Source organism: Xanthomonas vesicatoria ATCC 35937 (assembly GCF_001908725.1).
Classification (GTDB): domain Bacteria; phylum Pseudomonadota; class Gammaproteobacteria; order Xanthomonadales; family Xanthomonadaceae; genus Xanthomonas; species Xanthomonas vesicatoria.
In genome coordinates this window covers 4,973,961-5,031,631 of sequence record NZ_CP018725.1, presented here as the reverse complement: position 1 = coordinate 5,031,631, position 57,671 = coordinate 4,973,961, and the positions used below count along the sequence as shown (strand labels likewise).

Sequence of the window (57,671 nt, the reverse complement as noted above, 5' to 3'; positions counted from 1 at the left end):
GCCGACGCGGTCGGTCAGCAGCTTCCAGCCAGCCCAATCGTCCTCGGCCAGGCCGTCTTCGATGCTGATGATCGGATACTGCGCGACCCAGTCGGCCAGGAAGTCGACGAACTGCTCGCTGGTCAGGCGCTTGTTCTCGCCGACCAGGTTGTACTTGCCGTTGTCGTAGAACTCGCTGGAGGCCACGTCCAGGCCCAGCAGCACGTCTTCACCGGCGGTGTAGCCGGCCTTGCCGATCGCTTCGAGAATGGTGTCCAGCGCTTCGACGTTGCTGCGGAAGTCCGGCGCAAAGCCGCCTTCATCGCCCACCGCCGTGCTCAGGCCGTGGCCCTTGAGCACCGACTTGAGCGAATGGAAGATTTCGGTGCCGGCGCGCAGCGCTTCGGAGAACGAGCTGCAACCGACCGGCAGCACCATGAACTCCTGGAAGTCGACGTTGTTATCGGCATGCGCGCCACCGTTGATGATGTTCATCATTGGCACCGGCAATTGCACATCGGCTTCGGTGATGGTGGACAGGTACTGCCACAGCGGCTGCTTGCGCGAGGCGGCAACTGCATGCGCGGCGGCCAGCGAGACACCCAGCAGCGCGTTGGCACCCAGGCGGCCTTTGTTCTCGGTGCCGTCCAGGTCGATCAGGCGACGGTCCAGCCCCTGCTGGTCGGCCGCGTCGAAATCCTTGAGCGTTTCGGCGATGGTGCCATTGACGTTGTCCACCGCGTGGCGCACGCCCTTGCCCATGTAACGGGTCTTGTCGCCGTCACGCAGCTCCACCGCTTCCTTGGTGCCGGTCGAGGCGCCCGAAGGGACGGCGGCGCGGCCGAACGCGCCGTCTGCCAGCGTGACTTCGGCCTCCAGCGTGGGATTGCCGCGGGAATCGAGGATTTCGCGGGCGAGGATCTTGGCGATAGTGGTCATAGGTCGATCGGTTACCAGTAAGGGGGAAGTACACCGGAAACAAGCTGCCGGATTATCGCCGCACACCGGTCCATTGCCAAATCGCATAGGGCCGGCTGCGTGCCAGATCGGCAAGACGACGCAATTAGGCCCTCAGGCCCAACAGCGCCAAACAAAACAGCAGTAACAACAACAGCAACAGCCCCAGACCCATGGCTGCAGCGCCCGGCTGGCGACGCAGTGAGAACGCGACCGGGCTGGCAACAAGACAGCCCAGCGTCACCAACGCGCCTACCAACAGCGTGACCAACATCGGAATGCGCGTGGCCTGCATCGCATGGCTGCCGTCGCCCGGCATGCCGACGCTGGCGGCCGCCAGGAAGGCCATGACGGCCAGGCAGGCCCATGCAGCGAGCGACAACCCCAATGCTATCCAGCCCCAAGGCCAGTGACGCCAGTGTCGGCGTTGGCGATGCGCTGCTGCCAACGCCCATGGGTCAGAACTCATGCGAATCGAAACTCATGCGAAACGCGCGAACCCGTGTTTCTTGGTCACTGCATCCAATTCCATCAGCGTTTCCAGCAGTTCTTCCATGCGGTCCAGCGGCCAGGCATTAGGCCCGTCAGAGAGGGCCTTGGACGGATCCGGATGGGTTTCGGCGAACAGGCCGGAAATGCCCACGGCCACCGCAGCGCGCGCCAGCACCGGCACAAACTCGCGCTGGCCACCGGAGCTACTGCCCTGCCCGCCCGGCAACTGCACCGAGTGGGTGGCGTCGAACACCACCGGACAGCCGGTGTCGCGCATGACGCTGAGCGAGCGCATGTCGCTGACCAGATTGTTGTAGCCGAATGAGGCGCCGCGCTCGCAGACCATGATTTGCTCGTTGCCGGTCGACTTGGCTTTTTCGACCACCGGCTTCATGTCCCACGGCGCCAGGAACTGGCCTTTCTTGATGTTCACCGGCTTGCCGGCGGCGCAGACGTTCTTGATGAAGTCGGTCTGACGCACCAGAAACGCCGGGGTCTGCAACACGTCGACGACAGCGGCCACTTCGTTCATCGGGGTGTATTCGTGCACGTCAGTGAGCACCGGCACGCCAATCTGCTTTTTCACCGCGTCCAGCACCTTCAGACCTTCTTCCAGGCCCGGGCCGCGGAAGCTGGTGCCCGAGGTGCGATTGGCCTTGTCGAAGCTCGACTTGAAGATGAAGTTGACCCCGAGCTTGCCGGTGATCTCCTTCAGCTTGCCGGCGACATCGAGCTGCAACTGCATCGACTCGATCACGCACGGGCCCGCAATCAGGAACAGCGGCTGGTCGAGGCCGACTTCAAAATCACACAGTTTCATCAGGTCACCTTATTTCGATTGAAGCCCCTCTCCCGTTGGGAGAGAGGTCGGGGTGAGGGCACGGGCGCAAAGCGCTAAAGCCCGATGGTTTGCCCTGGTTGCGCGTGGCGACGCGTTCATCAGGACCGCCATCTTCCGGTGTTGCGGCGCTCCGGCGCTTGCCGCCACCTTCTCCCGACGGGAGAAGGAACCGCTTACGCACGCGCTTCCTTGAGCAGCTTGCCACCAGCCTTCTTTTCGCGCGCAGCACGCACGAAGCCGATGAACAACGGGTGCCCGTCGCGCGGGGTGGACAGAAACTCCGGGTGCGCCTGGCAGGCCAGGAACCACGGGTGCGCATCGCGCGGCAGTTCCACCACTTCCACCAGCGTGTCGTCCATCGACTTGCCAGAGATCACCAGGCCGGCATCTTCCAGCTGGGTGCGGTAGCGGTTGTTGAACTCGTAACGGTGGCGATGACGCTCGGCCACCACGTCCTTGCCGTAGACCTCGCGCGCCAGCGTGCCGGGCTTGAGCCGTTGCTCCTGCAAGCCCAGTCGCATGGTGCCGCCCAGGTCGGATTTTTCGTCGCGCTTTTCGACTTCGCCGGTGGCGGTGCGCCATTCGGTGATCAGGCCGATCACCGGATGCGGCGACTGGCGATCATTTTCGGTGCTGTTGGCCGCATCCAGATCGGCAACATGGCGTGCATAGTCCACCACTGCGGCCTGCATGCCGTAGCAGATACCGAAGTACGGCACCTTGTGCTCGCGCGCAAACTTGGAGGTTTGCACCTTGCCTTCGAAACCGCGATCGCCAAAGCCGCCCGGCACCAGGATGCCGTCGATGTCCTGCAAGGCGGCCATGTCGCTGCCTTCCAGATCCTGCGCTTCCAGCCACTTCAGGTTGACCTTGGTGCGCTGGCGCAGGCCGCCATGACGCAGCGCTTCGGCCACCGACTTATAGGCGTCCTGGTGATCGACATACTTGCCGACCACCGCAATGGTGACCTCGTCCAGCGGGTGTTTGACCGCATCCACCACTGCCGCCCATTCGGACAGGTCGGCCGCGGCGACCTTGTCGCGCAGCTTGAACTGGTCGATGACCAACTCGTCCAGACCCTGGCGTAACAATTCCAGCGGCATGCCGTAGAGCACGTCGATGTCCGGGCAGCTGATCACTGCGCGCTCGGAAACATTGGTGAACAGCGCGATCTTGCGGCGCTCCGAATCCGGCACCGCCTGTTCGGACCGGCACAGCAGCACATCCGGCTGGATACCGATCGAGCGCAGTTCCTTGACCGAGTGCTGGGTCGGCTTGGTCTTCAACTCACCGGCCGCGGCGATGTACGGCACCAGGGTGAGGTGCATGAACATGGCCTTCTCGGCGCCGCGCTCGGTGCGCACCTGGCGGATCGCTTCCAGGAACGGCAGCGATTCGATATCGCCGACGGTGCCGCCGATCTCGATCAACGCCACGTCGAAGCCGGCCGTGGCCTCGTCGATGCAGCGACGGATTTCATCGGTGATGTGTGGGATCACCTGCACGGTGGCGCCCAGGTAGTCGCCGCGGCGCTCCTTGCGGATCACGTTCTCGTAGATGCGGCCGGTGGTGACCGAGTTCTTGCGCGACAGCCGCGTGCGCACGTAGCGCTCGTAGTGGCCAAGGTCCAGGTCGGTTTCGGCACCGTCGTCGGTGACGTAGACCTCGCCATGCTGAAACGGGCTCATCGTGCCCGGGTCCACATTGATGTACGGGTCCAGCTTCATCATCGTGACCTTCAGGCCACGCGCTTCCAGAATGGAGGCAAGCGAAGCGGCGGCAATGCCCTTGCCTAGCGAGGACACTACGCCGCCGGTAACAAAAATCAGGGGGGTCATGGGGCTTGAAGCCTCCCGGAAAGCCATAGTTTAGCGGGTGACGGGCGAATGCCCAAGGGTTGTGTGACGACCAGGTGGTCTCACACGGCAAATGGGTACTGCGGCGTGTAAATGCAGACGCCCCGGCCGAAGCCGGGGCGTCTGTGGAAGAAGCCTTAGCGCTGCGCAGATGCGTCAGCGTGCGGGCTTCTCTTCTTCCTCTTCCTCACGCGGCGCGCTGTCAGCCTTGGGCTTTTGCGCGGCAGCGGCGGCGCGGCGCTCGGCCTTGCGCTCGGCGTCGGTCTTGGCCTTGGCATCGTCGGCCTTTTGCGCGCTGGCGCCTTGACCAGCCTGCTGTGGAGCGGCCTGGGCCAGGGCGGGAAGCGCTGCGACCGCAGCCGCACCGAGGGTGAGCATCAGGATGTGCTTGAACTTCATGGCGTCCTCTTTGGCATCGGTGACATCCTCAGGTGGGGACGTTTGGTTCCGAAACCAACGCCAGGGTAGCCAGGAGCACCCGGCCGGCCACTGAACGTGGGTCGCGTGCAAAAAAACGGCCCAGCCGCCACACTTGCGCGTCGTTTCACGTGCCAGCGAGATGCATGAACACCCGTTATAACGCCGCCGATATTGAAGTGCTGTCCGGCCTGGACCCGGTCAAACGCCGCCCGGGCATGTACACCGACACCGCGCGCCCGAACCATCTGGCGCAGGAAGTGATCGACAACTCCGTCGACGAGGCGCTGGCCGGCCATGCCAAGCAGGTCGAAGTCACCTTGTACAAGGACGGCAGCTGCGAGGTGTCCGACGACGGTCGCGGCATGCCGGTGGACATGCACCCGGAAGAGAAGATTCCCGGTGTCGAACTGATCCTGACCCGCCTGCATGCCGGCGGCAAGTTCAACAACCGCAACTACACCTTCTCCGGCGGTCTGCACGGTGTGGGCGTGAGCGTGGTCAACGCGCTCTCGACCAAGGTCGAGCTGTTCATCAAGCGCGAAGGCAGCGAACACCGCATGGAGTTCCGCGACGGGATCGCCGCCTCCAAGCTGGAAGTGGTCGGCACCGTCGGCAAGAAGAACACCGGCACGCGGCTGCGTTTCTGGGCCGACCCGAAGTATTTCGACACACCCAAGTTCAATGTGCGTGCGCTGCGCCATCTGTTGCGCGCCAAGGCGGTGCTGTGCCCCGGCCTGACCGTGAAGCTGCACGACGAAGCTACCGGCGAGCAGGACAGCTGGTACTTCGAAAATGGCCTGCGCGATTATCTGAAGGGCGAGATGGCCGAGCACGAGATGCTGCCGGCCGACCTGTTTGCAGGCAGCCTGAAGAAAGACACCGAGATCGTCGACTGGGCTGCGGCCTGGGTACCCGAAGGCGAGCTGGTGCAGGAAAGCTACGTCAACCTGATCCCGACCGCGCAGCACGGCACCCACGTCAACGGCCTGCGCTCGGGCCTGACCGACGCGCTGCGCGAGTTCTGCGATTTCCGCAACCTGCTGCCGCGCGGCGTCAAGCTGGCACCGGAGGACGTGTGGGACCGGGTCACCTTCGTGCTCAGCCTGAAGATGACCGACCCGCAGTTCTCCGGGCAGACCAAGGAGCGGCTGTCGTCGCGTCAGGCGGCCGGTTTCATCGAAGGCGCTGCGCACGATGCCTTCAGCCTGTACCTCAATCAGAACGTGGAGATCGGCGAGAAGATCGCGCAGATCGCCATCGACCGCGCCAGCGCGCGGTTGAAGACCGAAAAGCAGATCGTCCGCAAGAAGGTTACCCAGGGCCCGGCCCTGCCCGGCAAGCTGGCTGACTGCATCAGCCAGGACCTGTCGCGGACCGAGTTGTTCCTGGTGGAAGGCGATTCAGCCGGCGGCTCGGCCAAGCAGGCGCGCGATAAGGACTTCCAGGCGATCCTGCCGCTACGCGGCAAGATCCTCAACACCTGGGAAGTGGCATCGGGCAGCGTGCTGGCATCCGAAGAAGTCCACAATCTGGCCATTGCGATCGGTTGCGACCCGGGCAAGGACGACATCACCGGGCTGCGCTACGGCAAGGTGGTGATCCTGGCCGATGCGGACTCCGACGGCCTGCATATCGCCACGCTGTTGACGGCGCTGTTCCTGCAGCACTTCCCCGCGCTGGTGGCCGCCGGCCATGTGTTCGTGGCGATGCCGCCGCTGTTCCGCGTGGACGTGGGCAAACAGGTGTTCTACGCGCTGGACGAAGAAGAAAAAACCACGCTGCTGGACAAGATCGCGCGCGAAAAGATGAAGGGCCAGATCAGCGTCACCCGCTTCAAGGGCCTGGGCGAGATGAACCCGCAACAGCTGCGCGAATCCACCATCCACCCGGACACGCGCCGGCTGGTGCAGCTGACCATCGACGACGGCGAACAGACCCGCTCGTTGATGGACATGCTGCTGGCCAAGAAGCGCGCGGGCGACCGCAAGCAATGGCTGGAATCCAAGGGCGATCTGGCATCGCTGGAAGTCTGACGTCGTGGAAGCACGCCCTTTCAGTCTAGAGGGGGCGCAGCACCAGAGCTCACTCCTGATCGGCGTACGCGCCGCCAAGCGCCTGGCCGCATGGATCGGCTGGGTGCGCCATGCAGTTCCGGGATGACGATCTGCGGTAATGGATCATCGCCACCTGCCGTCAGCGATCCATCTACTTGAAACGCCGCGCACCGCTCTGCAAACACCAAGGCGCGACGAGACGAGCCGGTCCAGCACCACTTCAACGCACGCCAGGCAAGACCTGCGTCGCACCGGTCACCAGACCGCAGGCGTGATCCTGCACTTCTTCGCCACTGGCACGGTTACCACTGCGTGCATCCTGCCGGGTCGCCAGCACGATGAATCCCGGCCGCCCGTCCTGCAGTTGCGCGCCAGCGACCACCAGCGAGTAATCGCGCAAGCTGGCATCGGCAGGAAGCGTGCCTGCCAGCAGCCGAACCGGGTCCTGGTCCAGCGCTTCGCCCTCCAGCGTCCTGGCCAGGTATACGTGGCCCAGTAGCGGCTCGGCCAAGGCATGCCACTCCGGGCCGATCTTGGCGCGCTGACGCTGCAGCGCTGCGTACACGTCCGGACGCAGGCAATCGATGTGGATATGCAGTTGCTCCTGCGAGCGGCCGTGCGGCGAGTTCAATGCAAGGCTGACGTATTGCCTGGGCAACGGGCGTCGCAACGCCTGCGCCACGAAGCTGCGCGCGTCCCAGGCGCTGGCGAAATAATTCGGCGCATCGGCGCGTCGCAACGCGGGGTCTTCGATTCCGCTGACCCGCACACTGGGTACCAACAAATACTGGAAGCTCCCGTGGCGGTCTTTCAACACCACTGCCTGGCGCGCCGGATCCGACCACACGGCGGCGCAGTCGGGCGGCCGCGGCGCTTCTGCCAGACATCGGGTGGAGACGATGCGCCACAGCGCATCCGGGTCGCTGGCATGGCGTACTGGCGCAGGTGGCGTCGCCGCGCAGCCTGCCAACACCAGCACCACGGCACATGCATATCGAACGGCGCAAGGCCTCATCTGCAGCTCGATCACCAGGGCGCGCCATGATAGCGAGCTACCCGGCATCGGTCAGCGCGACAGGCATGCCTTTTTGCACATCCACTGCGCGATGCCGAGCCCTAGCATCGGCACTTTCCCGCTCGAATGCCGATTGCCCATGCCTTCCTTGATTCGTACCGGCCTGCTGGCCTGCCTGCTGCTCGGCGTCCCGGCATTCGCCGCCGCGCAGGACAGTAAGACCGATTCAAAGCCCGGCGCCAAGGCCGATGCCGCTACGACCAACCCCACCCCGCTGCCGGCCGATACCAGCGTGCGTCAAAGTACGCGCCTTGCCGGGCGAACGCTGAACTACACCGCCACGGTCGGCACGCTGCCGGTGCGCGACGCGCAGGGCAAAACCACCGGCGAGGTAGTGTTCACCGCCTACACCGTGGACGGCAAGGACCGCCCGGTGACCTTTGCCTTGAACGGCGGACCAGGCGCGGCGTCGGTCTATCTGAACATGGGCGCGATCGGGCCGAAGGTGGTCGGCTTCGGCGCCGAAGGCGACAGCGCGTCCGCACCGGCGACCTTGCGCGACAATCCGGGCACCTGGCTGGACTTCACCGACCTGGTGTTCATCGACCCGGTCGGCACCGGCTTCAGCCGCGCGCTAATCGGCGACGACGAGGCCAAGAAGCAGTTCTACAACCCGCAGGCCGACGTGGAATATCTCTCGCGCGTGATCTACGACTGGCTGCTGAAGAATCGCCGCCTGCAGACGCGCAAGTATCTGGTCGGCGAGAGCTATGGTGGCTTCCGCGGACCGCGCATCACCCAGTATCTGCAGACCCGCCTTGGCGTGGCGATGAACGGCGTGGTGCTGGTCTCGCCGTTCCTCAACCCGACCCTGGACGACAACAGCGACGTCTCGCCGCTGGCGTGGATGCTGACCCTGCCCTCGATCGCCGCTGCGCACCTGGAGCGCCAGGGCCAGCTCAGCGACAGCGCGATGCGTCAGGTGATCGACTACACCCGCGGCGACTATGCGGTGGCGCTGATGAAAGGCCGCACCGACCCGCAGGCCAGCGAGGCGATGCTGCAGCAGGTCACCCGCATGACCGGGCTGGATCCGGCTTATGTGCGCCGTTCCGGTGGGCGCCTGGAAACCCAGGCGTATCTGCGTGAAGTGTTTCGCGACAAGGGCGAGCTGGGCAGCCGCTACGACGCCAACGTGACCGCCTTCGACCCGTTCCCCAACGACCCTACGCAGCGCGCCAGCGACCCGCTGTTGGACAGCATCATCGCGCCGACCACCACCGCGATGGTGGACTTCGTCACCCGGATCGTCGGCTGGAAAGTCGATGCCCGCTATCAGGCGATCAATTACGAGGTCAATACGGCGTGGGAATGGGGCGATGAACTGCGCAAGGGCGCGGTGACGCAGCTGCGTCAATCGGTGGCGATCGACCCCAAGCTGCGTGTACTGATCGCACATGGCTGGAACGATCTCTCCTGCCCGTTCATGGGATCGGTGCTGACCGTGGACCAGATGCCGGCGATGGGCGACCCCACGCGCGTGCAAGTGCGCGAGTATCCCGGTGGTCACATGTTCTACAACCGCCCCGACAGCCAGGCCGCGTTCCGTCGCGACGTCGAGGCGATGTACGAAACACGCTGAGCGCGTGCAGTGCCGGGCGTGCGACTCACGTCCGGCGGCGGAACGACCGCCGTCTTGGCGCTCAGATCGCGCCGGGCTCGGTCGCCTTCACGTTCCAGCCCAGCCATTGGTAGAGCTGATAGCGCGCGATGCCCAGGTATTCGTGCAGGGCGACATCGGCCAGGGTGAAGTTGTAGCTCTGCGGCAGGATCGACCAGGAAGCGGTCAGCCAGTCGGCGCGCACCGGGATGGCATCGATCCCGAAATGGCGAAAGTACAGCTCGGCGCGGCGCAGATGCGTGGCCGAGGACACCAGCACCACGCGATCGGGCCGGTGCGCGCGCAGCAAGGGTTGACTGAATTGCGCGTTCTGCCAGGTGTTCATGCTGGACGGTTCCATGATCAGATCCGCCCGATCGATCCCCAGCCCGATCAATACGCGTTGATAGACCACCGCCTCGGACAGGCCCAGGCCGCGTGCGTCGCCGCCGCTGATCTCGATCTTGCAATCGCCACCGCTGTGCCGACATTGCCGATACAGTCGCGCCGATTCGACGATGCGGCCATAGGCGAACATGTTGGCCTCGGCCACCGCATCGCGGCCTTCCGGACGCACGGTGCCGGCGCCCAACAGCACGATGACATTGCGCGCGCCCCAGCCATTGAAATCGTTGACCCCGGTACGCTGCAGGTTCTGCAGCATCCACGATGGCAGCGGCCCGCAGCCAATCGCCAATACCAGCAGCAGGCTTGCGCCGGCCAGCACACGCGAGAACCGCCGCAAGCCGCGACGGTCGAGCAACCAGGCGAATCCGAACAACACGCATACCAGGGCAAGCATCATTGCGGAAGGTCTCACTCAGGACGCGCAGGCAGCCCAGTCACGGCAGATCCCTTGCGCAATAACCCACCAGCGTGACAGCGGTGCGTGACCGCACCGCGACATTGCCTCAGATCCAGCCAAACAGCTCGAACATTGTCAGGATCAGATACGCCACGCCGCCAGCAGCGGGGATGGTCAGAATCCAGGCCCACACAATGCGCTCGATCACGCCCAGCCGCAGCGAGCGCGGGTTCTTGGCAAACCCCACGCCCATGATCGCGGTGGAAATGCTGTGCGTGGTCGACACTGGCATCCCGAAATGCGCGGCGACGGTGAGCACGGTGGCCGAGCTGGTCTCGGCAGCAAAGCCATGGATGGGATGCAGCTTGACCATCTTGTGACCGAGCGTCTTGATGATCTTCCAGCCACCGGACGCGGTGCCGGCGGCCATCACCACCGCGCAGGTCAGCACGATCCACATCGGGATGCCGTCGCCGGCGGCCAGGCCGGTGCCCGGATGCAGGAATGCCAGCCAGCTAGGCAGACTGTCCAGTGCTCCGGCCGACTGCGCGCCGATCAGGGTCATGGCGATGATGCCCATGGTCTTCTGCGCATCGTTGTGGCCGTGCGCGTAGCCCATGTACGCGGCCGAGGCGATCTGCGCCTTGCCGAAGAACGCATTGACCCAGCGCGGCCGCGCCAGCCGCCCGATCGGGCCGCCAAGCCTGGACATGCCGGCGATGATCGCCCACAGCAGCACCATCACCACGATGCCGAGCAGGAAACCGGCGATCGGCGAGGTGATCATCGGCACGAACACCTTCCACAACAGGCCCTTGTTCTTGGCCCAGTTGCCGATGTTTTCCGACCAGATCAACGCGTCCCAGTTATTGTGCGCGGCGGCCAGGCCGGCGCCACACAGGCCACCGATCAGCGCATGCGAGGACGACGACGGCAGCCCCTTCCACCAGGTGATCAGGTTCCAGATGATGCCGCCCAGCAGCGCGCACAGGATCACCTGCGGGGTGACCTCGACCACGTTGGTGTTGAGCAGCCCAGAGGCAATGGTCAAGGCCACCGCAGTGCCGGTCAGGGCGCCGATCAGGTTCATGCCGGCGGCCAGCATCACCGCCCAGCCGGGTGACAACACCTTGGTGGCGACGACGGTGGCGATGGAATTGGCGGTGTCGTGGAAGCCGTTGATGAACTCGAATACCAACGCGGCCAGGATCACCACCAGAACAAGGGTAAGCACGCGGCGACCTCAGCTGTTCTTCAATACGATCTGGTACACCACCACCCCTGCCTCGCGGCAACGGTCGATGGCTTTTTCCAGGATCTCGAAGAACTCCTTGAGCAGGAACATCTGCAGCGTGTCCAGGCGGCCGGAATAGATGTCGCGGTACAGCTCGAGCATCAGGCGGTCGGCTTCGTTTTCCAGCGTCCGCAGCTTGTCGTTGAGCGCAGTCATGCGATCGATGTTCATCTGCGGCAGGTCGGTGACCATCTCCACCACTACCGCGGCCGCTTGCTCCAGCATCGCCGCGCGCGGGGCGAAGTCGATGTGTTCCAGGTGCTTGGTGGCCAGCGAGTAGCGGTCGGCGAATTTTTCTACCTGCTTGGGAATCTTGTACAGCGCCGAGCCCAGCGCTTCGATGTCTTCGCGCTCGATCGGGGTCATGAAGCTGTCCACCAGCGCCTGGCCGATCTTGTCGGAGGCGGCGCGTTCGCGCAGGCGGGCCAGCTTGAAGGCGTCCAGCGCGGGTTGCCGGTCGGACGTGCGCATCATGGCGTGCAACGCCTTGGTGCTGTCGTAGGCGGCCTGCGCCGCTTCGTTCAGAAGCGCGTAGAACTGCTTGCCGGAGCCGAAGATGGTCTGCAACGAGAACATGGGTGGAGAACTTCCTGCCGTCGAGGGAGAGACGGACGCCAAGGACGAATTATGACCGTTCCATGACCTGTCTGGGTATATCGACGCCGCGCGCGGCCTTCACGCCGGGTTTTCCCGGCTCGAATCACCCTGCGATTTGCTAACATGCCCCCGCGCCTTCGGGCGCACCCTATGGAAGACGACCCTATATTTCCCCGTTGCCGCCCCGCCTTCGCGCGCGCCGGCCAACCCCGTGCTTGCCCGCCCTCCCCTTCACTGACCGGGGAAGACGCCCGTGGTTGAGTTTTTGATCGTCATCGCATTGATCCTGTTGAACGGCTTCTTCGCCATGTCGGAGATGTCGCTGATGACCTCGCGCAAGAGCCGCCTCAAGCAGATGGCCGGCTCCAGCAAGCGCGCGGCGCGGGCGCTCGCATTGGCCGAGAGCCCGGAGAACTTCCTGTCCACGGTCCAGATCGGTATCACCTCGATCGGCATCCTGACCGGCCTGTTCGGCGGCGAAGCCATCGGCGAGGCGATCGGCGAGCGGCTGCAGCTGGCCTTCCCTGCGCTGTCGGCCACGTTCTCGTTGGTTGGCGACCCCAAACCGTATTCGGCGGTGATCGGCAGCACCCTGGCGGTGGCGCTGATCACCTTCCTGACGCTGATCTTCGGCGAGCTGGTGCCCAAGCGACTGGCATTGCGCAATTCCGAGGACATTGCCGGCTTTGTCGCGGTCCCCATGACCTGGCTGGCCAAGATCGCCGCGCCCGGGGTCTGGGTGCTGGCACGCTCCACCCGGCTGGTGCTGCGGATGCTGGGCATGGGCAAGGACGAATCGGCGTCGATCACCGAAGAAGAGATCCGCATGCTGGTGGCCGAAAGCCACGAGGCGGGCGTGATCGATGCGCACGAGCGCGACATGATGAACCGGGTGATGCGCCTGGGCGACCGCACCGCCGACAGCCTGATGACGCCGCGTAACCGCATCGCCTGGCTGGATGCCAATGCCGAGCCGGAACGCAACCTGCAGATGATGCGCGAGCACGAGTTTTCGCGTTACCCGGTGTATCGCGGCAGCGACCAGGACATTGCCGGCGTGCTGGAAGTCAAATCGCTGGTCACGCGCATGGGTGGGCACGGCGAGAATCTTTTCCAGGCGCTGCGCGATACCTTGTTCGTGTCCGAGTCCACGCATGCGATGAAGCTGCTGGAGATCTTTCGCGAAGAACAGCAGTCGATGGCGCTGGTGGTGGACGAATACGGTGAAATCCGCGGCTTGGTGACCATTAGCGACCTGATGGGCGCGGTGGTCGGCCGTCTGCAGGCGGTGGAAAATACCGACGAAGATGCGCTGGTGATCACCCGTGCCGACGGCTCGCTGCTGATCGACGGCTCGCTGCCGGTGGAAGAACTGCGCGAAGTGTTGGGCGCCGAACTGCCGGAAGCCGACGAAGGCGATTACCACACGCTGGCCGGGCTGTGCATCTACTACTTCGGGCGCATTCCGCAGGCTGGCGAGTTCTTCGACTGGGCCGGTTGGCGCATCGAGATCGTGGACCTGGACGGCGCGCGCGTGGACAAGCTGCTGCTGAGCCGTATCGGCGACGAGGACAGCGATGACATCGTCGGATAGCGGCGTCCCGCCATCCGATGATTCCGATGGCGAACAGATGCGCTACCGCAATGAAGGCATCCGCAGCTTGCTGGCGGCCTTCAGCGAGGGCGACCCGGAACACGTGCTACGCGTGCGCGAAATCCTGGCCGACCTGCAGCAGAGCGCGTTCGGGGTGTTTTTGTTCCTGGCGATCCTGCCGTCCTTTATTCCGATTCCAGGCGTGGCTGGCGGCATCAGTGGCCCGCTGACAGTGCTGATCGGCCTGCAGATGATGTGCTGCCTGCGCAAGCCGTGGGTACCGGCCTTTATCGGCGACCGCGGGCCACGGCGACGTACCAGTCAGCGGTTCGTGACCAAACTGGCACCGACGCTGCAGCGGCTGGATCGCCTGCTCAAGCCGCGTTTGCACGGCGTGCTCGATCGGATACCGGCGCAGGTGTTCACCGGATTGCTGCTGGTGTTGGTCGGCATCTTGCTGACGCTGCCGATCCCGTTTACCAACTACCTGTTCGGCCTGATCCTGCTGCTGTTCGCGCTGGCCTTGCTGGAACGCGATGGCGCATTGATGTTGGTGGGCTGGGCGGCGGCGCTGGTCTCGATCGCGGTGTTCGGCATCACCTCGGACCACTTGGTGGATCTGATTCGTGGCTGGTGGCCGGTGGCTTGGCGTTGAGTTTCAACCTTGCGTGCGCGCCGGATTGTGCTTGGCGCTGACCGATCACGCCTGACGCTGGAATGCGTGAGCCCTCGTCTTCCCTGGCGATCGCTGATTGGCATCTCCGTCAAACGTCGAGGATGGCGACGGACGTACCTTCACCCCAACCCCTCTCCCACTGGAGAGAGGCCAAGGCACTGGCGTGCGGTTGAGCGATCTTGGGTCGAGGCTGCGTCGCGAAACACCCGTGCGAATGACGCGCGTTATTGGCGGCATGTTGCGCTAGAGGCCAATCAAGCGGCTCGGGTCGCGATGCGCTTCCGCTGCCTCTAAAACAGCCCGATCGTCGCGCCAACACCACGTCTTGGCGCTTGGATCGGGTCTTGTCGCTTAAGTCGGGTCTTGGACCTCGCAGCAGCGCTGATTGCTGACGTGAGCTCTCGCTTACTTCAGATCGACCACGCGGTTGTCCGAGAGGCTGGCGGTATCGTCGGTAACAGCCGTCATGACGAAGTAAAGCGCCTTGCCGAGCAGGCCACTGGGGCCGTCCCAATACTCTGCCGACTCGGCGCGCACGTGGATCAGGCGCAGGTTGGGATCGTCCTTGCCGCCGGGGAAGAATACTTTCATTGCCGGCGACCACAACTCATCGATTTTGGCGCGGTCGTGCACCACGCGGGCAGTGCCTGCGACCGACACATAGGTGTTCTTGGACGCCGAGGCGTAGGCCACATTGACGCGCGGATCGGCAGCGATCTCCGCTACCTTCGGGCTGTCGGCAGCGGTGGCGAACCACAGGTCGCCATCGAATTCGACTTCCTGCGTGCCCAGCGGGCGGCTCACCAACTTGCCGTCTGCCGAGACGGTCGTGAACATTGCAATGTCCACGCCGCGAATCAATTCCGCCAACTGCTTGATGCTCTCGCTACGTTCCTGGAGTTGCATGCGTGTGTTCCCAATGGAGATGCACGCATCTGAGCGGATTGCCGCGCAAAGCGACGTGAATCACGCAGTGGTCACGTCCAGTTCCCGCACCGCTTCTGCCGCGATTTCAAACGAGCGCAGACGCGCGGCGTGGTCGTAGATGTTGGCGGTGAACAACAGCTCGTCCGGCGCGTGCCGCTCGATGAAAGCGGCTACGCCCTGCGCAATCTGGTCGGCATTACCGAGCACGGTGCATGCCAGAGCGCGCTCCACGCCGACGCGCTCATGCGGCTGCCAGAAGCTGTCGATGTCGTCGATGGGCGGCGGGATCTTGCCGGGCTTGCCGCGACGCAAATTGACGAAACTCTGCTGTTGGGTGGTGAATAAACGACGCGCCTGCGCTTGCGTTTCGGCCGCCACCACGTTGAGGGCGAGCATGACGTGCGGCTTGGCCAGTTGCGCAGACGGGCGGAATTCGCGGCGGTAGATCGACACCGCCTCGTCCATCGCATCGGGCGCGAAATGCGAAGCGAATGCGAACGGCAAGCCCATTGCGGCGGCCAGGCGCGCACTGAACAGACTGGACCCCAACAGCCAGACCGGCACGTCCAGCCCGGCGCCAGGCACTGCCTGCACCAACTGCCCCGGCACCGCGGGGGCGAAGTAACGCAACAGCTCGGCAACGTCCTGCGGGAATTGGTCGGCGCTGTCGAAGTAGCGGCGCAAGGCGCGCGCGGTCGGTTGATCAGTGCCGGGCGCGCGGCCCAGGCCCAGATCGATGCGCTGCGGATACAAGGAGGCCAGTGTGCCGAACTGCTCGGCCACCTGCAGCGGTGCGTGATTGGGCAGCATGATGCCGCCGGAACCGACGCGGATGGACTTGGTGCCGCCGGCGACGTGGCCGATCAACACCGCCGTGGCGGCGCTGGCGATGCCTGGCATATTGTGGTGCTCGGCCAGCCAATACCGGTGATAGCCCCAGCGCTCGGCATGTTGTGCCAGATCGAGCATGTTGGCGAAGGCGTGAGTGGTGTCGCTGCCTTCGCAGACGGGCGCCAGGTCGAGCACGGAAATGGGCGTCATCGGACGGCTCCGGAACTAAGTGATGGTCAAGAGATGGGGCTGCCGGGACCGCATTGCCAGCCGCTTGCCCGGCGCTGAGAGGATTACAGCATTCCAGCAGCCGAACACCGGATGCGGGCGTGCCTAGGTCTTCGCGTGCGGCTGACCAGCCACTACTAGGCAGTTGCCAGCTCGGTTGAGATGCACGCAACAATCGGATTGCACGAGCGTCCCTGCTGCTGCCGGCACCAGACACCAGCCGTGCCCGCCTTGCGGCTGTACAGTCGTTCTGTTGACTGCCTTTGGGTACCGCGGCCCACGCCCTCGCAGCGGATGCGCCGACCAAGGCGCGAACACGTCGCCGGTGCCACGAAGGGCCAGCGCTACCCGGACCAGGCCGCTCGCTATGATGCGGGCTGACCTGGCAATGCGACACGACGATGGCGATGAATGCCCCGCCCGCCCCTGACTCCAGTGCCGCACAGATCGCCGCGCGCATCGATCGACTGCCAGCCAGCGCCACGCTATGGCGGTTGGTCGGGTTGCTGGCACTGGGCGGGTTCTTCGAGCTGTACGACCTGTTCCAGACCGCCTACATCAGCCCCGGGCTGATCGCCGACGGCATTTTTACCAAGGGTGGCGATGGCGCATTTGGCATGTCGGACCAGGCTGCATTCGCCGCGGCCACGTTTCTTGGCCTGTTTGTCGGAGCCGCGTTGTTGAGTCCGTTCGCCGATCGCTTCGGCCGCCGCCTGGTGTTTACCTTCGCGCTGGTCTGGTACACCGCGGCAACCGTGGCGATGGGCCTCCAAAGCACGGCCACCGCAGTCATCGTGCTGCGCTTTGTGGTGGGCATCGGGTTGGGCATCGAGCTGGTGACCATCGACACCTACCTGTCCGAACTGGTGCCGCGGCACATGCGTAGCGCAGCGTTCGCGTTCGCCTTCTTCGTGCAGTTTCTGGCGGTGCCCACGGTGGCCCTGACCGCCTGGCTGCTGGTTCCACATGCGCCGCTGGGCATGAGCGGCTGGCGCTGGGTGGTGTTGCTGAGCGGCGTGTTCGCATTGGCGATCTGGTGGTTGCGCAGCCGCTTGCCCGAATCGGCGCGCTGGCTTGCAACGCAGGGCCGCAATGACGAAGCGGATGCGGTGTTGGTGCAACTGGAAGCGCGCTGCGTGCGCGACATCGGCGCGCCTTTGCCCGAACCGCAGCTGGCTACCGTAGCGCCTGCCGCGCAGATGAGGGCGTCGGCCTTGTGGCAGGCGCCGTATCGCGGGCGTATCGGCATGTTGGTGGTGTTCCATGTGTTTCAGGCCATCGGTTTCTTCGGCTTCGGTAACTGGTTGCCGGCACTGATTGCGGCGCAGGGCACCGGGGTGACCAAGAGCCTGGGCTATTCGTTTGCGATCTCGCTGGCCTACCCGCTTGCGCCGCTGCTGTTGCTGCGCTTTGCGCAACGTTGGGAAAACAAGTCGCAGATCACTGCGTCGGCACTGGGCGCGGTGCTGTTTGGGGTACTGTTTTCTCTACAGCATGACGCCATCGGCATGGTGTTGTGCGGGGCGATGATCGCGTTCTGCAACGCCTGGATGAGCTTTGCCTACCACGGCTACCAAGCTGAGTTGTTCCCCACCGGATTGCGTGCGCGGGCGGTTGGGTTCTGCTACTCGTTCAGCCGTCTGTCGACGGCGGTCAGCAGCGTGTTGATCGGTTGGCTGCTTGCGCAGGTCGGCAGCCATGGCGTGCTGGCGTTCATCGTGATCAGCATGTCGATCGTGGCGAGCGTAATCGCTGTATTCGGGCCGCGCACGCGTAATCGTGCGTTGGAGGAAATCGCCGGTTAGCGCCTGCGCGTTGCGGTGACGGACCGGCGCTGCACGCGGCTTACGCGCCCTGGCGTGTCGCCAGCGCCGCGCGCTTGCCGTGTGGCTGCAACACCGGTGTCTGTCCAAGGGTGATAGTGCGATCGGCCACCGCCGCCAGGCTGGTGCGATGCGAGACCACCACCAGCACGGTCTGCGACAGCCGCTGCCGCAAGGTGCATAGCAGTTGATGTTCGGCCGGGGCGTCGAGTGCGCTGGTCGCCTCGTCCAGGAGCGCCAGGGTCGGCGCGCGCAGCAATACCTGCGCCAACAGCAGGCGCTGCAACTCGCCACCGGACAGGCGGCTGTCCGGGCCGTTGATGGCCGTCAGCAGGCCATGGCCGTCGCGCTGCAGACGCGCGTGCAACCCCACATCGGCCAGCGCCTGCCACATGCGGAGCTCGGTGGCACCCGGCAACGCCCACTCCAGGCAGTCGCGCACCGTGCGCTGCCAGGGCCGCACGCCCTGGCCGATGTAGGCGCTATGCCGGATCAGTTGCCGGTACGCGGCAAAGTCCAGCCGACGCCCACCGGTATGCGCATCGAACGCGGCGGGCGGCGTCTGCCCGGAGAGCACATCCATCAAGCTGCTCTTGCCGACGCCGGAAGGGCCGACGATCAAGGCCATCTGGCCGGGCACCAGCAGCAGCGGGCCGATATCCAGCGCGGGCAGCGGCGCCGCCAGCTCGATGCGCTCCACATGCAGCGCCGCCGGCAGCGGCTGTGCCGCGTCGGCCGATGCCTGCATGCGCGTTGCACCCAGATCCACATGGCGCCGCCAAAGCTGCAGCGCCGGCCAGGCGGAACGCAACTGCTGCACGCTCTGCCGCGTGGTGACCAGATACGGCAGCAGGCGGCCCAGCAACAGGCTGACGGTGATCAGCGCGGCGCGGTCGGCACCCTGCCACAGATTAGCCAGCACCAGAATGCCGGCGATTGCGGCCACGGCGGTGAGTTCCAGCACCAACCGGCTGCTGGCCACCAGCTCCTGCTGTTGCGCGTAGCCCTGCCCCAAGCGCGTCGAAATACGCTCGTAATGCTGCAGTTCGACTGCTTCGCGCTGAAACGAGCGCACATGGCGCAGACGACGTGGAAAGTCTTCGCTCAACCAGAACAGCTGCGTCATGTCGGCCACGTAGTCGCGGCTGATGCGCGCCTGTGCATCGCTGCTGGACAGGCGCACGCCCAACCAGGCCAGCAGCAACAGCAGCGGCGTCGCAAACAACAGCGCAGGTGCGATCAGCACGGCGATGCACACGCTGACCAGCGCGGTGATGCCTGCCACCAGCAACTGCAGCACGGCGCTGAAGCCTTGCGTGGCGATCTCGATGTTGTAGGTGAGCACGTTGGCAATTTCGGCCGAACTGGCGCCCGCCAGTGCCGGCAACGGCGCATCGAGCAACGCGGCGTGCACGCGCCGGCGCAGACCCACTGCATAGCGGCTGGTCAGGCGTGCGGCCAGGCGTGCGCCGTACCAGCGCAGCGCAGCGAATAACAGGCTCACCCCCACGAACAGGCTCATCTGGGTTGGCAGGCCACCCGGCAATGCGAGTTGGTAGCCGGCCAACTGCACGCTGTGCCCGGGTTGCACCAGCGGCACCAGGCACACGGCGACGATGCTGCCGACGCATGCGGCGGCCAGCGACAGGGCAACGTACAGCGCGACAGCCGGTAGGTCTGCGGGCACCAGCGTGTCGGTAAAGCTGCGCAGCGTCGCTTGCCTCCGGCCGCCATGTGGGGGCTTACGCATCGGCTGCGCCACGGGCCTGATGCCGCGTTCGATCCGCGACACACGTCGCGTTGCGTGCGTGCAGGCCAGAGAAGCCTGTCATCGCAGCACCTGCAGCACAGCCTCCAACGAGGCGTGCGGGTGAGCGCCGCGGCCCAGGGTAAACATGCCCACGCGCTGCACCTGCGCAACAAAACGCTGCCAACCAGGCTGACCGGCGGCGTATGGCTGGTCGCGCGCCAGGTACTCGGCAATCTGCGCGCCCGGCACAGGCACCAGGCTCGGTGCGGAGGCATCGGCAGGCTGGCTGGACAGCATCAAGACCGCGCTCAACTGCAACGGCGTGGGCGCAAGCGTCGCATGGCCGTGGCGAAGATCGACCTCGTACTTTTCCACGCCGCTGCGGCGGTAAATGGTGGGCGATGCACTGATCCATGCGCGCGTCTGCGCATCGAGCAGGCCGAGCGATTCCGGCCGCAGATGCAGGAAATTGGCCACACCGGTGGTGAGCAGGCTATCCGGCGCCACGAATACACCATCTTCGGCAATGAACTCCAGGCCGTGCAGCAGGCTGTGCAACGCCAGCGTGGATTTGCCCGCTCCGCTGGCACCAAGCAACAGCACGCAGCGACCCTGCCGACCCACGCAGGCGCCATGCAGGGGCACCAGCCCAATGCCGCGCGCGGCAAGCAGGAACACTGCGAATTCGATGAGCTCGTAACGCACGTGATACGCGTGCGCCAGCATGTCCTCGGAGACCACCAGCATCGCGCGGCGCTCATGCACAGAGAGCATCAAGTGATTGCAGGCATCCATGACGCCGCAGACCAGCCCGCCAACCGCATGCGTGCGGACAGGCGGCGGTACATCAATGACGGCACCAGGCGCGCGCGGCACCAGATCCAGCGTGAGATGGAAGTGCGGTGCCACTGGCAGGCAGTGCGCCGGCAGGCCGGCATAGGCGGCATCGACCAGCGCCAGCAACGCCTCGCTGTCGCTATGAAAGTGGAAGAGCGCACCGAGGATCTGCCGTCGCACGCTGAAGCGCCGCGCACGCTGCTCACCGAACGGGTCTGCTGCAACCGTGTCCGGTGTGAGCGTACTCGGCGGAACCACGCATACGCGTTCGCTTACCGGCATGTGTTGCGCCAACGCAGCCGACTGCGGCATGCCTGTCATCCATTGCATCGATCAGCCCGTGTGTGCGCGTTGCGTCGCGAAAGGTTGCATCACCGCGTGCGCTGAACTGCCGCCTCACATCGCCGCGGCAACGCAGCGCGATGGCGCAACCAAAGGCACCTGCGTGCGCACCTACTGCCGAGCCGAATGCCGGTGTCTGCGCACGCGACCGCTGCGCGTCATCTGGCAACAGAACGAGAGCCTTGCGCAGATGCTAAAGATCCAGGTCAGTCATTCGTATTTCCTGCGTTACGACCCAAAGCAATGGGAGCGCGGCAAGCCGTACCCCCCGTTGGCCACCCTGCAGATTGCCGCATTGCTGCGCGAGCGTGGGCATGCGCTGAGCCTGTTCGACGCCATGCTGGCCGACGACGTAGCCGACTATGCAGGCGCGCTGCAGGAGGCGCAGCCGGATCTGGTGGTGTTCTACGAAGACAACTTCAACTTCCTGACCAAGATGTGCCTGAGCCGGATGCGTGAGGCGGCCTGCCGCATGATCGGGCAGGCGCGCGCCGCCGGGTGCCGGGTGCTGGTGGCGGGCTCGGATGCCTCCGACAACCCGGATGTCTTTCTGGCCGCCGGCGCACATGCGGTTTTGATCGGCGAAGGCATCGCGCCGTTGATCGAACTGATCGAACGCTTGGAAACCACTCCGCACCTTGATGAGCAGGCTTGGCTGACTGGTGTTGCAAGCATTGCCACCAGCGACCCGGACGCAGCGCGTGCGCATCCGGGTGCGCAGCCACCGGATGCACGCCTGAGTGGGCTGCCTGCGTGGGATCTGGTCGACATGCCGCGTTATCGGCAGTTCTGGCAGCAACGGCATGGCTATTTCAGCTTGAACATGGCGGCCTCGCGCGGCTGCCCGTTCCGGTGCAACTGGTGCGCCAAGCCGATCTGGGGCAACCACTACAAACGCCGCGGCGCCGAAGACGTGGCTGCCGAGATGATCCACCTCAAACGTCAGTTCCAGCCCGACCATCTATGGATGGCGGACGATATCTTCGGCTTCCATATCGAGTGGGTCGAGACGTTTGCGCAACGCTTGAGCGAGGCCGACGGCGTAATTCCGTTCACCATCCAGACCCGCGCCGATCTGGCCAGCGATCGCATGGCTGCCGCGCTGTCGCGTGCCGGTTGTGCCGAAGCCTGGATTGGCGCAGAAAGCGGCAGCCAGCGCATCCTCGACAAGATGACCAAGGGCACGCAAGTGGCCGAGGTAATCGCTGCGCGCGAGCGGCTGGGCGCACATGGCATCCGCGTGGGCTTCTTTATCCAGCTTGGGTATCTGGGCGAAGAGCTCGACGACATCCTGGCCACGCGCGCACTGGTGACGCAGGCCAACCCGGACATCATCGGCGTTAGCGTGTCGTATCCCCTGCCCGGCACCAAGTTCTACGAAGAAGTAAAGAACCAGCTGGGAGGCAAGACACATTGGCAGGACAGCGACGACCTGGCAATGATGTTCCATGGCGCGTACGACTCGGAGTTTTACCGCAGCGTGCGCAATCTGCTGCATACCCAGGTCGATCTGCAGCAGGCACGCGCAACGATGACGGCCGACGCCTTTTCGCAAGCGGCCGAGCAGCTGGAAGCGCGTTGGGACGCATTGATCGCATCGGAGCATCTCCACCGCACCGAGCCGCTCGCCGCCCTGGCGGCGCGCCCGCCGCGACACCTGGAAACGGTACTGGTGGGCTGATCGACGGCGGCAGCAAGCGGCCGCGCGACCGCCCTGATGTGGCATCCGCGCGACGCATTACAGCGCTGCCTTAGTTGCATCACCACCCGCTGGCCGCATCGCCCGCACCCTCCATCGCCCTCCTGTTCCACCCTGTTCGACTTTCCGGATCACCTGCATGCAGCCTTCGCTTCGCACCATCCGACACGGCCTACACACTGCCACCGAGCAGTTGGCGCACGAGCTGGCGCAGCCCGGCGACACTGCGCTGCAGTGGGACCGACTGCAGTGGCAGCTGGCCGCAGCGGCCGCAGCAGCGCATGGCGTATCGCCCCTGCTGCAGCGACGCTCGTTGTGGCAGAACGCCGAATGGACCGCCTTCCTGAGCGAACAGCGCAACCATGTCGAAGACCGGCACCGGCGGATTGCCCTGCTACTGACGCAGATCGATGCGGCCGCACGCATCGCCGGCATCGCGCTGGTGGGCCTCAAGGGGAGCGCCCTGCATCGGCTTGGCGTGTACCTGCCCGGCGATCGTCCAATGGCCGACATCGACCTGCTGGTACAGCCCGACGACGCGCCTGCGACGGCGGCGCTGTTGTGCGAGCTTGGCTATGTGGCGTCGTTCGCACAATGGAAGCACCAGGTGTTCAAACCGCTCCACGGCGACGCGGTGGCCGGTCTGGGCGAGCATCGCGATGCACCGATCAATATCGAGCTGCACACGCGCATCCAGGAACGCCTGCCGTTGCGCAGCGTGGACATCACCGCACGGATCTGGCCGGAGCGCCCGCAGCCCGGGCTGAATCCGTACCCATCCACCGGTGCCTTGATGTGCCATCTACTGCTGCATGCGGCCGGCGGTATCTGCCACCGCAGCATTAGGTTGATGCATCTGCACGATCTGGCCTTGCTGGCAACGCACATGGGGCCACGCGATTGGCAAGAGCTGTGGGACGACCCGGCCGTCTCGCCATGGTGGGCCTTGCCGCCGCTGTTGTTGCTGCAGCGCTACTACCGCGCAGTGGTGCCAGCGGCCGTGATGGCACGTCTGCATGCGCAATGCCCGCGGCTCCTGCGCATGCGTGCCGCCCGGCTAACACTGACCACTGCCTCGTGCTCGAACCTGTGGTTGTCTGCGCTGCCCGGTATCGAGTGGTCGGGTTCGCTACGGGAGGCGCGGGAGTATCTGCATCAACGCGTGGTGCCGTCGGCAGAGAGCCGCAAGGAGCGGGCCGACATGTTGCAGACCCAATTGTGGCTGCAAGACCAACCGTGGGTGCGCCAGACCCAGGCGCGCCGTCTGATGACCCGCCTGACCCGGCCCGTCCCGCGCACCGACACGCTGTATGTGGTGCGCGCCGCGCTCGATGGGTATCTGCAGCCCGCGTAAGGCTGCGTTGGCGACCTCAAGGAATATCGTGCTGGCGTCTGATGTCTGTGTTGGCGCGGAACATGCGCCGGCACCCCCGACCCTGTAAGTTGCGATGGTCGCTGCGGCCAAGATGGCTGACCACAGCAGCAATCGGCGGACGCTGCGTGCTTAGCTGCGCTCCATGGGCACAGGAACTACGTCGCGCGTACTGGCTACGCCAACCTGCTTGAATCTCGCTCTCAACAGCGGCCGGCACAACGCGGCGGGCAGTCGTCAGGTGGATATGAAAGGCCCGAGCAATACCGCCGCGTAAGCGCTGCATACGCCGCGCCGAGCACCCAGCAACGGGCACGTCGACCTGATAGCTGCGCCGTAGCTTCGGGCCGCGTTAGGGTGATGGACCAAGCGGTCGCTGCTCGCATAACTGCCGATAGATCTGTTCGAACAAACGCGTGGTCATCGCCGCGTCTTCGCGCACTGCGCGACACTGCGCCGCCCATGCCAGGCGCAGGCGCAGCTCGTCATCGCCAAGCACCTGTCGGATCGCCTCGGCCATGCCCGCCCAATCGCCCGGCGGCACCGCCAGCGCGGCGATCGGCGCCCATTCGACCAGATGCCCCACGGCCGTGCCTACGGTCGGAACACCGGCCACGGCCGCTTCCAGCAGCACCATCGGCCCAGCTTCGTGCAGGGACGACATCACCAGCACGTCGGCGGCCAGCATGATCGGGCGCAATTCGCGCTGGGTCTTGAAGCCGAGAAAGCGCACCTGCTCCTGCAGGCCAAGCTGCTGCACCAGGCGCTGCATGGCACCGTCCAGCGTGTCGACACCGACCATATCCAGCGTAAAGGCGACGCCGGCGCGTTTGAGTGCGGCCATTGCCTGCAGCAAGGTGGTCTGGTCCTTGACCGGGTTGAGGCTGGCCACGTGCAGCAGGCGTGCAGCTGCGCCTTCGCGCATCCTCGGCGGAACCGGCTGCCAGGCACGCAGATCCACGCCCAGCGGCACGCGCTGCGCGCCGATGCCGAGTGCCTGCAACGAGGCGATGATCGGCGCGCTGGCGGCGGTAACACGATCGGCCAGGCGCAGGATCACCGCCTCGCGTAGGCGCCCGCGCCACCGCCGCCGGCCGCCATACCCGATGGCATGCAGAGCCACCAGTTCACCACCGGCGATATGCACCACGCTGGGACGTCGCAGCAGCTTGGCCGCGCTCACCGCGATCAGGCTGCAGTAGCCGGAAAAGATCGCCTGGATCACGGCGAACGGTGCGCGCCGATGTTCTTTAACAATCGCACCAATGGCACGCAGGCGCGTGCGTCGCGCGCCGATGTTGTGCACCTTTGCTCCGCGCAGCATCCAGGTATCGGGCAAGGGTTCCTGATGCAGCACGAACACGTGCACCTCATGGTTGCGTGCCAGCCATTCGATCAGGGTCAGGAACACTGGAATCACGCGAACGTCGCCGCTGCGATCCACCCCACCCGGCACCACCAGCGCCAACTTCATCGCGGGTGCGCTCGCATTTGTTTCAGCAAGCTTGCGTACGCCTGTGCCCAACGCTGCCCCACTGCCGCGAACGACAACCGCGCATCGAAGTGCGCCCGCACCTGCGCGCGGCTGGGTCGCTGCCGCGCCACGCGCAACAGCAGTTCCGCCAATGCGCCGGCATCGCCCACTGGCCAGAGTTCGCCGACCGCGCCGTCATCGCTGAGTGCGCGGAAGGCCGGAATATCGGTCAACAACGGTAGGGCACCGCAGGCATAGGCTTCCAGCGCGGCATATCCGCAGCTCTCGGCGTGGCTGGCGGACACGAACACATCGCTCGCCTGCAATAGCGTCTGCACACGTGCATGCTCGACCTTGCCCACCAACTGCACGCACCGTGCAAGACGCGCATCGTCGCGCAGCCGCTGCTGCACCTGTGCCAGCAAGGGCGCCTGGTCGAACACGCACCACAGCCGCAGGCCAGGCAAGAGGCCCGCCGCCACGGCAACCGCATCGAGCACGCACAGAGGATCCTTGGCAGCGCTCAAATGACCAACCCATAACACGCACGGGTCACCCTGCAGCTGGCTCTGCTCACGCGCCAACAGGCGATCGCCAGGCACAAAGCGGCTGCTGGATTCAGGAATTGCAAACAGCTGCGTACGATTGTGAAACAAGCGCGCGCGCAGAAACGGCTGTGCCATTTCCAACGAGGTAAAAGCGATGCCGGCAGCGGCGCCATAACGTGCGCGCCACATTGCCCTGCCCCACCAACGTGGTGGGCGATTGGCATGGTCCTGCAGGAGGATCGGCATGTGCGGCAGCAGGCGCGCAAGCCTGCGCGCATCGCCGGCGAATTCAAGGCCGTGTATGTGGATCACATCGGCGCCGATGTCGCGCAGCAGCGCCGACAACGTAGCCGCGCGCGCGGCGCTTCCGCGTGGAGCGAGAGCGACGAAGCGATAGTCCACGCCCTCCCGTGCGAGCTGCGTGTTCAATGCAGAAGCCTGGATTACCGAAACGCGCACATCTGCGCTGGCCACCGCCTCGGCAATGTCGGCAAGCGAAGGCCAGTGCGCGAAGACCTGCTCGGCGCTCAAACCGGCCGGCGTTGGCACCAGATTGAGCTGTGCAACATACAGGGTCACGACGCGCTTGCCGGTGGATTGCCGCGGCGAGCAGGATCGGCGCAGCAGCACTCCACGCGCCGCGACGCCAGGTCACGTCGATCGCCTGCGCCGCATGGATTGCGGACGCAACCCGTGAGCGCGATGCTCACGCCATCCGCCGAAGGCGCAGCACCAGCGCAACCGGCACCAGCAAAGCCGTCCGGTCAAAACGCGCACCCTCTGGGATATCGGCCGGATCCAGCATCGGCTCGGTGACCGCTTCGATCGCAAAGCCCAATGCCGTGCATGCCGCATGCCAATGGCTGTACAGATGCTGGGTATGGCGCACCGCATAACGATGGCCCTCGGCCTTGAAGTCGCGGCGCCAGCCCAGTGCGTGGCCAATTGGATGCACGTCGCTGCACAGCACCAGGCCACCGACGCGGGTGACCCGATGCAGCTCCTCCAACGCCGGCCACAGCCGCTGCAGATGCCCGACCACCAGGCCGCATACGCTGAAGTCGGCAACCGCATCGGCAAGCGGCAGTTGGTCCAGGCTGCCCTGCTGCAGCTGCGCGCGCGCCAGCGGCCACTGCTGCGACAGTTCGGCCTTGGCGCGCTCAAGCATCTGCGGCGACAAATCGACACCGGTGACGTGTCGCGCGCCACGGCGCAACGCGTGCAGCATGTATCGGCCACTGCCGCAGCCGGCATCCAGCACGTGCAGGTTCTGCAATGTGGAGGGCATCAGCCCGAGCATTGCGCGTTCTTCGGCCCGCATCACCGGGTTGTGCGCATGCGGCGGATACGCGCTGGCCCATAGCGCATACGCCGCGTCAGGCTCGAGTACCGGGACCGCGCTCACGATGCGACACCCATCGATTCCAAGGCATCAGACGCTTGCTGGATGTTCTGCACCCGCTGCAAGCCGGGTTCGAGCGCCAGCACGGCCGGGTCTGCCAGACTGGCGTCCAGCAGCTTGGGGCGTCCATCCAGCACCACCGGAACGGTCTGGATGCCGGCGGCGTCGAACCACGGTGCAAAGTCCGGATCGGCGATGCGTGGCTTGCCGTCGCGAATGACCGCGCGTAACTCGCCGCGGTCGCAGCCGATCACACTGCCGGCAGGCTCGCCGCCGCAATCGCGCACGATCACCAAGTCCGCTACGGCCCCCGGCGCGATACGCCCACGCGCCGCCATGCGCAAGATGCGCGCGGACTGGTCGGTGGCCAGACCCAGGAGCAAATCCGGCGCCAGCCCGCTGCTCGCGGCAATACGCAGTTCCGCGAGCAGATCGCGGGCACCACTGACCCGCGAATCGCTGCCCAGCGCCAGCCGCCCGGCCATGCACAGCTGCCATGGATCGAGCGTGCGCCCGAGTAGCGCCAGATTGCTCGACGGGCACCACACCACCGCGGCACCACGCGCGATCACACGCTCGATATCCTGCTCGCCCATGCCCACGCCGTGGATCAGCACCGTGTTGGATGCCAGGCAACCGAGCCGATCCAGATCGTCGAGCTCGGCACGCGCCACCGCGTCGGTGCCTTCGGCCAGATGGATCATCCACGGGTGCGCTGCCGGCGTTGCCGCAAAGCTACCCTGCACCGGCGGGCCATAGCCGGTCCACCCCAGCGCGTAGCTCCAGCCGAATTCGCTGAGCACGCTGACCGGAAAGTCGGCCTCATCCAACGTGGCGTGCCAAGGGTCGTGCTGCGCCACGCAGGTCACACCGGCGAGCAAATTCTTCAAACCGCCATGGCGCAGGCGCACCGCCTTGGGCACGCGCAATGCGGCGGCTACAGCCGGATGCTGAAAATGCGCCTGAAACGCCTCGATCCAGGCATAGCTGTTGACGAACGGCGCGCCCTGCGGCAGCGGCGGCACGCAATTGACCTGCAGGTGTTCGTGCGCATTGATAAGGCCAGGCGCTAATACATGGCCCTGCAGGTCCAGGCGCAAGGTGCCAGTGCCAAGCGTGCCGCCGAAGCGTCCGGCACGTATGTTCACTGCGGCGCGCGACGGACCGGCCAGCGTGATCGATCGCGCGCCCTGCAGACAAACATCGGCCATGGACATCGGCATCTCCACTCAGCGCTTGCGCATCACGATCAGGAAGTGATCGCCCATGTCGCGCAATACCGGCAACCCACCGAAACGGTCGTCCAGCGCACCCAGGCGCTCGGAGACGCGCGGATGGCGCTCGCAGAAGTCGACCAGATACGGCGGCGGCAGGAACAGGCTCAGGGCACGGTAGTTATCCAGCACGAAGTGCTTTTCGAACGCGCGATAGAACTCGCGCGGCAGGTGGTACCAGGTCCAGATGGTGTGGCCGTTCATGCCCACCGCAGTTGCGCCCTTGGCCGCGCGCACCGCTGCGCGCTTGAAGCGCCCGCGCAACGCGTAATGGCCGATTTCCCAGGGGCAGATGCGCCCGATCACCGAAAACACCAGGCAGCCATCGGCGCGCAGCAGCCGCGCGCATTCGGCGGCCACCGCCGGCAGATCCGGCGCGCAATTGAGCGGGCCGAAGTTGGAGTACATGCCGTCGAACGTGCCCTCGAGCTGATCAAGCTGCTGGATGCCGACATGTGCAGCCGCAAGGCGCTCTTCCAGCCCCTGGGTGGCGGCGCGGTGGCGGGTGCGCTCGATCATGGCCGGCGACCAATCGGTGGCCAGCACGTTGTAACCGCGACGTGCGAACTCGCCCGCATCCAGACCGGTACCGCAGCCCAGGTCCACCAGCCGCGAGCCGACCGGCAACTCCGCGGCCACCGTGTCCCACAATGTGGTGCGCATGCGCTGGATCAGCGCATTGTTGCCGCGCGGGCCGTCGTAATCGGGGGCGACGCTATCAAACGCGCGTTGCGTTTCCAGCAACTGCTCCGGCGCGACCGTTCCGCCGCGTGCAGCATGCTCACTGACCATTGACATGCATCGCCTCCCCCACCCGTCTTGCTGATTTCACTGCACGCTCCAGACGCGGCACCGCCAACGCGGTATCGCTTGATAGACCCGTGAGTGCCCGCCCAAGCCGGTTTGGTTGCAATCAGGCCGTGCGCGTGGGTATTGCAGGACTGGTTATCGACTGATTCGGCGGTGACAGAGCGCCACCAGCAGCGCCCCTGCGCACCAATCACCACGCTTGGGCGTGCTGACGACGCAGTCAAGAGTCAGCCCGCTGCTTCCGCCTGATGCGCAGTCAATGGCGGCGGCCGCGCGTCGTGGAGCGGCTAGCCGAACGTAGCGAGCAGCCCTCAGGTGGTGTGGACCGCACAGCGAATACCGGCGTGGACGTGGTCCATGCCGCACGGCGCACTGGCTGCGCCCGCATGGCGGTGCGCACAACTGCCTTTGTTAGCGTTTAAGCAATGGCACAAGCGCCCTCACTCCGACGGCGACGCCAGGCATTGCGCCCCACCGCCACCAGCACGCCCAAGCCCGCTCCACCGAGCAAACCGACCACCCAGATCATCGCCGTATTCGGAAACGCCCGTTGTTCGGGCACATACAACGGCCACGCCAACGAGGTTTGATAGGTGTAACGCGCGGTGAGCCGCGCGATCAGATCGTCGCGCTCGGTCTTGATCGCGCGGATGGTGGTGGTGTTTTCGGTCAGCAACACCCCGGCCAGCACCTGGGCCGGACTTGCTGCAGACCCGGGTCGCAGCTGAGTTTGCAGCTGCTCGCGCGTGCGCGTGGCAACGCGCAGATCCTCGTCAAGCCCCTGCAGGCGAGTCCGAGCAAGCGCGAGCGCAGCGGTATTGGTGTCGCCATGCAGGCTCTGCAATGCAGTGACGGTGGCAATCGCCAAGTTGCGCGCCTGCTGCGCGGATTCTGCGCGAATGGTCACCCCGATGAGATTGGCGTACGGGTCCGGATCGGGCTTCAGGCTGCCGCGATACAACTGCGCGGCACGGCTCTTGAGCGGCACCCCGGCCTGCTGCAGGACCGCGTCCTGAAACAGCCGCGTCTTCATGCGATCGATCACCCGTTGGAACGGCTCGACCTTGGGGTCGCGGCCGGCAGGCGTGGGGCCGATTTCGCCTACCTGGATCCAGGCGGTGGCTTCCCATTGCGGCTTCGCCACCCGCAAAAAGACGAAGGTCAGGCCGAGCACCAGCACCATCGCGGCTAGCGCCCAGCGCCACTCGCGCCGCAGGATGCGCCATAGGTCGATCAGGTAGATTTCGTCGTGTTGATTCATGGTGCGCAGGCTCTGAAACGTGACAGTGGGTTGCCGCGCTTACGCGACAGACGGATGTGCTGCATGGCGACTGGGCAACAACACGGTGCAGGCGTGCAGCACCAGGCATAGCGCAATGAAGCCGAAGTTGGTCCAGGTGAACGCCTGAGGTGCGAATGGCGACATCAGGCAGGCGTAGGCGATGCGCAGGAAGATCAGCACATGAAAAATCGAGAGCGAGCCATTGAGCCGGCGCACGCTCCACACCAGGCCGGCATACAGCGCCAATAGCGCCAGCAACGCACCCGGTGCGCCCCAGGCCATCAGAAACGGAAAGAACTCGGTGCCTACATTGATGTTGGGCGCATCTAGCGGAATGCTGGTGCCGGCGGTGGCAATCGACCCGCTGAACGGCACTAGCTGGTTAATCAGAAAACTGGCGTTTTCGTAGCCCTTGGCCAGGATGGCGCCAAAGTTGTAGGGCCCGGCGCTGATGTACAACAACAGCCACTGCATGCCTTGCGGCATGGCACGGTAGAACGCGCTGAACGGCAATGCCACAGTTGCCAGCGAGCCCGAACGCAAGGCGCCGAGCACCGAAAACACGCCGCCACCTGCCAATACCAGCACAGCGATGGTCTTCCACGGCAGCGGGCGCACCGGGTCACGCCGCAGCAACAACACCAGCACGAACGAGAACAGGCCGGCAAAGATACGATTGCGGTCGATCACCACGATCGGGAACACAAACCCAAACGTCACCATCGCCGCGCGCAGGCCGCGGTGGCGCACGCACAGCAATGCGATCGGCGGCAGGATCCAGCACATGTTGGAGATATGTCGCACATGCGAGCGCAACGGGCTCAAGGTGGCGTACGACGATGGATCGCTCAACAACGGAATCGGGAACAGGCCCACGTCGGCGATGCAGAACACTGTGACAACCACTGCCAGCGTCATCGCCACAAACGCATCGCGGGTGCCGGCGTAGCGATAGCCGCGGAAATTTTCGAAACTCGGGAGCTTGATTCCAACCAACACGTCCAGAGCAAATACGCCCATCGCCGCCGCAAGGAGCCAGCCGAGTCCTTGAGAGTACCCACGTGGAAGCTCGTAGGTCACAGCAGTGATGAAACAGCTGATGACGATGGGGATAGCCAGGTACGTATACGGCTTCCGCAGTAAGGATCCCACCGAAACGGTCATCCCAATACCCCCGCCTTCGAAGCCCCTTTCTTCGAACCGCACAGAGCAATGAAATTCCTTGCCGAATACGCCACAAGATGCCAGACGACGGCGAGATAACTTTTTTGCAAGAAAGAAATCTTTGCGCGTATCAAGCTCAACTTTGCGCGCAGCATCTTTAAGTCGGCATCCGTAAACAGATCACAGCTGCGCGCTGCAACCCTTGCAAACTCACTCAGATTCTCCAATCGCCGCTGGACATCGCGAGTCTTACTCACATTGGTCTCATGCAACCGATATGCACACACGACGACGTCAATAAATCCTAGATGATCGCGGGCGACCAATCGAAGAAAGAAGTCCCAATCCTCGATCTTGAGCGTCTCATCCCACGTCATCCCTTTATCGAAGGCGCTACGTCTGAGCATCATGACGGCACCACTAACCGCCCATTCGCTAATGACAGCTCGACGGATCCCTGCATCGGATTCATACAATTTCTGGTTAGCCAGGTGAAGGTCACGCATTGCACTTTGGTGCAATTGCCTGCCATCCGCATCGACAACGATCGCATCGCCGATGACAGCGGATTTACGCAAATTTCCCTCAAGATAAGCGACCTGCCTGCCGATACCGTCTCGAATCAGATAGTCGTCACTTGCAACGATGCGCAGATACTCACCCCGCGCACATCGCGCAGCCTCATTCAGCGTCGCTGTCACACCGCGATTGGCCCTCTGCACGAACTGCACCGGCAGCCGATGCCCGTGGGCGCCAATCCACTGCGCGATCTTCTCGCCAGTGGCATCGCTGGAGCCATCGTCGATGATGACGATCTCTTTGCACGGGTACGGGTCCTCCAAAACGCTGTCCAGGCAACGCTGGACGAAGCGCTCATGGTTGAACGCGGGGATCAGCACCGACACCAGCGGCCATCGGGCGCGCCCTGCCGGTTGCGTGCGCTCGTTCATGCCAGCTGCACCAGATAGCGCCGCACCACCACGACAGTGAACAGCAGATACAGCACGTAGTTGGCGACGAAGGCGTACATCGCGCCGATCAGCCCGAAGTGGGCGGTAAACAGGTACACCAATCCCAGATAGCTGGCGGCAAACGCGCACTCGGACACCACGAACAGGCGCGTCATGGCCTTGGCCAACATCACATACGACAACACGAAGGCGGCGATCTTGACCACATCGCCGACCAGCTGCGGGGCATACAGCGCTCTGGCCGCAGCAAACTGCGGGTCGAACAACAGCCAGGTCACCCAATCGCGGCAGAGATACACGCCCAACGCCATTACGATCACCGCCGGCATCACATAACGATACGCAGCGCGCAGCTCGCGCCCCAGTGCAGCGCGCGCATCCAGAGAGGCCAGCTTGGGCAGGTAATACACGTTGATGGCGGTGGTGAAAAATAGCAGATAGGCATCCGACACCCGGCTTACCGCCTGCCAGTAGCCCACCTGCTCCCACCCGAACCGGGCAACCAGGTGGTCGCGCACCAGAATGATCACCAGCTGCGGCACCAGCGTGGACGTGAGCGTCATCACCGAAAAGGCCGCCAGCCGGCGCGCCATGACGGCATCGAAGCGCGGGCGCAACATCTCGCGCCGGAAATACGGGCTGCACCGCAGCGCCGGCACCCCGGTCAACAGCCATACCACCTGCCCCAGCACCAGCGCGAGCAATGCGCCCTGCAGCTGCGCCATGTTCGATAGCCATGCCACCAATGCAACGCTCATTACCGCGCCACTCACCTGCACGATGGCCAGACGGCGCACATCCATGAAACCGTTGATCACGGCAAGAATGTAGTTGACCACCGCGATGCCCAACTGCGCCACCGCCAGCACGCAGATCAGCGGCTGGTAGCCGGCATCGCCCAACAGCCGCTCGGCAAGCAAGCCGCTGAACACAACTGCCAGCACCGCCAGCACGCAGGACGCACAAAAGGCATACCACAGGGCCGCGCTGAGCAGGCGCGCCTGCGCCTGCGGGTCGTCGCGATAGTCGGCGACGTATTTGACGATACCGGCGCTGATGCCACCGCCCGCCAGCACCGCCAACACCGACATCAAGTTGAGAAACTGGCCAAGTCGCCCCACGCCCTGCGGCCCGGCATAGACCGCCACCAACTTGACCACCACCAGCGCAGCGAGCAACTTCGCCAGCGTCGCGACGCCGGTGTAGGCGCTGCTGCGCACCAGATTCATGCGCTGGCGCCAAACGACTGGCAGGCGGCGATCACGCGCTCCACCGACGCCGTATCCAGTGCAGGGCCCATCGGCAGACTCAGCACCTCGGCGTGCAGGCGTTCGCTTACCGGCAAACAGGTATCGCCGAGCGTGGCGTAGGCCGGTTGCCGGTGCGGCGGCACCGGGTAATGGATCTGGGTGTGGATGCCATGGCGCAACAGATGTGCCTGCAGCGCATCGCGCTGCGGGCTGCGCACCACGAACAGATGCCAGACATGTTGTTCGTCGGACAACACCGTCGGCAAGACGATCAACGGGTTGTCGATGCCGTGCAGGTAACGTCGTGCCACCACGCGCCGCAACGCGATCTCTTCGTCCAGGTAGCCCAGCTTGACGCGCAACAAGGCGGCCTGCAGCTCGTCCAGGCGCGAGTTCACGCCTTGGTAAAGATGGTGATACTTCACTTCCGAGCCGTAGTTGCGCAGCGCGCGAACGCGCTCGGCCAAGCGCGCATCGGAGGTAACGACTGCGCCGCCGTCGCCCAATGCACCCAGGTTCTTGGTCGGAAAAAAACTGAACGCGGCGGCATCGCCGAAGGCGCCCGCGCGTCGGGCGTGCATCGTTGCACCGTGCGCCTGCGCGGCATCTTCGATCAGCAGCAAACCGTAGCGATGCGCCAGCGTCTGCAGCGCCGCCACGTCGGCCAGTTGACCGTACAAGTGCACCGCCATGATGGCGCGGGTGCGTGGCCCGATCGCCTTTTCCACGCTGGCGGGGTCCATGTTGAAGGTGGCCGGGTCCGGTTCCACCGGCACCAGCACCAGATGGTTCTGGCTGATCGCCAGAAATGTCGCGATGAAGGTGTTGGCCGGCACGATGATTTCATCGCCCTCGCGTAGTACGCCCAGTTCGCGATAACCGCGCAGGATCAGCGACAACGCGTCCAGCCCGTTACCCACGCCCACCGCATGCGCCGCACCGCAGTAACTGGCGAATTCTTCTTCGAACGCAGCCAGTTCCTGGCCGAGCACATACCAACCGGCATCGATCACCCGCGCGGCAGCGGCTTTGAGTTCATCCGCGTAGCGTGCGTTGACTGCGCGCAAATCCAGGAACGGCACATCCATCAAGCCGACCATTTACGACTGCGCTCCCAGCAGTGCGACCCTGCCCGTGACAATGCCGGCGTGTGCACTCAACTGTTCCTTTTGCCCACGCACTTCGCCCAGGAATTGGTCGTAATCCAGGATGTAATCGCCCGGGTCGTAGAACTGATCGGCCAGCACCATCAGCACGCAGTCCGGGCTGAAATGGTGCAGATCGCGCCATACCATGCGGCCCAGCAGCAGACCTTGCGAGGGGTCGCTCAAGGTCACTTCGGTCGGGCCATCGCCCCTGCCTTCGTCCAGCAGGATCGTCACCGAGCCATGCAGCGCCACCGCAAGCTGATTGAGCCGGCGGTGCGCATGCTGGCCACGGTGCACGCCGCTGCGGGTGCCGAACAGGTAATACACGCGGCGTATTTCGAACGGGACATTGCGCTCCTGCTCCAACGAAATGAGCAGGCCGCGATCGTCGCCGTGGGTATGCAACTGGATTGGTTCGAAGGCCATGGTTCCGGGGCGTAACCGCATGACTGCACGTAGTGCGACATGCCTGAGTGCGTCGGGATGCGCGAAAGGTTGCGCCAGGTCACGGCATGCGAAGCCACGTGCGCGCAAGCGCAATCGCAATCGCACGTTGAACGTGCGCCGGCACGATAAAAATTCGTTGGGCCGATGCAACCTTTCATCGGTAGCGCCGCACATATCGGTGCACGTTCACCTGGCCGCAGTTCCGGCCGGCGTGGGAAGCCAGGCCTGGCAGCGCAACAGCATTGCCGGAACCAACGACCACCACCGGTGAGGACACCCACCAGATGCATTCTTCCCCCCAGGCGCCCGACACGGCAGCCACCGGCAGCGCCACACCGCTGCCTTCTTCGTCGCCTGCGGCGCCGGCAGCGCGCGTCACGCCCTTGCCCAAGCCGATGCGCGTGCTGCACTGGCTCACCGTGCTGTGCCTGGTGATGGCGGCCAGTCTGATCCTGCTGCGCGCCGAGCTCGATGGGCGCGCATTGCGTCAGTGGCTGCTCGAAGGCCATCGCCATTTCGGCCTGATGGTGTTGCTGCTGTTCGTGTTGCGCGTCGGCCTGCGGCTACGGCTGCGCACACTGCCGCCCGGCCCGCCCGCACCGTTGATCACGCGCCTGGCCGCAGGCGGCACCCATCTGGCGATGTACGGGCTGATGCTTGCGCTGCCGTTGATAGGTTGGTCGCTGAGTAACGCGTTTGGCAAGACGGTCTATTTGTTCGGTCTGGCGCTGCCGAATCTCATCGAAGCAGACCCGGATCTGGGCGACACCCTGGGCGTGTGGCATTTGAACGCCGCCTGGGCGCTGCTGGCGCTGGTGATCCTGCATATCGGCGCTGCGCTGTGGCACCACCTGGTGCTGCGCGATGGCCTGCTGTACCGCGTGCTGCCGGGCAAGCGCGCATGAGTCGCCGCAACTCCCTCGCCTTCGCCCGTTCTCTTTCCGTCGAACCCCGCACCGTCGAACAAGGACTTTCCATGCCTGTTTCCCAGCCTGCTTCGCCTCGCGCCAACGCATCGCGCGCCGCCTCCCTGACGTCCTTGTTGTGCGTGTCCGGCCCGTTGCTGCTGCTGGCCAGTACGCAGGCACAGGCGATTCCCTCGTTCGCCCGGCAGACCGGTTCTTCGTGCGCGGATTGCCATATCGGCTCTTATGGTCCCTCGCTGACGCCCTACGGCATGCGCTTCAAGCTGGGCGGCTTCACCGATACCAATGGCGAAGGCACCAAGATTCCGGTGTCCGGCCAGATCACCTGGGCGCGCAACAATCCCAGCCGCGGCGACAGCACCGCGCGGCTGACCCAGGCCGATCTGTATCTGGCCGGCCGGGTCAACGACAACATCGGCGGCTATTCCAAGATCCGCTCCAACAACAGCGGCAACGCCACCTTCGATACGCGGCTGGACGATGTGGATCTGCGTTTTGTCAGCAAGCCGTTCCAGATGGCCGGCAAGGACACCATGATCGGCGTCAGCGTCAACAACAACCCGGGCATCTCCGACCCGGTGCATGTGTTGCCGAATGCGTCCACCCTGACGCCGGCGTCCAATGGCGGCGCGTCCACCATGCTCAGTTCCTCGTCGCTGTCCAACCGCGTCATCGGTGCCAGCGTGTACGGGCTGTACGACAAGAACTGGTACGGCGAAGTGGGCAGCTACAGCGCGTTGTCGCCATCTGCGCAGGATCGCCTCGGCTGGCCGATCAACGGCGACCCGGGCAAGCTCAGCGACACCACCTACGCACGCGTGGCGTATATGAAGGACATGAAGCGGCAGTTTTTCTCGGTGGGCCTGACCGCGCTCAACACGCGCCGCCAGCGCCCGCGCAACGGACCCAGCGACGATCTCACCGACTTCGGCTACGACCTGACCTATCAGTTCCTCGGTACCCGCGAGCATGTGGCGTCGCTGGCCTACGTCAACATCTACGAGCGCCGCAAATACGGCAGCCCGCTGCTGTCGTCCGACCCGACCATGCCGGCGCTGGACCGCGGCAGCGTGCGCGACCAGACCTTCAGCGTGAACTACGCGTTCAAGCAGACCTACGGCGTGCTGGCCGCGCACATGATCAACACCGGCTCGTTCGATGCGGCACGCTATTCGCCGGTGGGCATTCCGGACACCACCAGCAACCTGATCCTGCTGTACTGGACGCCGTTCGGCAAGGAAGGCACCTACACCACGATCGCCAACCTGCGTCTGTCGGCCGGCTGGTTCCGGTTCGACAAGTTCAACGGCAGCACGTCCAACGTGTTCCGCGGCCCGCCGATCACCAACCCGCGTGATCTGGACAGCTTCACCATGTCGGTCAATCTGACGTTCTGATTCCCCACGCGTAAGGACCCCCATGAAGTCATTCCACACCACACTGTTATGCGCTCCCCTTGCCGGTTTGCTGCTGGCCGGGGCACTGCTGCCCGCCTCGGCACGCGCCGCCGATGGCAAGAGCGTGTTCATCAGCGAATGCGCCGAGTGCCATAGCGCAACGCAAGGCAAGAACAAGAAGGGCCCCTCGCTATTCGGCATCGTCAACCGTCCCGCCGGCACCGTCGCGGACTTCAGCGGCTACTCGGCCGATCTCAAGCCGGGCAAGGGCACGTGGAGTACTGCTAGTCTCAAGGATTTCCTCAAGAAGGATTCCAAGGCCACTTTTCCGAATACGAAAATGAAGTACGAAGGACTCGAAGACGAAAAGGAACTGGACGCGCTGATCGCTTACCTCAATACCTTGCGTTGAGGATAAGCCGGCCCGCGTCGGCAGCACGGGCCGGCCCGACACCCAGGGTACAAGCGGACCCGGTGCAGGCCTGCACCGACGCGCCGGTGCCTTGAATTACCCGCGCAGGCCTGAACGCGATGCGCGCCATTGTGAGGATCGCTTCAAGCCCGGTACAGCACGCCGGCCGCAGTGTCCGCGGCCTGCATCCGGGTCACCGCTGCGCCTGCAAGGCGTGTACGGCCCGCGTTGCCTGACACGAACCCTTCGCGTATATGGACGGAACCGCCACACACAGGGCGGTCTCGCCTAGCGTGATGGGTCACTATCGCGCACCGCCACGGTTCACGCCTGCCTTGTTGAACGCTTCGTCCGCCCAGCAGCCCCCTCCCCGCCCGCGGCGCCATGGCGCCCGCGACGGGCAGCCATGGCCTGGAAGCGGCTCATCGAGACAGCAATGCCCTCACATGTTGTCAGCTGTGCCTTGCCAGTTACGGCGCTGCCGGCATTGTCGGCGGGTCCTGCGACGCCAGCCCCTGGGGATACGTCGCGCGTTGCTGCTTGCGCTGATCATGAGCCCCTGCGGGACCGCATTGGCTGACAACGTGGGCGGCGCAGTGGCCGTGGCGTCCACCCTGATCGACCGCGGCATCTCCATCGCGCCCAACCGCGTCACCCTGCAGGCAGCCGGCTACTGGCTGCCAGCACCCGGTTGGTCGGTCTCGGCCTCCGTGGCGCTGCAATCGCCTTCCTTCAGCGACCCGGTGGCGCTCACCTTGCAGGGCGCGCGTGGCTGGATGCTGGGCGATCGCTGGCAGATGCAGGCCAGCCTGTTGTATTACGCCTATCCGGCCGACCGCCAGTCGCGCACCTTCGACCGCCAGGAAGCCAGCCTTGCCTGGTCCTACCGCGACACGCTCACCTTCTCGCTCTCCACCTTCAATTTTCCGCGCGCGCAACGCTCGCCCTGGAACATGGTGGTCGACGTCACCGCCAACGTGCCGTTGACTGGGGATTTCAGCCTGTCGGCCGGCGCGGGCATCTCCGATTTCCCAGCCATGTCCTACGGCGCCGCCAGTTCCGGCCGCTATCGGTATGGGCAACTGGGCCTGAAGTGGAGCCGCGCGGCATGGACAGTAAAGTTGGACCGGGTTGTGACCAGCGACAACACCCCTCGCGCGCAAGGCGGCCCCGGCGAAACGCCGTGGGTGGGCATGGTCTCTCGCACTTTCTGATCCACACGCAACCTTTTCTCTGCCTGGGGGCACCTAGAGGTGTCTTACGCCATGTCTGCTTCGATGAATGACTCCGATACCCTGGGCGACGCCACCGACCGCATGCTGCTGCGCCGCATGGCTGCGGGCGATCGCGATGCCTTGGCGAGCATGTACCACAGCTACCACGGCCGCTTGTGCCGGTTCCTGTCGCGGCTGACGCGCCGCCCGGACATCATCGAAGAAGCCATCAACGACTGCTTCTGGATCGCCTGGCAAAAGGCCGGCGACTTCCGCGGCGACTCGCAGGTGTCGACCTGGATCATGGGCATCGCCTACCGCTGCGGACTCAAATGCCTGCGCCAGCACGACGGTGAGGCCATCGACGACACCGCAATGGTGGAAGACCACGCGCCCAGCGCCGACGACAATGATGACCGAGAGCTGCGCGACTGGCTGGACAAGGGCATGGAACGGCTGTCGCCGGATCAGCGCCTGGTGATCGAGCTGGTGTACGGCGTCGGCCACAAGCTGGAAGAAGTCGCCGAAATCATGCAGTGCCCGGTGGGCACGATCAAAGCCCGGCTGTTTCATGCGCGGGTCAAATTACGCAATGTGCTGCCCGGCCTCGCCGGCAACCCCCCTTATACGGAGACCCTGCAATGAAGACGTTTTTCATCGCGCCTGGCAAGGAATGCTCGCACGCCTGGGAACTGATGCCGGCCGTCTTGCTGGACAGCGCCACCGAAGAAGAAAATGCCTGGCTGATCGCACACGTGGCCAAATGCACCTCGTGCAGCGCCGAGTTCGCTCAGCAAAATCGCCTGCGCCAAGCGCTGGCGCTGCCGTGTGCGGTCAAGCTGGACGCCAATGCCGGGCTGCAACGCCTGCTCGGCCGCCTGGATGCGCCCGAGACGCGGATGGCGCCAGCACCGGTTCCGGCTGCACGTCGCTCCGGTAGCTGGACCGTGCGTGCACTGGCCGCCGCCGCGCTGGTGCAGGCCATCGGCCTGGGTGTCATGGGCGTCAAGCTGGCCTCGCCGGCACCATCGCACGACTACCGCACGCTCAGCAGCGCCACTGCATTGCCGGTGCCGCAGGGCGCCATCCGCGTGGTGCCGGACGCCAGCATGACCGTGGCCGACTGGGATCGCCTGCTGCATGCACAGCAGCTGCAGGTGATCGGCGGTCCCAACGACATGGGCGCCTATACCGTGGTGCCCGCCGCGCCGCAGCCGCCGGCCCAGCCGCAGCGGACCGTGCAGCAACTGCGCGCCAACCCGGGCATCCGGCTGGCCGAGATCGTCTCCGCCCCATGAGCCGTTTTCTCGCCATCGGCATGCTCCTCGCACTGGCCGGACTGGGCCTGCACGGCAACGCGCAGGCCCAGGACACCGGCACCGTTGCCGCGCCCGCCGATGCGCATACGCCCGACAGCAGCCGCGACATCCTGCTGGCGGTGGCCAATCCGCTCAGCGCACCGCCGGCCCGTGCCGGCTCCAGCCTGATTGGCTATGCCTCCAGCTATTACGGCGCCGGCCAGAAGGCGGCCGTGCGCATGGAAGCCATCAAGCAGCGTTACAAGCTGCGCGAAGTGTCCGGCTGGCCGATCACCTCACTGGGGCTGTATTGCGCTGTGCTGCAGCCGCCACCCGGCGTTTCGCGCGATGAGCTGGTCACCGCCCTGGCCAACGACGAAGGCGTGGAGCTGGTGCAGCCGGTGCAGGATTTCTCGGTGTTTTCGGCCGATGCGGCGGAAAAGACCACACCGCTGTCCAGCTACAACGACCCGTACGTGGACATGCAACGCGGCTTCATCGATACCGATGCCGCCAGCGCACAGGCCGTCACCCAGGGCCGCGGCGTGGTGGTGGCGGTGGTCGATACCGGTGTGGACACCAACCACCCCGATCTGAAGGCGCGCATCCGCGACGTGCACGACCTGGTCGACGACAAGCAGGGCATGACCAGCAGCGATTCCCACGGCACCGAAGTGGCTGGGATCATCGCCGCCGGCAGCAACAACCATCAGGGCATCGTCGGCATGGCGCCCAAGGCCATGCTGAGCGTCTACAAGGCGTGCTGGTACGCGGCCACCGTTGGCGCGACCGCACGCTGCAACACCTTCACCCTGGCCAAGGCGCTGGCGGCGATCAACAACAGCTCCGCGCGCGTGGTCAACCTGAGCCTGGGCGGCCCGGCCGACCCGCTGCTGAGCAAGATGCTCACCCATCTGGTGCAGCAGGGCCGCATCGTGGTGGCTGCCATGCCACCGAACGGGCGGCTGGACGGCTTTCCCAACGATGTGCCGGGCGTGCTGGTGGTGCGCAGCAGCAGCGCCACCGCCGCCATGCCCGGCGTGCTCAGCGCACCCGGCAAGGACATCCTGACCACCCAGCCGAACGGGCGTTACGACTTCACCTCCGGCTCGTCGATGGCCACCGCGCATGTCAGCGGCATGGCCGCGCTGCTGCTGTCGCTGTCGCCGTCGATGGATGCCACCGCGCTGCGCGAGCTCCTGCAGCGCACCAGCAAGGTCTCCGACGGCCAGTTGCAGGTCAACGCCGGCGCCGCGGTCGATGCGCTGTTGCCTTCCAAACATTCCAACTGACGACACCGGCATGGCCAAGTGGATCCCGTTGTGGCTGCACAAGCTCAGCTCGCCGCCGATGTTTTATCGCTTTGCGGGCGTGGTGCGCCCCTGGGCAATGGCGCTGGCGCTGCTGCTAGCCGCAGTGGCCGCATACGGCGGGCTGGTACTGGCGCCGCCGGATTATCAGCAACACGATGCCTACCGCATCATCTTCATCCACGTGCCCAGCGCCTGGATGAGCCTTTTCATCTACGCCGCGATGGGCGTGTCGGCGTTCATCGCGCTGGTGTGGCGGATCAAGCTCGCCGAAGTGGTGACCATGGCATCGGCACCGATCGGTGCGGCCTTCACCTTCATCACCCTGTGCACCGGTTCGCTGTGGGGCAAGCCGATGTGGGGCACCTGGTGGACCTGGGACGCGCGGCTGACCTCGGAATTGCTGCTGTTGTTTCTGTATCTGGGCGTGCTGGGGCTGTACCACGCAGTGGAAGACCGTCGTCAGGCGATGCGTGCCGCCGGTCTGCTTGCGCTGGTCGGCCTGGTGAACCTGCCCATCGTGCATTACTCGGTGGTGTGGTGGAACACGCTGCACCAGGGCTCCACCGTGCGGCTGCTCGGACCGTCGAAGATGGGCGCGGACATGCTGTGGCCGTTGCTGACGATGATGCTGGCCACCAAGTGCTACTACGTCGCCAGCCTGTTTGGCCGCGTGCGCGTGGACCTGCTGGCGCTGGAAAGCGGCAAGGACTGGGCACGCCGCATTGTATTGACGGAGCGCACTGCATGAGCGGGTTTTTGGCGATGGGCGGCTACGGCCAATACGTGTGGACGTCGTATGCATTGTTCGTGTTGGTGCTGCTGGCCGACCTGGCGGCGCCGTGGTTGCGGCGCCGGCGCCTGCCGCGCGAGCTGCGTGGCCAGCTGCAGCGGCAAACCCCGCGGCGTCTGCGCAATCAACCCGCGCCAACGCTGGAGCGCGACGCGCCATGAATGCAACGCGCAAACAACGCCTGTGGCTGGTGCTTGGCGTGATCGCCGCCGCCGCGCTGGCGGTGACGCTGATCGTGCTGGCGCTGCAGCGGAACATGAGCTACCTGTTCACGCCCAGCCAGGTCCGCGCCGGCGAAGCGGCCAGCTATCAGCAATTTCGTCTCGGCGGCATGGTCAAGGCCGGCTCGATCCAGCGCGCAAGCGACTCGCTGAAAGTCAGCTTCACCGTCATCGATAAACATGCAGCCACCCAGGTCGAGTACACCGGCATCCTGCCGGACCTGTTCCGCGACAACCAATCGGTGATCGCCAACGGGCGCATGCATGGCGAGCGTTTTGTCGCTAACGAAGTCCTGGCTAAGCACGACGAAACCTACATGCCGAAAGAACTCAAGGACGCGATGGCCGAAGGCCATGTCGGCAAGCCGATCCCCGCTACCGCCGTGCCGCTGGCCGCACCGCGTTGATGCGGCATCGGCTGCACGTCGCCTACTCGATGACCTCTTTCCTGCCGCACCTTGCGACTCACTCATGACGCCTGAACTCGGCCAGATCGCACTGATCCTGGCGCTGCTGCTTTCGCTTGCCCAGGGCGTGTTGCCGCTGATCGGTGCCTGGCGCGGCAACACTGCATTGATGGGCATTGCGCGGCCGGCAGCGGTCGGCCAGGCGGTGTTCGTGTGGATGGCATTCGGCCTGCTCGCCTGGTCGCTGCTGTCGCTGGATTTTTCGGTGGCTTATGTCGCTGCCAACGCCAACATTGCCCTGCCCTGGTATTACCGCTTTGCCGCGGTGTGGGGCGCGCATGAAGGCTCGTTGCTGCTGTGGATCGCCATCCTGGCGACATGGACGGTGTTGCTGGCCGCTTTCAGCCGGCATCTGCCGCAGCACTTCGCCGCTCGCGTGCTGGCGGTGCTGGGGCTGGTGTCGGTGGGCTTTTTGGCTTTCATCCTGCTGACCTCCAATCCGTTTGGGCGGCTGTCGCCGATTCCGCTGGACGGCAACGAGCTCAATCCGGTGTTGCAGGACCCGGGCATGACCTTCCACCCGCCGGTGCTGTACACCGGCTACGTCGGCTTCTCGGTGGCGTTCGCGTTTGCGGTGGCGGCCTTGCTGGGCGGCGAGCTGGAACAGGCCTGGGTGCGCTGGGCGCGGCCGTGGACCAATGTGGCCTGGGCCTGCCTCACCGCCGGCATCGTGGCCGGCAGCTGGTGGGCGTACGCAGAACTGGGCTGGGGCGGCTGGTGGTTCTGGGACCCGGTGGAAAATGCCAGCTTCATGCCGTGGCTGGTCGGCACTGCGTTGATCCATACCCAGGCGGTCACCGAAAAACGCGGCAGCCTGCGTGCATGGACCATCCTGCTGTCGATCCTGGCGTTCTCGCTGTCGCTGCTGGGCACCTTCCTGGTGCGCTCCGGCGTGCTGACATCGGTGCATGCCTTCGCCGCCGACCCGCGACGCGGGCTCTACATCCTGATCTTCCTGGTAGCCGTGGTGGGCGGCTCGTTGCTGCTGTACGCCCTGCGCGCACCGAAGATCGCCAGCGGCAAACCGTTTGCCGCCGCCTCGCGCGAGACGGCCATCCTGATCGGCAATCTATTGCTCACCGTCGCCGCCGCGATGGTGTTGCTGGGCACCTTGTTCCCGCTGATCGCCGATGCGTTCGGCCTGGGCAAGGTGTCGGTGGGGCCGCCGTATTTCGGCTTATTGTTCCCGTTACTGATGCTGCCGGTGGTGCTGCTACTGCCGTTCGGCCCCTATCTGCGCTGGGGTCGGGCCGACGCTGCACCATTGAAGGCATTGGGTGCGCGCGCCGGCATCGCTGCAATCGCCTGCGCACTGGTCGGCAGCCTGTTCGCCGATGGTCAGGCCAAGGCGATTGCCGGCATTGGCGTGGCGGCCTGGGTGGCTTTCGGTACCGCGCTGTACGTATACAAGCGCTGGCATGAGATGCCGCGCGGCCGACGCTTTCCCGCGGAGATGGCCGGTATGTTGATTGCGCATGCGGGCGTGGCTGTATTCGTTGCCGGCGTACTGGTGTCGGAAAGCCTGTCGGTCGAACGCGACGTGCGCGTGTCGCCCGGCCAGAGCGCCGAAATTGCCGGCTACGCTTTCCGCTTCGACGGCGTGCAGCTGGTCGACGGGCCGAACTGGAAGGCCGAACAAGGCAGCGTGCAGGTCAGTCGCGATGGCAAGGTCATGGCTCAATTGCATCCGCAAAAACGCCTGTACAGCAGCGAACGCATCCAGACCGAATCGGCGATCGACCCAGGCATCACCCGCGATCTGTATGTCGCGCTCGGCGAGCCGCTGGACGATCAGCACATCGAACACGATTGGACTTTGCGCCTGTACTACAAGCCCTTTATTCGCTGGATATGGGCCGGCGGCCTGTTGATGATGCTGGGCGGCTTCGTCAGCGCCTGCGCACGGCGCTTTCGCGCGCCGGTGTCTGCAGCAGCCACGGCCGCTACGGCGCCGGCATACGATGCGCACCTCATCGCGCAGGAGTCGCACCCGTGAAGCGCATGCTGCCCTTGCTGGGGTTCTTGTTGGTCGCCGCACTGTTCGGTTTCGGCATCTACTGGACCATGCAACACAACCCGCGCGATGTGCCTTCGCCGTTGATCGGCAAGCCGGCACCGGCATTTTCGCTGCCGCGGCTGGATGCGCCCGATCAGCACGTCACCCGCGCGCAACTGCTGGGCAAGCCGTATGTGCTCAATGTGTTCGGCAGCTGGTGCGCAGAATGCGTGCACGAGCATCCGGTGCTAATGGCGCAAGCCAACCGCCTCGGTGTGCCCCTGATCGGCTACAACTACAAGGACGCCCCGGCCGATGCCACCGCCTGGCTGGCACGCTTGGGCAACCCGTACGCCGTGGTCATCGCCGATGAAGACGGCCAGACCGCCATCGATTTCGGCGTGTATGGCGCACCGGAAAGCTTCCTGATCGATGCGCAAGGCGTGATCCGTTACAAGCACATCGGCGTGCTCACCCCCGATGTCATCAACGCTGAGCTGCTGCCCGCAATCGCCGCGCTGCCCGAGGGGGCACAGTGATGCTGGGCTATGGCCTATTTCAGACACATCGGCGTCACCAGGCGCGCAAGCTGCGCCTGTTGCTGGTGCTGCTATTGGGCATAGTGCTTGCGCCCTGCGTGCAAGCACAGGCGGTGGATCCACTGCCATTCAAAAACCGCAGCGAAGAAGCGCGGTATCAGCAACTGACCGCGCAACTGCGTTGCCTGGTCTGCCAGAACGAGAACCTGGCCGATTCCAACGCCGCGCTGGCGCGCGACCTACGCCATCAGGTCTTTGCGCAGCTCCAGGCCGGCAAGAGCGATGCGCAGATCAAGCAGTACATGGTCGACCGCTATTCGGATTTTGTGCTGTATGACCCGCCGGTCTCGCGCGGCACCTGGCTGTTGTGGTTTGGGCCGTTGCTGATGTTGGGCGCCGGCGCCGCGGTGGTGATCCACACCGTGCGCAAGCGTGCACGTATCGGCCCGGCCGTGGCCCCGCAGGCGGAGGAGGACTGGTGATGACGGGCTTTTATGTCCTGAGCGCTGCGCTGGTGGTGCTTGCGCTGCTGCTGTTGCTGCTCCCGCTGCTGCGCACACCCAGGCGAAACGGCAATGCGCGTTACACGTTGCCGATTCTGCTGGTCCTGGGCCTGCCCATCGCCACCGCTGGCCTGTATCGGCTGGTCGGCGCGCCGGATACGATCGCGCATCCGGTGTACGCGACCGCACCACAGACCGCTCCAACCACACCGGCTCCTGCTGCCAATGACGCGCCGCCACAATCCAGCGCTGCCGAACAGGCGCAATTGGCGGCGCTCACCTCATGGATGCAACAGGCCAAAGCGCACGAGCAGAACAATCGCTCCGCCGAGGCGCGCGATGCCTACGCGCAGGCGCTGAAGATCGCCCCCGACACCAGCGCCGCCATCGTCGGTTGGGTCGCCGCCGACATGGCAACGCACAGCGATTTCGCCATCGATGCGACCTCTCGGACGCGGCTGCAGCAGTTGATCGCGCGCGAGCCGGACAATCAGCGCGGGCTGTGGCTACTCGGCATCAGCGACTTTCAGCAGCACGACTACGCTGCAGCCACCAACCATTGGCGTCATCTGCATGGACTGCTGGAGACCGGCTCGCCGATGCAGAAGGCGGTGGCAGACAAGATTGCCGTGGCCGAATCGATGGCCAGCGCGCGGCAATCCGGGCGTGCTGCACGCTGAAAACAGCGGCGCACGCTGCGTACAAGCGTGCCTGAGGCGTCTACGTCCGCCCGCCAAGCTCGCCGTCAGCGACGATGGTGCACTGCGCAGGTGCGTAGACGCAGAAAAATATGCTGAAAGTGGACCGCATCAGGTTGAAGGCGCAGCCTGCACCTGCATGTATGTAGGCAATCGACGCGGCTACCAAGAAGTGTTGAGCAAGCCGTGCGGCAGATCCAAGGCCTGCCTCGCTCAGGACGACGGCCCCAGCACCTCGTGCAGCTTCCCGCTGAACTCGCCCAGCGTAAACGGCTTGGCGATCATGCTCATGCCCTCGGCAAGAAATTCGCCGCGGTCACGTGCGGTCTCCGCGTAGCCGGTCATGAAGATCACCGGCAGATCGCGGCGCGACTGTCGCGCGATCTCCGCCAACTGGCGTCCGTTTAGCCCGGGCAGACCGACATCGGTCACCAGCAGATCGATCCGTCGCTGCGAGGCCAGGATCGGCAGCGCGGCATCGGCATCGGCGACCACCTCCGCCTGATAACCCAACTCGCCAAGCAGCTCGGTCACCAGCAGGCGCACCTGTTCGTCGTCTTCCACCACCAGCACCTGTTGCCCTTGTCCGGCCACCACCGCGCCGGTTTGCGGCCCGATCGCCACGCTCTGCGCCTCAACACCGGCCGGCAGATACAGGCTCACCGTGGTGCCCACGCCCACTTCCGACTCCACCCAGACCTGCCCGTTGGACTGCTGCATGAAGCCATAGATCATCGACATGCCCAGGCCAGTACCCTGCCCGATCGGCTTGGTGGTGTAAAACGGCTCGAACACGCGCTCCAACACATCGGCCGGCATGCCGGTGCCGGTATCGGCCACCGACACCACGGCGTAGTCGCCCGGCGCCAGGGTGATGCCGCGGCCAAGTTCGAGCCGGTGTTCGTCGACATGCAGATGCCGAGTGGAAATGCGCAACTGGCCGCCATCCGGCATGGCATCGCGGGCATTGATGGCCAGGTTGATCAACGCGCTTTCCAGCTGGTTTTCATCCACATACGCCTGCGGGAGCGCAGTGCAAAGATCGGCTTCCATGCGTACCGACTCGCCCAGCGTACGCGCCAACAATTCCTGCAGCGACACCACCAGATCGTTCAACTGCAGATGCCGCGCCTGCAGCGATTGCCTGCGCGAAAACGCCAGCAGGCGCTGGGTCAGAGCGGCCGCGCGCAAGGCCGAGGCCGAAGCCACATCAAGAAAGCGCCCCAGTCCCTCGGTCCGCCCCTGGTCGATGCGCAGGCGCGCCAAATCCAGTGCCGACAGGATGCCGGTCAGCATGTTGTTGAAGTCGTGCGCAATGCCGCCAGTCAACTGACCTACCGCTTCCATCTTTTGTGCCTGACGCAGCGCTGCCTCGCTCGATTCGCGCGCCAGCATCTGCTGCTGCAGCTCGGCGGTGCGCTCGGCCACCTTGGCCTCGAGCACATTGGCCTGCTCCTGGATCGATTCCATCGCCAGCGCACGCGCGGTGACATCGGTTGCAAACACATGGAAACCATCTACCTGGCCATCCGCATCGAAGCGCGGCATGTAGCGGATTTCCGCGTCGCGGCGCCGCCCATCGGCGTGCGGCCAGCTCGCTTCCACGGTGAGCGCCTGACCGGCCAACGCCGCCTCGATCCAGGCCCGCCGCTCGCGTACCACCGCAGGCCCCACCACATCCACCAGCGGCTTTCCGACCACATCTTGCGGCGGAATACCGATCCAGTCTTCGTAGGAGCGATTGGCGAAGCGGTACACCAGATTTTTGTCGATAAAAGCGATCAACACCGGCAAGGCGTCGGTAACGCGGCGCAGCTCGGCTTCGCTCAACGCAAGTGCCGCCCGGCCTTCGGCCAGCTCGGCCATCTGATCGCGGATGACGAACTGTTTTTGTCGTGAGCGCAACGCATTGGAAATCGCGCTCAACAACGACGACGAACTGAGCGGGCGCTCCAGCTCGATGACATTGGTCATCTCGGCAGGCAGGCTTGCGCGGCGCCCGTGCTGGCTGCCACGCGGCGCACGCAACAGCACAAACGGAATATCCGACCACGCTGCCTGCCCTTGCAGGATCTGCTGCAACTGCTGCAAATCGCCGCCGACAGCTTCTTCGGTCAATACCACCACGCCGGAGCTATCGAGCAGATCGCCGGCCAAGGCCGCCAACGTCGCGTAGACCCGGCACGTCAGTCCACGCTCACCGACGATGGTCGCAATACTCTCCGCATCGCGGCCGAACGGCGCAATGATGTGGACGACCGAGCCATCCGGTTCACGGTTGGTCAAGTGCACGGTCCAGCAACGGCGTGCCGTCTCCAACAAACTGCGGAGTGCCAGTCAGCACACCATGGAACTTTTCCAACGGCTCGCTCAAGTGCAGGCCGCTGCCGGTGATGCGCATCTCGCGAATCGAATCTTCGTGCGCGCCGCTGCGGTTTTTAATAACCGACAGTGCCTTGCGAATCCGTCCCTGCGCTTCGAAGAAACGAAACAAAATGACGGTATCGGCCATGTAGGAGATATTGAGATTGCCGGTGGACATCGTCCCCACCAGACCATGTTGCGGATTGATCAGGAATGTGGTCACGCCGCTCTGGTTGAGATAGGACAGCAGCTCATGCATCTGCAGCATCAGCTGTTTTTCCTGCGGCATCGACGATAGATAGCCGTTGAGGCTGTCGATCACAAGGATGCGGCAGTTGCGTGCCTCCACGCTTTCGCGCACCGCCCAGGCGAACTCCCCGGGGGTCAGCTCGGCTGGGTCCATCTGGTGAAGCTCCAACATGCCCGATGCCAGATGCTTGCGCAGATCCATGCCCAGATGTTCGGCACGCGTCAGCAAGGTCCCAGTACGCTCGTCGAATTGCAGCACGCAGCAATGCTCGCCCCGCTCGCAGGCGGCACTAACATATTGGAGGGCGACATTGGTCTTGCCCGAGCCAGCCGGACCGGTCAACAAGGTACTGGTGCCGCGCAAAGGGCCGCCATGCAACAACGCATCGATGCGCTCGACCCCGCTGGACACCGCATCGCCCACGAACGGCAAATGGTGATCGGCCGCGATCAAACGCGGGTAGATGCGCATCCCACCTGTGGCAATCGTAATATCGTGATAGCCAGCGATGAAATTGACCCCACGCAGTTTTTGCACTTGCATGCGGCGCCGCGCTGCGCCGAAATCCAGCGTCATGCGCTCCAGCGAAATCACCCCGTGGCAGAGGCTGTGCAAGTGCGCATCGCGCTGGCCGTTTTCGTCGGTGAGGTCATCGACCAAAAAGACGGTGATGTTGCGCGGCGCAAAGAATTGCTTCAACGCCAGTACCTGACGCCGGTAACGCAGCGAGTCCTGCGCCAACAGACGCAGCTCGGACAGCGAGTCAAATACCACACGCGTCGGCTTGACCCGATCGACCTCGGCCTGGATCAGCTTGATCGTGCCATCCAGTTCCATTTCCCAGGGATGCAGAATGGACTGCTGGCGCCCGTCGCCGAGAAACGCTTCGGCCGAAGCCAGCTCGAAGATGTGCAGGGCCTTCAGCGACCAGCCATGCGACCCGGCAACCTCGTTGAGCTCGTCGATGGTTTCCGACAAAGTGACATACAGGCAGCTCTCGCCTTTCGCGGCGCCATCGAGCAAAAACTGCAACGCCAACGTGGTCTTGCCTGAGCCCGGTTGGCCTTCGAGCAGGTACAGCCGGTTGGCCGGTAGGCCTCCGCGCAAAATGGTATCGAGCCCTGTCGTCCCGGTGGTGATGCGGTTTGCGATCATCGGCTTAACGTTTTCCATACGCGTAAATTTAGCATGCGCACGCCGTCGCACCGCACGAAGGACTGAACTGATCAGCTTGTCTGGCCTGACGTGTCGCGCAAGTTGTCTGCTTTTGGCGCCCTAACGACCGGCTAATCGCGCATGTCGCAGGATTTTCAAAGATTGGCATCTTCCTCAGCATCTCACCGCTGCGTGTGACAAATCCGACATATTCGTCACGGGCGCGCGAATAGCCTTGGTGGTGAAGCAGTTCGCATTGTTGCGATCGCTTGAGGACAGCGGTGAACGACGCATCATGTAACGCACGTATTCTGTTGGTCGAAGACGACGACGCCATTCGCGCGATGACCGCAGACATCCTTTGTGACGAGGGCTACCAGGTCGTCGTATCGGCCGATGCCGAGCAGGCGATGGAGCAGCTTACTGGGGCGTGTCCGTTCGACCTGCTGTTGTCGGATATCTGCCTTCCCGGAATGAACGGACGCGACCTGGCCGACAATGCGCGGCGCCTTTATCCGGCCTTGCCGATCATTTTCATGACCGGTTACGCAGGTGCCAGCGCCAAGCGAGCGGATTTCCTGGATACCGGCATGCGCTTGTTGACCAAGCCATTTTCACTGCGCGACTTGCTGGGCATCGTGCAGACAGTCCTGTAGCGGGTTAACCGACAGCAGGACATGCCCATCGCGCTGAGCAAAAGCGTAAGCGCAGGTCGTACGCGCTGTCGAGCACGGTTGCATGCGAAGCATGGGTGCACTGGCCCATGCCCGTGTCGTCTACAGGGCTGCTCAGCCACCACCTATTGCACATGCCGCTGCAGGAGTTGCGCAACGCGCTGCTTCAGATCGGTCGCCAGGAACGGCTTTGTCAACACTTCCATGCCATCGTCTAGCTGGCCTGCGCCCACCGCCGCAGTTGCCGCATAGCCGGTTACGAATAGCACCGGAAGTGAGGGCCGATACTGCCGGCCCGCATCGGCCACCTGACGTCCGTTCAACGCCCCGGTCAGGCCGACATCGGTCACCAATACATCGATTGGCTCTAACGAGCGCAAGCGCTCGACCGCAGCGCTGCCCTCGGATGCTTCGATGACGCGGTAGCCGGCTTCGGTGAGCACCTCGGAGATCAAGATGCGGATTGCGGTTTCATCCTCAACCAGCAAGATCGTGCAACTTTGCACTGCAGGGTGCTGCGGCTGCTCTAGTGCGGCAGCTTCTTGCTGCACATGCGTGCCGGTGAAGCGCGGCAGGTACAGCGCCATGGTCGTGCCAACGCCCACTTCCGAATCGATGCGCACATGCCCGCCCGACTGCCGGGTGAAGCCGTAGATCATCGACAGACCTAGTCCGGTGCCCTGCCCGATCGGCTTGGTGGTGAAAAACGGCTCGAAGACCTTGGACATGACCTCCTCCGTCATGCCGGTCCCGGTGTCCTGCACGCTCAGGCAGACGTAATCGCCAGGCGGCAAATCCAGATGCTGGGCCGCGGCCGAATCCAGAGAACGGTTGTGCAGGCTGATCGTGAGCCTGCCACCATCGGGCATGGCATCGCGCGCATTGAGACATAGGTTCAGCAATGCATTTTCCAGCTGCGGGGCATCCACCAGCACCTTCCACGGTTGCGGTGCCGGCGTGACTTGCAAGGTAATCGACGGCCCTAGGGTCCGCGAGATGATTTCGCGCATGCCGTGGATCAAAGCGTCTACTTCCACAGCACTGGGGGCGAGCGTCTGCCGGCGCGAGAACGCCAGTAGGCGTTGCGTCAGTGCGGCGGCGCGCGCGGCGCTGGTCTGCGCCATTTCCACATAGCGTTCCAGCCGGTCGTACTTGCCTTGTTCCACCCGTGCCTGCAGCAGTTCCAACCCCACCGTGATGGAGGTCAGCAGATTGTTGAAGTCGTGTGCCAGGCCACCGGTGAGCTGCCCCACCGCCTCCATCTTCTGGCTTTGGCGCAGTTTTTCTTCGGCAAGCAATAACGCAGCGCTCCGCTCGCGTACGCGTTCTTCCAGGGTTTCGGTAAGCAAGCGCAATTGCTCTTCGGCTTGGCGTCTGTCACTGACATCCGAGGCCGTGCCAAACCATTCTTCGATACCGCCATCTGCATCGAGCAACGGCACTGCGCGCAACAGCGTCCAGCGTATCTGCTGATGTCTGTCCAGCACGCGTAGCTCCAGCTCCAGGGCAGCCTTGTCGCTGATCGCAGCGTGGACGGCCTGCGCCAACGACGCACGATCATCCGGATGAATCCATTCCTGCTGCCAGCGTGCATTGGCCGGACGACCGTCGTCCAACAAGCCATTGCCCGCATGCAGGCGCAACGCACTCCAGTCTGCCGTTGCAGAAAAGATCGCTTGCGACGACGCGCGCACCAAGGCATCCAGCCGGCGCTCGCTCTTGATCAACGCTTCGCTGGCAAGGCGCTCGACAGTGCGATCGCGCAGCACTTTGACAAATCCGATCGCCACGCCGGTTTCTTCTCGCAGCACCATCAGCGACCCATTGGCCCAGAACCGCTCGCCGGATTTGCGCATATGCCAGCGCTCGTCCATGCCGCTGCCACTCTCCAGCGCTGCGGCAGCTTCAATGAGAATTTGTCGACGGGCCACATCTTCCGGGGTAAATGTGCGCTCTAGCGATTGCCCGAGCATTTCGGCCTCGGTCCAACCCAGAATACGGCGCGCCCCTTCGTTCCACGAAGTCACCCGGCCGCGCATGTCGGTCGCGATGATCGCGTAATCCATGACGCTATCGAGTATCTGCCGGTTGCGCACCTCCGCCTCGCGCACAGCGCGTTCCAGGCTGATGCGATCGGTGATATCCAGGCCTTGCACGAAGATGCCGGAGACAGTGCCGTCGGCGCCGGCAATCGGCTGGTACACCAGATCCAGCAGACGTCGCTCGGTCGGACCACCTGGCACTGCCTGGACGTCGTACACCAAGGCATTGGCCGCATATGCGCGCCCGGACCGATACACTTCATCCAGACGGCGCACATGTCCCTGCTCAAGCGCATCGGGCAACGCCTCAGCGAGCGGCCGCCCGATCACGTCGCGGTGGCCGATCAAGCGTGAGTAACAGGGGTTGGCGAACTCGACGCGATGCTGCGGCCCGCTCAAAAACGCCATGAACATCGGCGCCTGCTCGAACAAGCGAATCAGGCGCTCGTGCTCGTCCGCCAACCGTGCCTGCGCCCGCATGCGCGCGGTCACCTCATTGGTGACGCAGAACGCGCCACCGATGCTGCCATCGTCCGCGTAGATTGGCGAAAACGAAAAGGTCCACCACGTGTCTTCCGGCACGCCATAACGGTTCATGGCGATCGGTACTTCTTCGAAGCGCGATGCGTTTCCGACAAAGGCCGCCTCGATCGGCGCACGCACTGCCTCCCACGCATCAGCCCATAGCTCGCGCAATGGCGCGCCTAGTGCATGCGGTTGACGCGGCCCCAGGATCGGCGCATACGCATCGTTGTAGAAAAACGTCAGTGCCTCGCCCCACACCAGATACATGCTTTCCGGTGAAGACAGCAGCAGATCGATCGCATTGCGCAACGGCGATGGCCATTGTGCCGACGGCCCCAGCGGTGTGGCATCCCAGTCGTACGCCCGTACGGCTTGCGCCATGGCGCTGTCGCCATGTGGAAATGTCGTCCTCATGCCACCCGCATCCACTGGACCGTATGCCGCAGAGGAGGCGCACGACGCGACTGCATCGCTACGCCGTGTGCGCCCTGATGACTGTTCATCCATCCGTGCATCTGTGCCAAACCGTTAAAGAGCCCAAGACCACGCGGTGCATCGCCAACAGCACGATCGACCGCCCATACCGCCGCCATCATCCGACCTAAGGCGGGTGGCGTCCATCCAACCGCCTGTGCTGCCGCCGGCGCGTGCGGACAGCGCCACGGTACTGCGCAGCGCGTGAGGATAGGCGTTAGCCTGAAACGACCAGCAAACCCTGGCCTGCAGTTGGCAGTTAGACGAGCGGTCGTCCAACGCAGCGCGTCCTCGCATCCACCTTACCGATGTAGACGATTGAAGGGCGCGCCTGCACGTCCGCAGCTCCATTACTAGAAGATCGGAAGCGCGCTTGCCGGCGACTTCCGCTGCGGCCAGGCAATTCCGGCTATGCGCGGCGGTTGCACCGCCAGACCCGGGTAGGAAGGGAAGACGAAGGAACAGTCCGGCTGCGCATATTGATCAATCGCAGTCGCCCAGATCCCGGACCTGCAGCCGGGTGCCTGTACTTGTGACTTGATCGCTTCCGGGCAACGCACGCAGCAGCGTGCATGAGACCTGCTGGCTGCCTGGGCCTATCCGACCTTATCTACCGCTCATCCCAAGGCCTTTGGAGCAGTCCAACCGCGCCTGAATGTCGGGGGCACCGCGGGTACAGTTCCAATACTTGGGGTCGCTAACGAACGGGACGAGACGCGATCACGGCGACACCCGCTGTTCGACGTCACACGCCTGCCATCGCCTCCCTGCCCCTGTTGGGACTCCCTCGCTCTCCGCTTGCGCGGATCACCGATCTTCCTATGCACACCCTCTCGAATCTCCGCATTGGCCAGCGCCTGTCCCTGGGCTTTCTCGCGATCATCGTCCTGATGGTGATACTCACCGTGGTCGGCATCCAGCGCGTGCGCAGCATCGATCGCCAATTGACCGCGATCAATGAAGTCAACAGCGTCAAGCAACGCTATGCGATCAACTTCCGTGGCAGCGTGCACGACCGGGCGATCGCCTTGCGCGATGTGGTGCTGATGGATGCGCCGTCGGACAGGCACGCTGCGGAGCAATTGATCGACAAACTGGCCGCCGACTACGCCCGTTCCGCGCAGCCGCTCGACAACATGATCGCCGCCTCGACCGACGCGCGGGAAAAAACGATTCTGCAGCAAATCAAATCCATCGAGCAGCGCACCCTGCCACTCATCGCGCAGGTACGCACCTTCCGCGACGCAGCGGATCGCATGCATGCCGAGCAACGCCTGCTGCAGGAAGCACGCCCGGCTTTTATCGATTGGCTTGCCAGCATCAATGCCTTTATCGACCTGCAAGAGCAGAAGAACCGCCAAGCCGCCAAGGAAGCCGTTGCCACCGCGCGAGGCTTTGCCATGCTCATGGTGATCTCCACTGTCGTCGCGTTGCTATTGGGCGCCGCGATTGCCTTGCTGCTCACCCGCAGCGTTGTGCTGCCCTTGCGTTTGTCGCTGCAGTTGGCCGAGCGCATCAGTGCGGGCGATCTCAGCAGCTCCGACACCCAGGCGGGCAAGGACGAATCCGGTCAGTTGCTGCGTGCAATGCAGCAAATGCAGCGCCGTCTGCGGGATGTCATCTCGGCGCAGCGCACCATGGCAGCCCGTCACGACGCTGGCCAGATCACTTACCGCAGCGACCCGCGGCAATTTCCAGGCGAATATGCGCACATGGTGCAGGACACCAACGTGCTGGTGCACGCGCACGTGCAGACCCAGCTACGCATGACCGAGGTCATGGGTCGCTACGCGGTCGGCGACCTCACCCCGGAAATCGAACACTACCCCGGCGAGAAAGCCGCCATCACCACTACCATGCAGCAGGTCAAGCAAAACTTGCTCGCCATCAATGCGCAGATTCACGCCCTGACCCAAGCCGCATGTGCAGGCGACTTCGCGCTACGCGGACAGCCGGAAAAGTTCGAGCACGACTTCCGCCTGATGGTGGAAAACCTCAACACCATGATGGCCACCTCCGACACCAACCTGGCCAAGCTCTCCGAGCTGCTGCGCGCCATCGCCGACGGCGACCTGACCGTGCGCATGTCGGGCAATTACCATGGCGTGTTCGCCGCCATGCGCGACGATGCCAATAGCACCGTGCATCGCCTTACCGGCATCGTCAGCCAGATCCAGACCACTTCCAACAGCATTGGCTTTGCCGCCGAAGATATCGCCAGCAGCAACCAGGAACTGGCGCGCCGCAGTGATCAACAGGCGACCAATCTCGAACAAACCGCGGCCTCGATGGAAGAGCTGACTTCCACCGTCAAGCAGAACGCCGAGCACGCCGGCCGTGCCAACCAGCTCGCACGCGGCGCCGCCCAAGTGGCCTCCGAAGGACGCGATGTGGTTAGCCAGGTGATCGAGACGATGTCCGGCATTGAAGCTTCTTCAAAGCGCATCGCCGATATCATCTCGGTCATCGACGGCATTGCCTTCCAGACCAACATTCTGGCGTTGAATGCCGCCGTCGAGGCCGCACGCGCAGGCGAGCAAGGCCGCGGGTTCGCCGTCGTCGCCTCGGAAGTGCGTACCCTCTCGCACCGCTCA

The 57,671-nt window shown here is 64.5% G+C and carries 49 protein-coding genes, 1 other RNA gene and 1 pseudogene (2 of these 51 cut by a window edge); 23 read left to right on the top strand and 28 right to left on the bottom strand.

Annotation, left to right across the window (positions count from 1 at the left end; translation table 11 throughout):
* From eno to BJD12_RS22020, 5 genes are all read right to left on the bottom strand, one after another.
* Positions 1-918 carry the 5' portion of a phosphopyruvate hydratase gene (gene eno / locus BJD12_RS22040; protein ID WP_005992419.1) on the bottom strand. Its footprint begins 375 nt before the window's first position, so 918 of the gene's 1,293 nt are visible here — the first part of the coding sequence; it begins with the start codon at positions 916-918; its stop codon lies off the left edge, out of view.
* Between the two features lie 124 nt (positions 919-1,042).
* Positions 1,043-1,318: a hypothetical protein gene (locus BJD12_RS22035; protein WP_324250437.1), complete on the bottom strand. Its 276-nt coding sequence runs from the start codon at positions 1,316-1,318 to the stop codon at positions 1,043-1,045.
* A 99-nt stretch (positions 1,319-1,417) separates the two neighbouring features.
* Complete coding sequence (kdsA, locus tag BJD12_RS22030; RefSeq protein ID WP_005992423.1) at positions 1,418-2,248, bottom strand: 3-deoxy-8-phosphooctulonate synthase; 831 nt, start codon at positions 2,246-2,248, stop codon at positions 1,418-1,420.
* Between the two features lie 194 nt (positions 2,249-2,442).
* Entirely contained in the window at positions 2,443-4,107 is a 1,665-nt protein-coding gene (gene pyrG / locus BJD12_RS22025) for a CTP synthase (RefSeq protein WP_005992425.1), read from the bottom strand.
* Positions 4,108-4,281: 174 nt separating this feature from the next.
* Positions 4,282-4,524: a hypothetical protein gene (locus BJD12_RS22020; protein ID WP_005992427.1), complete on the bottom strand. Its 243-nt coding sequence runs from the start codon at positions 4,522-4,524 to the stop codon at positions 4,282-4,284.
* A 164-nt stretch (positions 4,525-4,688) separates the two neighbouring features.
* Here BJD12_RS22020 and parE point away from each other — a divergent pair, with 164 nt between their 5' ends.
* Entirely contained in the window at positions 4,689-6,578 is a 1,890-nt protein-coding gene (parE, locus tag BJD12_RS22015; protein ID WP_005992429.1) for a DNA topoisomerase IV subunit B, read from the top strand.
* 241 nt (positions 6,579-6,819) lie between these two features.
* Here parE and BJD12_RS22010 read toward each other — a convergent pair whose 3' ends face one another.
* Positions 6,820-7,614 (bottom strand): CDP-diacylglycerol diphosphatase, encoded by a 795-nt coding sequence (locus BJD12_RS22010; protein ID WP_039421580.1) that lies wholly within the window; start codon positions 7,612-7,614, stop codon positions 6,820-6,822.
* 139 nt (positions 7,615-7,753) lie between these two features.
* Between BJD12_RS22010 and BJD12_RS22005 the strand changes: the two genes are divergently transcribed.
* Positions 7,754-9,256, top strand: a complete 1,503-nt coding sequence (locus BJD12_RS22005) for a S10 family peptidase (RefSeq protein WP_005992433.1) — start codon at positions 7,754-7,756, stop codon at positions 9,254-9,256.
* A gap of 61 nt (positions 9,257-9,317) precedes the next feature.
* Here the strand turns inward: BJD12_RS22005 and BJD12_RS22000 are convergent, their stop codons facing one another.
* The 3 genes from BJD12_RS22000 to BJD12_RS21990 form a co-directional block, all read right to left on the bottom strand.
* Positions 9,318-10,079, bottom strand: coding sequence for a YdcF family protein (locus BJD12_RS22000; RefSeq protein WP_005992435.1), 762 nt, complete (start codon positions 10,077-10,079; stop codon positions 9,318-9,320).
* A gap of 106 nt (positions 10,080-10,185) precedes the next feature.
* On the bottom strand, positions 10,186-11,313 hold the full coding sequence (locus BJD12_RS21995) for an inorganic phosphate transporter (protein ID WP_042827990.1): 1,128 nt from the start codon (positions 11,311-11,313) through the stop codon (positions 10,186-10,188).
* A 9-nt stretch (positions 11,314-11,322) separates the two neighbouring features.
* Positions 11,323-11,949 carry a DUF47 domain-containing protein gene (locus tag BJD12_RS21990; protein WP_005992439.1) on the bottom strand — a complete coding sequence of 209 codons (627 nt, stop codon included), beginning with the start codon at positions 11,947-11,949 and terminating at the stop codon, positions 11,323-11,325.
* 274 nt (positions 11,950-12,223) lie between these two features.
* Between BJD12_RS21990 and BJD12_RS21980 the strand changes: the two genes are divergently transcribed.
* Both BJD12_RS21980 and BJD12_RS21975 read left to right on the top strand, forming a co-directional pair.
* Positions 12,224-13,564, top strand: a complete 1,341-nt coding sequence (locus BJD12_RS21980) for a hemolysin family protein (protein ID WP_005992441.1) — start codon at positions 12,224-12,226, stop codon at positions 13,562-13,564.
* Positions 13,548-14,219 carry an exopolysaccharide biosynthesis protein gene (locus BJD12_RS21975; protein ID WP_005992443.1) on the top strand — a complete coding sequence of 224 codons (672 nt, stop codon included), beginning with the start codon at positions 13,548-13,550 and terminating at the stop codon, positions 14,217-14,219. Before BJD12_RS21980 ends, BJD12_RS21975 begins: the two co-directional genes overlap by 17 nt.
* Positions 14,220-14,645: 426 nt before the next feature.
* On the opposite strand, the gene BJD12_RS21970 is transcribed toward BJD12_RS21975, so the two are convergent.
* Positions 14,646-15,146, bottom strand: coding sequence for a pyridoxamine 5'-phosphate oxidase family protein (locus tag BJD12_RS21970; RefSeq protein ID WP_005992445.1), 501 nt, complete (start codon positions 15,144-15,146; stop codon positions 14,646-14,648).
* Positions 15,147-15,206: 60 nt separating this feature from the next.
* Positions 15,207-16,208 carry an LLM class flavin-dependent oxidoreductase gene (locus tag BJD12_RS21965; protein WP_005992447.1) on the bottom strand — a complete coding sequence of 334 codons (1,002 nt, stop codon included), beginning with the start codon at positions 16,206-16,208 and terminating at the stop codon, positions 15,207-15,209.
* Between the two features lie 419 nt (positions 16,209-16,627).
* Between BJD12_RS21965 and BJD12_RS21960 the strand changes: the two genes are divergently transcribed.
* Positions 16,628-18,031 carry an MFS transporter gene (locus BJD12_RS21960; protein ID WP_042827992.1) on the top strand — a complete coding sequence of 468 codons (1,404 nt, stop codon included), beginning with the start codon at positions 16,628-16,630 and terminating at the stop codon, positions 18,029-18,031.
* Positions 18,032-18,071: 40 nt separating this feature from the next.
* Here BJD12_RS21960 and BJD12_RS21955 read toward each other — a convergent pair whose 3' ends face one another.
* Together BJD12_RS21955 and BJD12_RS21950 are read right to left on the bottom strand one after the other, a co-directional pair.
* A complete protein-coding gene (locus BJD12_RS21955; protein WP_050812871.1) occupies positions 18,072-19,799 on the bottom strand; it encodes an ATP-binding cassette domain-containing protein in 1,728 nt (575 codons plus the stop codon).
* A 78-nt stretch (positions 19,800-19,877) separates the two neighbouring features.
* Positions 19,878-20,948, bottom strand: a complete 1,071-nt coding sequence (locus tag BJD12_RS21950; RefSeq protein ID WP_005992454.1) for a phosphoenolpyruvate carboxykinase (ATP) — start codon at positions 20,946-20,948, stop codon at positions 19,878-19,880.
* Between the two features lie 156 nt (positions 20,949-21,104).
* Here BJD12_RS21950 and BJD12_RS21945 point away from each other — a divergent pair.
* Both BJD12_RS21945 and BJD12_RS21940 read left to right on the top strand, forming a co-directional pair.
* Positions 21,105-22,659: pseudogene (locus tag BJD12_RS21945) on the top strand (B12-binding domain-containing radical SAM protein).
* Positions 22,660-22,816: 157 nt separating this feature from the next.
* Positions 22,817-24,031: a nucleotidyltransferase family protein gene (locus BJD12_RS21940; protein WP_005992461.1), complete on the top strand. Its 1,215-nt coding sequence runs from the start codon at positions 22,817-22,819 to the stop codon at positions 24,029-24,031.
* 370 nt (positions 24,032-24,401) lie between these two features.
* Here the strand turns inward: BJD12_RS21940 and BJD12_RS21935 are convergent, their stop codons facing one another.
* From BJD12_RS21935 to BJD12_RS21880, 12 genes are all read right to left on the bottom strand, one after another.
* On the bottom strand, positions 24,402-25,523 hold the full coding sequence (locus BJD12_RS21935; protein ID WP_005992463.1) for a glycosyltransferase family 4 protein: 1,122 nt from the start codon (positions 25,521-25,523) through the stop codon (positions 24,402-24,404).
* The gene (locus BJD12_RS21930) at positions 25,520-26,650 is read right to left on the bottom strand and encodes a glycosyltransferase family 4 protein (protein ID WP_039423047.1); all 1,131 of its coding nucleotides are present in this window, start codon (positions 26,648-26,650) and stop codon (positions 25,520-25,522) included. Before BJD12_RS21930 ends, BJD12_RS21935 begins: the two co-directional genes overlap by 4 nt.
* Positions 26,651-26,777: 127 nt before the next feature.
* Positions 26,778-27,476, bottom strand: coding sequence for a class I SAM-dependent methyltransferase (locus BJD12_RS21925; protein WP_005992467.1), 699 nt, complete (start codon positions 27,474-27,476; stop codon positions 26,778-26,780).
* A complete protein-coding gene (locus tag BJD12_RS21920) occupies positions 27,473-28,690 on the bottom strand; it encodes an amidohydrolase family protein (protein ID WP_172797209.1) in 1,218 nt (405 codons plus the stop codon). Before BJD12_RS21920 ends, BJD12_RS21925 begins: the two co-directional genes overlap by 4 nt.
* 12 nt (positions 28,691-28,702) lie before the next feature.
* On the bottom strand, positions 28,703-29,545 hold the full coding sequence (locus BJD12_RS21915; RefSeq protein WP_042827993.1) for a class I SAM-dependent methyltransferase: 843 nt from the start codon (positions 29,543-29,545) through the stop codon (positions 28,703-28,705).
* A gap of 297 nt (positions 29,546-29,842) precedes the next feature.
* Positions 29,843-29,916, bottom strand: a non-coding RNA gene (locus tag BJD12_RS21910) — sX9 sRNA.
* A gap of 59 nt (positions 29,917-29,975) precedes the next feature.
* Positions 29,976-30,818 (bottom strand): Wzz/FepE/Etk N-terminal domain-containing protein, encoded by an 843-nt coding sequence (locus BJD12_RS21905; RefSeq protein WP_005992475.1) that lies wholly within the window; start codon positions 30,816-30,818, stop codon positions 29,976-29,978.
* Between the two features lie 39 nt (positions 30,819-30,857).
* Positions 30,858-31,991, bottom strand: a complete 1,134-nt coding sequence (locus BJD12_RS21900) for a hypothetical protein (protein ID WP_042827998.1) — start codon at positions 31,989-31,991, stop codon at positions 30,858-30,860.
* 8 nt (positions 31,992-31,999) lie between these two features.
* Entirely contained in the window at positions 32,000-32,953 is a 954-nt protein-coding gene (locus tag BJD12_RS21895; protein WP_058564017.1) for a glycosyltransferase family 2 protein, read from the bottom strand.
* Entirely contained in the window at positions 32,950-34,203 is a 1,254-nt protein-coding gene (locus tag BJD12_RS21890) for an O-antigen translocase (RefSeq protein WP_058564016.1), read from the bottom strand. Before BJD12_RS21890 ends, BJD12_RS21895 begins: the two co-directional genes overlap by 4 nt.
* Positions 34,200-35,324 carry a DegT/DnrJ/EryC1/StrS family aminotransferase gene (locus tag BJD12_RS21885; protein WP_005996331.1) on the bottom strand — a complete coding sequence of 375 codons (1,125 nt, stop codon included), beginning with the start codon at positions 35,322-35,324 and terminating at the stop codon, positions 34,200-34,202. Before BJD12_RS21885 ends, BJD12_RS21890 begins: the two co-directional genes overlap by 4 nt.
* Positions 35,325-35,798 carry a sugar 3,4-ketoisomerase gene (locus tag BJD12_RS21880; RefSeq protein WP_005996332.1) on the bottom strand — a complete coding sequence of 158 codons (474 nt, stop codon included), beginning with the start codon at positions 35,796-35,798 and terminating at the stop codon, positions 35,325-35,327.
* A 305-nt stretch (positions 35,799-36,103) separates the two neighbouring features.
* Here BJD12_RS21880 and BJD12_RS21870 point away from each other — a divergent pair, with 305 nt between their 5' ends.
* From BJD12_RS21870 to BJD12_RS21805, 14 genes are all read left to right on the top strand, one after another.
* Complete coding sequence (locus BJD12_RS21870) at positions 36,104-36,724, top strand: cytochrome b (RefSeq protein ID WP_139052615.1); 621 nt, start codon at positions 36,104-36,106, stop codon at positions 36,722-36,724.
* Between the two features lie 71 nt (positions 36,725-36,795).
* A complete protein-coding gene (locus BJD12_RS21865) occupies positions 36,796-38,142 on the top strand; it encodes a hypothetical protein (protein WP_039423022.1) in 1,347 nt (448 codons plus the stop codon).
* A 22-nt stretch (positions 38,143-38,164) separates the two neighbouring features.
* On the top strand, positions 38,165-38,554 hold the full coding sequence (locus tag BJD12_RS21860) for a c-type cytochrome (protein ID WP_005996339.1): 390 nt from the start codon (positions 38,165-38,167) through the stop codon (positions 38,552-38,554).
* Positions 38,555-39,000: 446 nt separating this feature from the next.
* Complete coding sequence (locus BJD12_RS21855) at positions 39,001-39,768, top strand: TorF family putative porin (RefSeq protein WP_050812904.1); 768 nt, start codon at positions 39,001-39,003, stop codon at positions 39,766-39,768.
* A gap of 51 nt (positions 39,769-39,819) precedes the next feature.
* Positions 39,820-40,413 (top strand): sigma-70 family RNA polymerase sigma factor, encoded by a 594-nt coding sequence (locus BJD12_RS21850; RefSeq protein ID WP_005996343.1) that lies wholly within the window; start codon positions 39,820-39,822, stop codon positions 40,411-40,413.
* The gene (locus tag BJD12_RS21845; protein ID WP_005996345.1) at positions 40,410-41,066 is read left to right on the top strand and encodes a zf-HC2 domain-containing protein; all 657 of its coding nucleotides are present in this window, start codon (positions 40,410-40,412) and stop codon (positions 41,064-41,066) included. The genes BJD12_RS21850 and BJD12_RS21845 overlap by 4 nt, the downstream gene beginning before the upstream one ends.
* Positions 41,063-42,358, top strand: coding sequence for a S8 family serine peptidase (locus tag BJD12_RS21840; protein WP_005996346.1), 1,296 nt, complete (start codon positions 41,063-41,065; stop codon positions 42,356-42,358). Before BJD12_RS21845 ends, BJD12_RS21840 begins: the two co-directional genes overlap by 4 nt.
* Before the next feature lie 10 nt (positions 42,359-42,368).
* Complete coding sequence (gene ccmC / locus BJD12_RS21835; RefSeq protein ID WP_005996349.1) at positions 42,369-43,127, top strand: heme ABC transporter permease CcmC; 759 nt, start codon at positions 42,369-42,371, stop codon at positions 43,125-43,127.
* Positions 43,124-43,330: a heme exporter protein CcmD gene (gene ccmD / locus BJD12_RS21830; RefSeq protein WP_005996351.1), complete on the top strand. Its 207-nt coding sequence runs from the start codon at positions 43,124-43,126 to the stop codon at positions 43,328-43,330. Before ccmC ends, ccmD begins: the two co-directional genes overlap by 4 nt.
* Positions 43,327-43,797 carry a cytochrome c maturation protein CcmE gene (gene ccmE / locus BJD12_RS21825; protein ID WP_005996353.1) on the top strand — a complete coding sequence of 157 codons (471 nt, stop codon included), beginning with the start codon at positions 43,327-43,329 and terminating at the stop codon, positions 43,795-43,797. The genes ccmD and ccmE overlap by 4 nt, the downstream gene beginning before the upstream one ends.
* 64 nt (positions 43,798-43,861) lie before the next feature.
* The gene (locus tag BJD12_RS21820) at positions 43,862-45,853 is read left to right on the top strand and encodes a heme lyase CcmF/NrfE family subunit (RefSeq protein ID WP_005996355.1); all 1,992 of its coding nucleotides are present in this window, start codon (positions 43,862-43,864) and stop codon (positions 45,851-45,853) included.
* Positions 45,850-46,392: a DsbE family thiol:disulfide interchange protein gene (locus BJD12_RS21815; protein ID WP_042828535.1), complete on the top strand. Its 543-nt coding sequence runs from the start codon at positions 45,850-45,852 to the stop codon at positions 46,390-46,392. The genes BJD12_RS21820 and BJD12_RS21815 overlap by 4 nt, the downstream gene beginning before the upstream one ends.
* On the top strand, positions 46,392-46,874 hold the full coding sequence (locus tag BJD12_RS21810) for a cytochrome c-type biogenesis protein (RefSeq protein WP_005996359.1): 483 nt from the start codon (positions 46,392-46,394) through the stop codon (positions 46,872-46,874). The genes BJD12_RS21815 and BJD12_RS21810 overlap by 1 nt, the downstream gene beginning before the upstream one ends.
* Positions 46,874-47,575 (top strand): tetratricopeptide repeat protein, encoded by a 702-nt coding sequence (locus BJD12_RS21805; protein WP_005996361.1) that lies wholly within the window; start codon positions 46,874-46,876, stop codon positions 47,573-47,575. Before BJD12_RS21810 ends, BJD12_RS21805 begins: the two co-directional genes overlap by 1 nt.
* 231 nt (positions 47,576-47,806) lie before the next feature.
* On the opposite strand, the gene BJD12_RS21800 is transcribed toward BJD12_RS21805, so the two are convergent.
* Entirely contained in the window at positions 47,807-49,879 is a 2,073-nt protein-coding gene (locus BJD12_RS21800) for an ATP-binding protein (protein ID WP_039422996.1), read from the bottom strand.
* Complete coding sequence (locus tag BJD12_RS21795; RefSeq protein ID WP_005996364.1) at positions 49,866-51,380, bottom strand: ATPase domain-containing protein; 1,515 nt, start codon at positions 51,378-51,380, stop codon at positions 49,866-49,868. Before BJD12_RS21795 ends, BJD12_RS21800 begins: the two co-directional genes overlap by 14 nt.
* Before the next feature lie 293 nt (positions 51,381-51,673).
* Here BJD12_RS21795 and BJD12_RS21790 point away from each other — a divergent pair, with 293 nt between their 5' ends.
* The gene (locus BJD12_RS21790; protein WP_042828540.1) at positions 51,674-52,018 is read left to right on the top strand and encodes a response regulator; all 345 of its coding nucleotides are present in this window, start codon (positions 51,674-51,676) and stop codon (positions 52,016-52,018) included.
* A 143-nt stretch (positions 52,019-52,161) separates the two neighbouring features.
* Here BJD12_RS21790 and BJD12_RS21785 read toward each other — a convergent pair whose 3' ends face one another.
* Complete coding sequence (locus BJD12_RS21785) at positions 52,162-55,017, bottom strand: hybrid sensor histidine kinase/response regulator (protein ID WP_005996368.1); 2,856 nt, start codon at positions 55,015-55,017, stop codon at positions 52,162-52,164.
* A gap of 881 nt (positions 55,018-55,898) precedes the next feature.
* Between BJD12_RS21785 and BJD12_RS21780 the strand changes: the two genes are divergently transcribed.
* Positions 55,899-57,671: the 5' portion of a methyl-accepting chemotaxis protein gene (locus BJD12_RS21780; RefSeq protein ID WP_005996370.1), read on the top strand. It continues 339 nt past the right edge of the window; 1,773 of the gene's 2,112 nt are visible here — the first part of the coding sequence; it begins with the start codon at positions 55,899-55,901; its stop codon lies off the right edge, out of view.

Coding starts and splice junctions, on each gene's coding strand:
- BJD12_RS22000 (WP_005992435.1), bottom strand. CDS start 10,079: ATGATGCTTGCCCTGGTATGCGTGTTGTTCGGATTCGCCTGGTTGCTC.
- BJD12_RS21810 (WP_005996359.1), top strand. CDS start 46,392: ATGCTGGGCTATGGCCTATTTCAGACACATCGGCGTCACCAGGCGCGC.
- BJD12_RS22010 (WP_039421580.1), bottom strand. CDS start 7,614: ATGAGGCCTTGCGCCGTTCGATATGCATGTGCCGTGGTGCTGGTGTTG.
- BJD12_RS21960 (WP_042827992.1), top strand. CDS start 16,628: ATGGCGATGAATGCCCCGCCCGCCCCTGACTCCAGTGCCGCACAGATC.
- BJD12_RS22020 (WP_005992427.1), bottom strand. CDS start 4,524: ATGAAGTTCAAGCACATCCTGATGCTCACCCTCGGTGCGGCTGCGGTC.
- BJD12_RS21855 (WP_050812904.1), top strand. CDS start 39,001: ATGTTGTCAGCTGTGCCTTGCCAGTTACGGCGCTGCCGGCATTGTCGG.
- BJD12_RS21880 (WP_005996332.1), bottom strand. CDS start 35,798: ATGGCCTTCGAACCAATCCAGTTGCATACCCACGGCGACGATCGCGGC.
- BJD12_RS21940 (WP_005992461.1), top strand. CDS start 22,817: ATGCAGCCTTCGCTTCGCACCATCCGACACGGCCTACACACTGCCACC.
- ccmE (WP_005996353.1), top strand. CDS start 43,327: ATGAATGCAACGCGCAAACAACGCCTGTGGCTGGTGCTTGGCGTGATC.
- pyrG (WP_005992425.1), bottom strand. CDS start 4,107: ATGACCCCCCTGATTTTTGTTACCGGCGGCGTAGTGTCCTCGCTAGGC.
- BJD12_RS21805 (WP_005996361.1), top strand. CDS start 46,874: ATGACGGGCTTTTATGTCCTGAGCGCTGCGCTGGTGGTGCTTGCGCTG.
- BJD12_RS21850 (WP_005996343.1), top strand. CDS start 39,820: ATGTCTGCTTCGATGAATGACTCCGATACCCTGGGCGACGCCACCGAC.
- BJD12_RS21990 (WP_005992439.1), bottom strand. CDS start 11,949: ATGTTCTCGTTGCAGACCATCTTCGGCTCCGGCAAGCAGTTCTACGCG.
- parE (WP_005992429.1), top strand. CDS start 4,689: ATGAACACCCGTTATAACGCCGCCGATATTGAAGTGCTGTCCGGCCTG.
- BJD12_RS21970 (WP_005992445.1), bottom strand. CDS start 15,146: ATGCAACTCCAGGAACGTAGCGAGAGCATCAAGCAGTTGGCGGAATTG.
- BJD12_RS21885 (WP_005996331.1), bottom strand. CDS start 35,324: ATGGTCGGCTTGATGGATGTGCCGTTCCTGGATTTGCGCGCAGTCAAC.
- BJD12_RS21865 (WP_039423022.1), top strand. CDS start 36,796: ATGCCTGTTTCCCAGCCTGCTTCGCCTCGCGCCAACGCATCGCGCGCC.
- BJD12_RS21785 (WP_005996368.1), bottom strand. CDS start 55,017: ATGAGGACGACATTTCCACATGGCGACAGCGCCATGGCGCAAGCCGTA.
- BJD12_RS21860 (WP_005996339.1), top strand. CDS start 38,165: ATGAAGTCATTCCACACCACACTGTTATGCGCTCCCCTTGCCGGTTTG.
- BJD12_RS21950 (WP_005992454.1), bottom strand. CDS start 20,948: ATGCCGCAGTCGGCTGCGTTGGCGCAACACATGCCGGTAAGCGAACGC.
- BJD12_RS21795 (WP_005996364.1), bottom strand. CDS start 51,380: ATGGAAAACGTTAAGCCGATGATCGCAAACCGCATCACCACCGGGACG.
- BJD12_RS21965 (WP_005992447.1), bottom strand. CDS start 16,208: ATGACGCCCATTTCCGTGCTCGACCTGGCGCCCGTCTGCGAAGGCAGC.
- BJD12_RS22005 (WP_005992433.1), top strand. CDS start 7,754: ATGCCTTCCTTGATTCGTACCGGCCTGCTGGCCTGCCTGCTGCTCGGC.
- BJD12_RS21820 (WP_005996355.1), top strand. CDS start 43,862: ATGACGCCTGAACTCGGCCAGATCGCACTGATCCTGGCGCTGCTGCTT.
- BJD12_RS21870 (WP_139052615.1), top strand. CDS start 36,104: ATGCATTCTTCCCCCCAGGCGCCCGACACGGCAGCCACCGGCAGCGCC.
- ccmC (WP_005996349.1), top strand. CDS start 42,369: ATGGCCAAGTGGATCCCGTTGTGGCTGCACAAGCTCAGCTCGCCGCCG.
- BJD12_RS21840 (WP_005996346.1), top strand. CDS start 41,063: ATGAGCCGTTTTCTCGCCATCGGCATGCTCCTCGCACTGGCCGGACTG.
- BJD12_RS21905 (WP_005992475.1), bottom strand. CDS start 30,818: ATGAATCAACACGACGAAATCTACCTGATCGACCTATGGCGCATCCTG.
- BJD12_RS21895 (WP_058564017.1), bottom strand. CDS start 32,953: ATGAACGAGCGCACGCAACCGGCAGGGCGCGCCCGATGGCCGCTGGTG.
- BJD12_RS21935 (WP_005992463.1), bottom strand. CDS start 25,523: ATGAAGTTGGCGCTGGTGGTGCCGGGTGGGGTGGATCGCAGCGGCGAC.
- BJD12_RS21975 (WP_005992443.1), top strand. CDS start 13,548: ATGACATCGTCGGATAGCGGCGTCCCGCCATCCGATGATTCCGATGGC.
- BJD12_RS21920 (WP_172797209.1), bottom strand. CDS start 28,690: ATGTCCATGGCCGATGTTTGTCTGCAGGGCGCGCGATCGATCACGCTG.
- BJD12_RS21915 (WP_042827993.1), bottom strand. CDS start 29,545: ATGTCAATGGTCAGTGAGCATGCTGCACGCGGCGGAACGGTCGCGCCG.
- ccmD (WP_005996351.1), top strand. CDS start 43,124: ATGAGCGGGTTTTTGGCGATGGGCGGCTACGGCCAATACGTGTGGACG.
- BJD12_RS21890 (WP_058564016.1), bottom strand. CDS start 34,203: ATGAATCTGGTGCGCAGCAGCGCCTACACCGGCGTCGCGACGCTGGCG.
- BJD12_RS21845 (WP_005996345.1), top strand. CDS start 40,410: ATGAAGACGTTTTTCATCGCGCCTGGCAAGGAATGCTCGCACGCCTGG.
- BJD12_RS21955 (WP_050812871.1), bottom strand. CDS start 19,799: ATGCGTAAGCCCCCACATGGCGGCCGGAGGCAAGCGACGCTGCGCAGC.
- kdsA (WP_005992423.1), bottom strand. CDS start 2,248: ATGAAACTGTGTGATTTTGAAGTCGGCCTCGACCAGCCGCTGTTCCTG.